At 65.3% G+C, this 51,597-nt stretch carries 69 protein-coding genes and 4 pseudogenes (1 of these 73 only partly in view); 31 read left to right on the top strand and 42 right to left on the bottom strand.

The window, feature by feature from the left end:
- On the bottom strand, positions 1–131 hold the beginning of the coding sequence (gene uvrC, locus KBY65_RS06515) for an excinuclease ABC subunit UvrC (RefSeq protein ID WP_255000932.1). 1,831 nt of this gene lie to the left of the window's left edge; 131 of the gene's 1,962 nt are visible here — the first part of the coding sequence; the start codon lies at positions 129–131; its stop codon lies off the left edge, out of view.
- Entirely contained in the window at positions 128–622 is a 495-nt protein-coding gene (locus tag KBY65_RS06510) for a flavin reductase family protein (RefSeq protein WP_094561208.1), read from the bottom strand. Before KBY65_RS06510 ends, uvrC begins: the two co-directional genes overlap by 4 nt.
- A 75-nt stretch (positions 623–697) precedes the next feature.
- Between KBY65_RS06510 and coaD the strand changes: the two genes are divergently transcribed.
- Together coaD and KBY65_RS06500 are read left to right on the top strand one after the other, a co-directional pair.
- Entirely contained in the window at positions 698–1,183 is a 486-nt protein-coding gene (coaD, locus tag KBY65_RS06505; RefSeq protein ID WP_094561207.1) for a pantetheine-phosphate adenylyltransferase, read from the top strand.
- 8 nt (positions 1,184–1,191) lie between these two features.
- On the top strand, positions 1,192–2,064 hold the full coding sequence (locus tag KBY65_RS06500) for a hypothetical protein (RefSeq protein ID WP_094561206.1): 873 nt from the start codon (positions 1,192–1,194) through the stop codon (positions 2,062–2,064).
- On the opposite strand, the gene dacB is transcribed toward KBY65_RS06500, so the two are convergent.
- The 5 genes from dacB to dapF form a co-directional block, all read right to left on the bottom strand.
- Positions 2,061–3,359 carry a D-alanyl-D-alanine carboxypeptidase/D-alanyl-D-alanine-endopeptidase gene (dacB, locus tag KBY65_RS06495; protein WP_255000931.1) on the bottom strand — a complete coding sequence of 433 codons (1,299 nt, stop codon included), beginning with the start codon at positions 3,357–3,359 and terminating at the stop codon, positions 2,061–2,063. The two genes, KBY65_RS06500 and dacB, sit on opposite strands and share 4 nt — an antisense overlap.
- 1 nt (position 3,360) lies before the next feature.
- Positions 3,361–3,900 (bottom strand): DUF4330 domain-containing protein, encoded by a 540-nt coding sequence (locus KBY65_RS06490; RefSeq protein WP_094561204.1) that lies wholly within the window; start codon positions 3,898–3,900, stop codon positions 3,361–3,363.
- An 83-nt stretch (positions 3,901–3,983) separates the two neighbouring features.
- Positions 3,984–4,676 (bottom strand): DUF1995 family protein, encoded by a 693-nt coding sequence (locus KBY65_RS06485; protein WP_255000929.1) that lies wholly within the window; start codon positions 4,674–4,676, stop codon positions 3,984–3,986.
- Positions 4,677–4,723: 47 nt separating this feature from the next.
- Complete coding sequence (locus KBY65_RS06480) at positions 4,724–5,950, bottom strand: cysteine desulfurase family protein (protein ID WP_255000928.1); 1,227 nt, start codon at positions 5,948–5,950, stop codon at positions 4,724–4,726.
- A 4-nt stretch (positions 5,951–5,954) separates the two neighbouring features.
- Positions 5,955–7,112: a diaminopimelate epimerase gene (gene dapF, locus KBY65_RS06475; protein ID WP_255000995.1), complete on the bottom strand. Its 1,158-nt coding sequence runs from the start codon at positions 7,110–7,112 to the stop codon at positions 5,955–5,957.
- A 32-nt stretch (positions 7,113–7,144) separates the two neighbouring features.
- Here dapF and KBY65_RS06470 point away from each other — a divergent pair, with 32 nt between their 5' ends.
- Both KBY65_RS06470 and leuS read left to right on the top strand, forming a co-directional pair.
- Positions 7,145–7,384 carry an Hfq-related RNA-binding protein gene (locus KBY65_RS06470; protein WP_094561201.1) on the top strand — a complete coding sequence of 80 codons (240 nt, stop codon included), beginning with the start codon at positions 7,145–7,147 and terminating at the stop codon, positions 7,382–7,384.
- A 20-nt stretch (positions 7,385–7,404) separates the two neighbouring features.
- Positions 7,405–10,050, top strand: coding sequence for a leucine--tRNA ligase (gene leuS / locus KBY65_RS06465; protein WP_409996630.1), 2,646 nt, complete (start codon positions 7,405–7,407; stop codon positions 10,048–10,050).
- A gap of 4 nt (positions 10,051–10,054) precedes the next feature.
- On the opposite strand, the gene KBY65_RS06460 is transcribed toward leuS, so the two are convergent.
- The 4 genes from KBY65_RS06460 to KBY65_RS06445 form a co-directional block, all read right to left on the bottom strand.
- Complete coding sequence (locus tag KBY65_RS06460; protein ID WP_254987364.1) at positions 10,055–11,167, bottom strand: DUF4912 domain-containing protein; 1,113 nt, start codon at positions 11,165–11,167, stop codon at positions 10,055–10,057.
- A gap of 164 nt (positions 11,168–11,331) precedes the next feature.
- Complete coding sequence (locus KBY65_RS06455; protein ID WP_255000926.1) at positions 11,332–11,544, bottom strand: acetyltransferase; 213 nt, start codon at positions 11,542–11,544, stop codon at positions 11,332–11,334.
- Positions 11,545–11,640: 96 nt separating this feature from the next.
- Positions 11,641–11,817 (bottom strand): hypothetical protein, encoded by a 177-nt coding sequence (locus tag KBY65_RS06450; RefSeq protein WP_158217068.1) that lies wholly within the window; start codon positions 11,815–11,817, stop codon positions 11,641–11,643.
- A gap of 179 nt (positions 11,818–11,996) precedes the next feature.
- Positions 11,997–12,317: a 4a-hydroxytetrahydrobiopterin dehydratase gene (locus KBY65_RS06445; protein ID WP_094561197.1), complete on the bottom strand. Its 321-nt coding sequence runs from the start codon at positions 12,315–12,317 to the stop codon at positions 11,997–11,999.
- A gap of 72 nt (positions 12,318–12,389) precedes the next feature.
- Between KBY65_RS06445 and KBY65_RS06440 the strand changes: the two genes are divergently transcribed.
- Genes KBY65_RS06440 through KBY65_RS06430 form a run of 3 tightly spaced genes read left to right on the top strand, consistent with a single transcriptional unit; the run spans position 12,390 to position 14,178 of the window.
- Complete coding sequence (locus KBY65_RS06440; protein WP_198953879.1) at positions 12,390–12,647, top strand: hypothetical protein; 258 nt, start codon at positions 12,390–12,392, stop codon at positions 12,645–12,647.
- Positions 12,648–12,672: 25 nt separating this feature from the next.
- A complete protein-coding gene (locus tag KBY65_RS06435; protein WP_094561196.1) occupies positions 12,673–13,482 on the top strand; it encodes a prohibitin family protein in 810 nt (269 codons plus the stop codon).
- A 30-nt stretch (positions 13,483–13,512) separates the two neighbouring features.
- Entirely contained in the window at positions 13,513–14,178 is a 666-nt protein-coding gene (locus tag KBY65_RS06430; protein ID WP_255000925.1) for an SDR family oxidoreductase, read from the top strand.
- 248 nt (positions 14,179–14,426) lie between these two features.
- Here the strand turns inward: KBY65_RS06430 and KBY65_RS06425 are convergent, their stop codons facing one another.
- The 8 genes from KBY65_RS06425 to KBY65_RS06390 all read right to left on the bottom strand — a co-directional run bounded on the left by KBY65_RS06425 (position 14,427) and on the right by KBY65_RS06390 (position 18,643).
- Positions 14,427–14,912 carry a nucleoside 2-deoxyribosyltransferase gene (locus KBY65_RS06425; RefSeq protein WP_094561227.1) on the bottom strand — a complete coding sequence of 162 codons (486 nt, stop codon included), beginning with the start codon at positions 14,910–14,912 and terminating at the stop codon, positions 14,427–14,429.
- A 17-nt stretch (positions 14,913–14,929) separates the two neighbouring features.
- Complete coding sequence (locus tag KBY65_RS06420) at positions 14,930–15,337, bottom strand: phosphoribosyltransferase (RefSeq protein ID WP_315859682.1); 408 nt, start codon at positions 15,335–15,337, stop codon at positions 14,930–14,932.
- The gene (locus KBY65_RS06415; protein WP_094561194.1) at positions 15,337–15,780 is read right to left on the bottom strand and encodes a nuclear transport factor 2 family protein; all 444 of its coding nucleotides are present in this window, start codon (positions 15,778–15,780) and stop codon (positions 15,337–15,339) included. Before KBY65_RS06415 ends, KBY65_RS06420 begins: the two co-directional genes overlap by 1 nt.
- Positions 15,781–15,803: 23 nt before the next feature.
- Positions 15,804–15,983 (bottom strand): DUF2256 domain-containing protein, encoded by a 180-nt coding sequence (locus KBY65_RS06410; protein WP_094561193.1) that lies wholly within the window; start codon positions 15,981–15,983, stop codon positions 15,804–15,806.
- Positions 15,984–15,999: 16 nt separating this feature from the next.
- The gene (locus KBY65_RS06405) at positions 16,000–16,572 is read right to left on the bottom strand and encodes a pyridoxamine 5'-phosphate oxidase family protein (RefSeq protein ID WP_255000924.1); all 573 of its coding nucleotides are present in this window, start codon (positions 16,570–16,572) and stop codon (positions 16,000–16,002) included.
- Positions 16,559–18,022 carry a glycosyl hydrolase family 57 gene (locus tag KBY65_RS06400; protein WP_255000923.1) on the bottom strand — a complete coding sequence of 488 codons (1,464 nt, stop codon included), beginning with the start codon at positions 18,020–18,022 and terminating at the stop codon, positions 16,559–16,561. Before KBY65_RS06400 ends, KBY65_RS06405 begins: the two co-directional genes overlap by 14 nt.
- Positions 18,023–18,119: 97 nt before the next feature.
- Positions 18,120–18,395 (bottom strand): hypothetical protein, encoded by a 276-nt coding sequence (locus KBY65_RS06395; RefSeq protein ID WP_094561190.1) that lies wholly within the window; start codon positions 18,393–18,395, stop codon positions 18,120–18,122.
- On the bottom strand, positions 18,392–18,643 hold the full coding sequence (locus tag KBY65_RS06390) for a toxin (protein ID WP_255000922.1): 252 nt from the start codon (positions 18,641–18,643) through the stop codon (positions 18,392–18,394). The genes KBY65_RS06395 and KBY65_RS06390 overlap by 4 nt, the downstream gene beginning before the upstream one ends.
- 64 nt (positions 18,644–18,707) lie before the next feature.
- On the opposite strand from KBY65_RS06390, the gene KBY65_RS06385 reads away from it, so the two are divergent.
- The 9 genes from KBY65_RS06385 to KBY65_RS06345 all read left to right on the top strand — a co-directional run bounded on the left by KBY65_RS06385 (position 18,708) and on the right by KBY65_RS06345 (position 24,265).
- A complete protein-coding gene (locus KBY65_RS06385) occupies positions 18,708–18,989 on the top strand; it encodes a Nif11-like leader peptide family natural product precursor (RefSeq protein ID WP_315860044.1) in 282 nt (93 codons plus the stop codon).
- Between the two features lie 29 nt (positions 18,990–19,018).
- Complete coding sequence (locus KBY65_RS06380; RefSeq protein WP_094561188.1) at positions 19,019–19,219, top strand: hypothetical protein; 201 nt, start codon at positions 19,019–19,021, stop codon at positions 19,217–19,219.
- Entirely contained in the window at positions 19,212–20,549 is a 1,338-nt protein-coding gene (locus KBY65_RS06375) for a cytochrome P450 (RefSeq protein ID WP_255000921.1), read from the top strand. The genes KBY65_RS06380 and KBY65_RS06375 overlap by 8 nt, the downstream gene beginning before the upstream one ends.
- A gap of 155 nt (positions 20,550–20,704) precedes the next feature.
- Entirely contained in the window at positions 20,705–20,887 is a 183-nt protein-coding gene (locus KBY65_RS06370) for a DUF4278 domain-containing protein (protein ID WP_254987373.1), read from the top strand.
- A 607-nt stretch (positions 20,888–21,494) separates the two neighbouring features.
- The gene (locus KBY65_RS06365; protein WP_255000919.1) at positions 21,495–22,172 is read left to right on the top strand and encodes a sigma-70 family RNA polymerase sigma factor; all 678 of its coding nucleotides are present in this window, start codon (positions 21,495–21,497) and stop codon (positions 22,170–22,172) included.
- 168 nt (positions 22,173–22,340) lie between these two features.
- The gene (locus KBY65_RS06360; RefSeq protein ID WP_255000917.1) at positions 22,341–22,514 is read left to right on the top strand and encodes a hypothetical protein; all 174 of its coding nucleotides are present in this window, start codon (positions 22,341–22,343) and stop codon (positions 22,512–22,514) included.
- Positions 22,515–22,568: 54 nt separating this feature from the next.
- Positions 22,569–22,967, top strand: coding sequence for a LexA family protein (locus tag KBY65_RS06355; RefSeq protein WP_254987376.1), 399 nt, complete (start codon positions 22,569–22,571; stop codon positions 22,965–22,967).
- A gap of 305 nt (positions 22,968–23,272) precedes the next feature.
- A complete protein-coding gene (locus KBY65_RS06350) occupies positions 23,273–23,575 on the top strand; it encodes a hypothetical protein (protein ID WP_255000916.1) in 303 nt (100 codons plus the stop codon).
- Positions 23,576–24,052: 477 nt separating this feature from the next.
- Entirely contained in the window at positions 24,053–24,265 is a 213-nt protein-coding gene (locus tag KBY65_RS06345; RefSeq protein ID WP_254987378.1) for a hypothetical protein, read from the top strand.
- Positions 24,266–24,339: 74 nt separating this feature from the next.
- Here the strand turns inward: KBY65_RS06345 and KBY65_RS06340 are convergent, their stop codons facing one another.
- Both KBY65_RS06340 and KBY65_RS06335 read right to left on the bottom strand, forming a co-directional pair.
- Positions 24,340–25,527 carry an FAD/NAD(P)-binding protein gene (locus KBY65_RS06340; protein ID WP_255000914.1) on the bottom strand — a complete coding sequence of 396 codons (1,188 nt, stop codon included), beginning with the start codon at positions 25,525–25,527 and terminating at the stop codon, positions 24,340–24,342.
- Positions 25,520–25,930 (bottom strand): Fur family transcriptional regulator, encoded by a 411-nt coding sequence (locus KBY65_RS06335; RefSeq protein ID WP_254996128.1) that lies wholly within the window; start codon positions 25,928–25,930, stop codon positions 25,520–25,522. Before KBY65_RS06335 ends, KBY65_RS06340 begins: the two co-directional genes overlap by 8 nt.
- Before the next feature lie 73 nt (positions 25,931–26,003).
- Between KBY65_RS06335 and KBY65_RS06330 the strand changes: the two genes are divergently transcribed.
- Together KBY65_RS06330 and KBY65_RS06325 are read left to right on the top strand one after the other, a co-directional pair.
- Entirely contained in the window at positions 26,004–26,987 is a 984-nt protein-coding gene (locus KBY65_RS06330; RefSeq protein WP_255000913.1) for a CobW family GTP-binding protein, read from the top strand.
- Between the two features lie 7 nt (positions 26,988–26,994).
- Positions 26,995–28,095: a WD40 repeat domain-containing protein gene (locus KBY65_RS06325; RefSeq protein ID WP_255000911.1), complete on the top strand. Its 1,101-nt coding sequence runs from the start codon at positions 26,995–26,997 to the stop codon at positions 28,093–28,095.
- On the opposite strand, the gene yidD is transcribed toward KBY65_RS06325, so the two are convergent.
- On the bottom strand, positions 28,062–28,340 hold the full coding sequence (gene yidD / locus KBY65_RS06320) for a membrane protein insertion efficiency factor YidD (RefSeq protein ID WP_255000908.1): 279 nt from the start codon (positions 28,338–28,340) through the stop codon (positions 28,062–28,064). The genes KBY65_RS06325 and yidD overlap by 34 nt on opposite strands.
- A gap of 12 nt (positions 28,341–28,352) precedes the next feature.
- Complete coding sequence (locus KBY65_RS06315) at positions 28,353–29,018, bottom strand: SgcJ/EcaC family oxidoreductase (RefSeq protein WP_255000906.1); 666 nt, start codon at positions 29,016–29,018, stop codon at positions 28,353–28,355.
- Positions 29,019–29,190: 172 nt separating this feature from the next.
- Here KBY65_RS06315 and KBY65_RS06310 point away from each other — a divergent pair, with 172 nt between their 5' ends.
- The 6 genes from KBY65_RS06310 (at position 29,191) to KBY65_RS06285 (ending at position 34,059) form a co-directional block, all read left to right on the top strand.
- Positions 29,191–29,637: a hypothetical protein gene (locus tag KBY65_RS06310; protein WP_094560413.1), complete on the top strand. Its 447-nt coding sequence runs from the start codon at positions 29,191–29,193 to the stop codon at positions 29,635–29,637.
- The gene (locus tag KBY65_RS06305) at positions 29,630–30,727 is read left to right on the top strand and encodes a WD40 repeat domain-containing protein (protein ID WP_255000904.1); all 1,098 of its coding nucleotides are present in this window, start codon (positions 29,630–29,632) and stop codon (positions 30,725–30,727) included. The genes KBY65_RS06310 and KBY65_RS06305 overlap by 8 nt, the downstream gene beginning before the upstream one ends.
- Positions 30,724–31,353, top strand: a complete 630-nt coding sequence (hisI, locus tag KBY65_RS06300; protein WP_255000901.1) for a phosphoribosyl-AMP cyclohydrolase — start codon at positions 30,724–30,726, stop codon at positions 31,351–31,353. Before KBY65_RS06305 ends, hisI begins: the two co-directional genes overlap by 4 nt.
- Positions 31,354–31,419: 66 nt before the next feature.
- The gene (locus KBY65_RS06295) at positions 31,420–32,385 is read left to right on the top strand and encodes a metal ABC transporter solute-binding protein, Zn/Mn family (protein ID WP_094560407.1); all 966 of its coding nucleotides are present in this window, start codon (positions 31,420–31,422) and stop codon (positions 32,383–32,385) included.
- Positions 32,382–33,173 (top strand): metal ABC transporter ATP-binding protein, encoded by a 792-nt coding sequence (locus KBY65_RS06290; protein ID WP_094560405.1) that lies wholly within the window; start codon positions 32,382–32,384, stop codon positions 33,171–33,173. The genes KBY65_RS06295 and KBY65_RS06290 overlap by 4 nt, the downstream gene beginning before the upstream one ends.
- Positions 33,166–34,059 (top strand): metal ABC transporter permease, encoded by an 894-nt coding sequence (locus KBY65_RS06285; RefSeq protein ID WP_233128589.1) that lies wholly within the window; start codon positions 33,166–33,168, stop codon positions 34,057–34,059. The genes KBY65_RS06290 and KBY65_RS06285 overlap by 8 nt, the downstream gene beginning before the upstream one ends.
- Here KBY65_RS06285 and KBY65_RS06280 read toward each other — a convergent pair.
- Positions 33,977–34,768 (bottom strand): metal ABC transporter permease, encoded by a 792-nt coding sequence (locus tag KBY65_RS06280; RefSeq protein WP_255000898.1) that lies wholly within the window; start codon positions 34,766–34,768, stop codon positions 33,977–33,979. The two genes, KBY65_RS06285 and KBY65_RS06280, sit on opposite strands and share 83 nt — an antisense overlap.
- An 8-nt stretch (positions 34,769–34,776) precedes the next feature.
- Positions 34,777–35,424, bottom strand: coding sequence for a metal ABC transporter ATP-binding protein (locus KBY65_RS06275; RefSeq protein ID WP_158217053.1), 648 nt, complete (start codon positions 35,422–35,424; stop codon positions 34,777–34,779).
- Positions 35,425–35,514: 90 nt separating this feature from the next.
- Between KBY65_RS06275 and KBY65_RS06270 the strand changes: the two genes are divergently transcribed.
- Together KBY65_RS06270 and KBY65_RS06265 are read left to right on the top strand one after the other, a co-directional pair.
- Positions 35,515–36,459, top strand: coding sequence for a metal ABC transporter solute-binding protein, Zn/Mn family (locus KBY65_RS06270; RefSeq protein WP_094560472.1), 945 nt, complete (start codon positions 35,515–35,517; stop codon positions 36,457–36,459).
- A gap of 218 nt (positions 36,460–36,677) precedes the next feature.
- Positions 36,678–37,553: a hypothetical protein gene (locus KBY65_RS06265; protein ID WP_255000993.1), complete on the top strand. Its 876-nt coding sequence runs from the start codon at positions 36,678–36,680 to the stop codon at positions 37,551–37,553.
- A 51-nt stretch (positions 37,554–37,604) separates the two neighbouring features.
- Here the strand turns inward: KBY65_RS06265 and KBY65_RS06260 are convergent, their stop codons facing one another.
- The 4 genes from KBY65_RS06260 to KBY65_RS06245 are packed head-to-tail and all read right to left on the bottom strand — an operon-like array spanning position 37,605 to position 40,904.
- The gene (locus tag KBY65_RS06260; protein WP_094560397.1) at positions 37,605–38,315 is read right to left on the bottom strand and encodes a phosphoesterase; all 711 of its coding nucleotides are present in this window, start codon (positions 38,313–38,315) and stop codon (positions 37,605–37,607) included.
- Positions 38,315–39,136 (bottom strand): metallophosphoesterase family protein, encoded by an 822-nt coding sequence (locus KBY65_RS06255; RefSeq protein WP_094560395.1) that lies wholly within the window; start codon positions 39,134–39,136, stop codon positions 38,315–38,317. Before KBY65_RS06255 ends, KBY65_RS06260 begins: the two co-directional genes overlap by 1 nt.
- A gap of 5 nt (positions 39,137–39,141) precedes the next feature.
- On the bottom strand, positions 39,142–39,891 hold the full coding sequence (locus KBY65_RS06250; RefSeq protein WP_255000896.1) for a GTP-binding protein: 750 nt from the start codon (positions 39,889–39,891) through the stop codon (positions 39,142–39,144).
- Complete coding sequence (locus tag KBY65_RS06245) at positions 39,888–40,904, bottom strand: CobW family GTP-binding protein (RefSeq protein ID WP_094560391.1); 1,017 nt, start codon at positions 40,902–40,904, stop codon at positions 39,888–39,890. The genes KBY65_RS06250 and KBY65_RS06245 overlap by 4 nt, the downstream gene beginning before the upstream one ends.
- A gap of 110 nt (positions 40,905–41,014) precedes the next feature.
- Here KBY65_RS06245 and KBY65_RS06240 point away from each other — a divergent pair, with 110 nt between their 5' ends.
- Complete coding sequence (locus tag KBY65_RS06240; RefSeq protein WP_094560389.1) at positions 41,015–41,209, top strand: hypothetical protein; 195 nt, start codon at positions 41,015–41,017, stop codon at positions 41,207–41,209.
- A gap of 606 nt (positions 41,210–41,815) precedes the next feature.
- Here the strand turns inward: KBY65_RS06240 and KBY65_RS06235 are convergent.
- On the bottom strand, positions 41,816–42,052 hold the full coding sequence (locus KBY65_RS06235; RefSeq protein WP_255000894.1) for a chlorophyll a/b-binding protein: 237 nt from the start codon (positions 42,050–42,052) through the stop codon (positions 41,816–41,818).
- A gap of 250 nt (positions 42,053–42,302) precedes the next feature.
- Entirely contained in the window at positions 42,303–42,446 is a 144-nt protein-coding gene (locus KBY65_RS06230) for a chlorophyll a/b-binding protein (protein WP_094560385.1), read from the bottom strand.
- A 194-nt stretch (positions 42,447–42,640) separates the two neighbouring features.
- On the opposite strand from KBY65_RS06230, the gene KBY65_RS06225 reads away from it, so the two are divergent.
- Entirely contained in the window at positions 42,641–42,883 is a 243-nt protein-coding gene (locus KBY65_RS06225) for a hypothetical protein (protein WP_255000892.1), read from the top strand.
- Between the two features lie 59 nt (positions 42,884–42,942).
- Here KBY65_RS06225 and KBY65_RS06220 read toward each other — a convergent pair whose 3' ends face one another.
- From KBY65_RS06220 to KBY65_RS06210, 3 genes and pseudogenes are all read right to left on the bottom strand, one after another.
- Entirely contained in the window at positions 42,943–43,095 is a 153-nt protein-coding gene (locus KBY65_RS06220) for a hypothetical protein (protein WP_255000891.1), read from the bottom strand.
- Between the two features lie 16 nt (positions 43,096–43,111).
- Positions 43,112–43,372, bottom strand: coding sequence for a hypothetical protein (locus tag KBY65_RS06215; RefSeq protein ID WP_094560470.1), 261 nt, complete (start codon positions 43,370–43,372; stop codon positions 43,112–43,114).
- 810 nt (positions 43,373–44,182) lie between these two features.
- Positions 44,183–44,296, bottom strand: a pseudogene (locus tag KBY65_RS06210) (YccF domain-containing protein); the annotation flags it as partial.
- Positions 44,297–44,434: 138 nt separating this feature from the next.
- Here KBY65_RS06210 and KBY65_RS13930 point away from each other — a divergent pair.
- A pseudogene (locus tag KBY65_RS13930) lies at positions 44,435–45,337 on the top strand (sterol desaturase family protein).
- A 97-nt stretch (positions 45,338–45,434) separates the two neighbouring features.
- Here KBY65_RS13930 and KBY65_RS06200 read toward each other — a convergent pair.
- The 8 genes and pseudogenes from KBY65_RS06200 to KBY65_RS06165 form a co-directional block, all read right to left on the bottom strand.
- On the bottom strand, positions 45,435–45,857 hold the full coding sequence (locus tag KBY65_RS06200) for a type II toxin-antitoxin system VapC family toxin (RefSeq protein ID WP_254988930.1): 423 nt from the start codon (positions 45,855–45,857) through the stop codon (positions 45,435–45,437).
- A 4-nt stretch (positions 45,858–45,861) separates the two neighbouring features.
- The gene (locus tag KBY65_RS06195) at positions 45,862–46,116 is read right to left on the bottom strand and encodes a type II toxin-antitoxin system Phd/YefM family antitoxin (RefSeq protein WP_094560377.1); all 255 of its coding nucleotides are present in this window, start codon (positions 46,114–46,116) and stop codon (positions 45,862–45,864) included.
- A 155-nt stretch (positions 46,117–46,271) separates the two neighbouring features.
- Positions 46,272–46,592, bottom strand: a pseudogene (locus KBY65_RS06190) (type II toxin-antitoxin system VapC family toxin); the annotation flags it as partial.
- An 88-nt stretch (positions 46,593–46,680) separates the two neighbouring features.
- Positions 46,681–47,040, bottom strand: coding sequence for a type II toxin-antitoxin system VapC family toxin (locus KBY65_RS06185; protein WP_255000992.1), 360 nt, complete (start codon positions 47,038–47,040; stop codon positions 46,681–46,683).
- A 70-nt stretch (positions 47,041–47,110) separates the two neighbouring features.
- Positions 47,111–47,404 carry a type II toxin-antitoxin system Phd/YefM family antitoxin gene (locus tag KBY65_RS06180; RefSeq protein ID WP_233128587.1) on the bottom strand — a complete coding sequence of 98 codons (294 nt, stop codon included), beginning with the start codon at positions 47,402–47,404 and terminating at the stop codon, positions 47,111–47,113.
- Positions 47,405–47,448: 44 nt separating this feature from the next.
- Positions 47,449–49,104: pseudogene (gene pglZ, locus KBY65_RS06175) on the bottom strand (BREX-1 system phosphatase PglZ type B); the annotation flags it as partial.
- 12 nt (positions 49,105–49,116) lie between these two features.
- Positions 49,117–49,785, bottom strand: coding sequence for a hypothetical protein (locus KBY65_RS06170; RefSeq protein WP_255000887.1), 669 nt, complete (start codon positions 49,783–49,785; stop codon positions 49,117–49,119).
- The gene (locus KBY65_RS06165; protein WP_255000886.1) at positions 49,785–50,738 is read right to left on the bottom strand and encodes a sigma factor; all 954 of its coding nucleotides are present in this window, start codon (positions 50,736–50,738) and stop codon (positions 49,785–49,787) included. Before KBY65_RS06165 ends, KBY65_RS06170 begins: the two co-directional genes overlap by 1 nt.
- 222 nt (positions 50,739–50,960) lie before the next feature.
- Between KBY65_RS06165 and KBY65_RS06160 the strand changes: the two genes are divergently transcribed.
- On the top strand, positions 50,961–51,206 hold the full coding sequence (locus KBY65_RS06160; RefSeq protein ID WP_255000884.1) for a type II toxin-antitoxin system HicB family antitoxin: 246 nt from the start codon (positions 50,961–50,963) through the stop codon (positions 51,204–51,206).
- A 92-nt stretch (positions 51,207–51,298) separates the two neighbouring features.
- Entirely contained in the window at positions 51,299–51,511 is a 213-nt protein-coding gene (locus KBY65_RS06155) for a hypothetical protein (RefSeq protein ID WP_255000883.1), read from the top strand.
- Positions 51,512–51,597: the final 86 nt, after the last annotated feature.

Raw genomic sequence — 51,597 nt, 5'->3', positions numbered from 1 at the left:
AGCAGCTTGGCCTTGCCGATGTAGAGAATCCGATCGCTGGCGTCGCGCAGCAGATAGCAGCCCGGCTCGGAGGGAACCTCCCGCAGCCGGGCCTTGAGCCGATCGGGCTGCTGCAGCAGGGGCAGGCTCAACCGCCGTACTGCCAGCCGGTGCCTCCCAGCTCCAGGGCAGCGCCATCGCGGTGCAGGGTGGCGCTTTTCACCTCGCCGACAAACACGGTGTGGTCGCCATGGGCCACCTGCCCCACCAGTTCGCACTCCACCGCGCCCAGCGCGTTGTCCAGGATCGGCAAGCCCAGCTCCCCGAGCTGGAACGGGGCGGCGTCAAAGCGCCCACCCACCCCTTTCTGGGGCTTGAAAAACACGGCAGCCAGGTCTTTCTGGTCGGCAGCCAGCACGTTCAGGGAAAACTTGCCGGTGCGCTGGATCATGCCGTTGCTGGTGCTGTCGGCCCGCACCGCCATCACCACCAGGGGCGGCTCAAAGCTGCCCTGGGTCACCCAGCTGGCGGTGAAGCCGTTCACCTCCTCAGCTTCGGCCACCCCGCAGATGAACACCCCATGGGGAATCTTGCGCAGCAGCGTCTTCTTGGCTTCGGCGTTGAGGGTGGCAATCGGGGCCATGGCGGCAGAGGCGCCCGGGGGCGCGGGGAACTGGCCCAACTCTAGAAACGCTGGGGGCGCCCATAGGCTGGCTGGATGCGTGCCCTTTACCCCGGCAGTTTCGATCCCCTCACCCTGGGCCATCTCGATCTGATCGAGCGGGCGGCCCGGCTGTTTGACGGTGTGGTGGTGGCGGTTCTGCAGAACCCCGGCAAACAGCCCGCCTTCAGCCTGGAGCAGCGCCTGGAGCAGATCCGCAGCGCCACCGCCCACCTCAATGGCGTGGAGGTGGGCAGTTTTGATGGGCTCACCGTGGATTTCGCCGGTCGCAGCGAGGCCCAGGTGATCCTGCGCGGGCTGCGGGCCCTGAGCGATTTCGAATTCGAGCTGCAGATCGCCCACACCAACCACAGCCTGGCCCCCCAGGTGGAAACGCTGTTTCTCGCTACCGCCGTGCGCCACAGCTTTCTGAGCAGTTCGGTGGTGAAGGAGGTGGCGCGGTTCGGTGGCGATGTGCGCCACATGGTGCCTCCTGGAGTGGCGGATGACCTGGCCAGGCTTTTTAATCGGACATCTGTTTAGAGCCGTCCATGGCCGAGGCCACCATCACCGTGCTCGATCAGCTCGATCAACTCGAGGAGATCGTGCTCGAAGGCAGCCGCATTCCCTTCAGCGGTTGCCGCCTGGTGAACGAACAGGACGCCATTGAAGTGATGGATGCCCTGCGGGAGGCGCTGCCAACCCAGCTGAGCCAGGCGGTCGAGCTGATCCGGCAGCGGGAGGACTTCATCGGCCAGGCCCGCCAGCAGGCCGACGAGATCATTGCCACCGGCAAGCGCGAGCGTGAACAGCTGATCAACGGCGCCGCCATCCGCCAGGAGGCGGAGCGACAGGTGGCCGAGTTGCGCGACCAGGCCCGCCAGCAATGCGAGCAGCTGATGCTGCAGGCCCGCCAACAGGTGGCCCAGGCCGAGCAGGAACACCAAGCCCGCACGGCCCAGATGGAGCAGCAATTTGCGGCCCGCCGCCAGCAGCTGGAGCAGGAGGCCGCCGAACGCAACCGTCAGCTGCTGGAGCAACACGAGCGCAACCGGCAACAGGCGATGGCGGAGCTGGAGCAGGTGCGCCAGGAGGGGATGCGGGTGCAGCGCGACAGCCAGGCCGAAGCGGAGCGGCTGCACAACGACGCCCTGCAGTTCCGCCAACAGACCCAGCAGCAATGCGATGCCCTGGTGTCCCGCAGTCGCCAGGAGGCCGCCGCCATCCAGGAAGGGGCAAACCGCTACGCCGAACAGGTGCTCGGCGAACTGGAAGGGCGCCTCAAGGAGATGAGCCAGGTGGTGCTGGGAGGCCGGCGCGAACTGGTGCGGCTCCAGACACCGGAAGTGGCGTCCGCCGGTAGTGAGGAGCCGGTCAGCCGCCGCCGCCGGGTGGCCAACACGCTCAAGCAGCTGGCGGGTTAGAGCGGGCAGAGCTGGGTGTTCTGCGCCTGGCGCAGCACCCGGCCGATGGTGTCGTTGGGGGAGCTGGCGCCATTGCTGATCGCACTCACATAGCGAGGGCCAGCACTGGTGAGCAGCACGCCACTGATCGATCGCACCCCGCTGATGGTGCCGGTTTTGCCGAAGAATTGGCCCTGCAGAGGGCTGCCCACGTAGAGATTGCGCAGGGTGCCTCGCTGACCAGCAACAGCCATGGAAGCCAGGTAGGCACGGCCGTAGGGGTGTTGATCCATCCGCAGCAACAGGGCCGTCAGGAAGCGACTGGTGAGGCGATTGGCCCGGTCGAGGCCACTGCCATCGGCGATCCGCACGCCATCCATCGGCAGGCCCTGCTCACCCAGCCAGAGGGTTTGGCGCTGGGCGGCCTGACCCAGATCCCAGGTGCCGGCAGCTTGCCGCAGCAGCACCTCGGCGGTGAAGTTGTGGCTCTCGGTGTTGGCCAGGCTCAGCAGGTTGTGCATCGGCGCTGAGGGTTCCTGATGCAGCAGCACCGCATCACCCGGCAGGGGCGCGCGCGACGACACCTGAGACACCTGCACCTTGCCGCCCTGCTGGCGCACGGATTTCTGCAGCAGGGCTTGCAGACGGGAGGGCGGATTCATCACCGAGTCGTGGATGGCATTGCTGGTGACGGCCAGCCGGGTGATCGGGGCCCCGTAGGCGTAGTAACGATCATCGGGATGCCAGCCCTGGGGCCACCACGCCTGGCGAGGCTCTTCGGCGATCTGGAGGCGCACCAGCGAAGGGGTCTCGCCGCTGCTGCCACCCGATCCCAGGGCCAACTTGGCAAAGCGTTGCAGCTGGGGCAGGGCCAGATCAGGGTCGCCCTCACCGGTGAGACGGAAGCTGCCGTCGCTGAGAAGCCAGAGCTGGGTGTTGAGGCGGTAATCAGGCCCGAGCCGATCGAGGGCATAGGCCGTGCTCAGCAGTTTCTGGTTGGACGCCGGAATGCGCGGGCGGGTGCCGTTGAGATCGGCCAGCAGTCGCCCCTGGCTATCGGCAATGCTGATGCTCCAGACCGGTGCCTGGCTGCCCACCGTGGTCAGGAGCCGCTGCTGCAGCGCCGGGCAGCTCACCTGCAACTGCAACTGGGGCAGGCCCACCGGAGGGGGCAGCGGCGGCAGGGTGGCCAGCGGTGCCGGCTCCAGCGCGTAGGCGGTGATCGCCGGGGCTTGCTGGGCCAGGGCTGCCGCTGGCAGCACCGCCAGCGTGATCAGCGCCCCAGCAGCTTGAACGGAACCACAGATGGTGCCCATCTCACTGGCCTCCGAGTTGCAGGCCACTCACCGTGCCCCCAACGCGGTACTGCAACCCCTCAATTTCCACGGGGGCGCCGACCTTGAGGTTTTGGTTGCCGAAGACGACGCCGCCGCCGCTCTTGCGGCCCTGGCCCTGCAGCACAAAGCGGGCATCCAGGCTGCCCAGGGTGGCCTGGTTCGGATCCACTGCCGTCACCACCGTGCCGTTCGGCTGCACGGCCGTCAGCAAGCGCTGCAAGGGCAGAACCTGCTTCACGTCCACCGAACCATGGGGCTGGTTGCGGATCACGATGGCCACCTTGCCCTCGCGCTTGGCCGCCTGAATCAGGGCGGCGGGATCCGCCACCGGCACACCGCGCACATCCACCAGCACCGTCACCGGCGTGAGGGCACCGGTGGCCTGGGCCACAGCGCCACTGAGCTTGGGACTCCAGATCACACCAACAGCGGCGAGCACCACCGCGGCTGCGGCGCCGAGGTCCACCAGGCTCCAGGAGCGGCCGTTGCGTGCAGATGACAGGTCGCGCTCGGGGGCCATCGGGCTGTGCAAGGGTACGGCGCAGTGTACGGAGGTTCGCCGGGTCCCACCAGAGCCGATACCGGCCAGCGGCAGGCCAGAACCTAGTTGCGCAGCCCCTCGATGAAGGCATCCATCACCTTGAGGTTGCCGCCGAGCCCCAGCCCGCCCCCACCGGCCAGAGCCAGGGCCTGCTGCTCCGCATCCGGTTTCTGATCGAAGTGGGCCACAAAGCGGTAGCCGTCGGGATCGCAGCGGTAGAGCTCCCAGGGATCAGGGCAAGCCCGGCGCAGCGCCCCATCGCCGGAGGGGATCAGGGCATAGGCGCTTTGCCAGCCCGACAAAAATCCTTTGCGGCGCTGCCGGGCGACGCTGCCAATGCCCACCGCTGCATCCTCCAGGCTGCCGTTGAGCAGCACCACTGCCCCACGGTGAAGGGCGCACACCTGCTCCACCTCCTCATAGTCGGCGGGGGAGGGGGCCACCAGCAGCAGCACGCCCTCGCTGCCGCCATCGGCCTGTTGCAGGCGCATCTGATCCCGCAAGCTGGCGATGCGGGCGGCGAAATCCGGGGCATCGCGCTGGGCCAGGGCCGTGGCGCCGGCGTCCGGGCACAACAGCCGCAGGCTCGGCTGAGCCGGGCTGAGGGCCGCCTGCAGACGCAGGGCCAAGGGCAGTATCCGCAGGCCCTCAAAGCGCAGCTCCACGGTCCACAGACCCTTGGCACCGCCGCTGAGGGCTGCCTGGACCGCCGTGATGGCTTCAGCCTCGGCGCTGCGCAGGTCGGGGGGGAGCATCAAGCCAGCACAGGTCGGCTGACCCTAAGGGCTCCCTGACCAAGGCGTCAGTCTGCTGGATGTTCAGCTTGCAGCCACAACCGGGCCTGCTCGAGCGCCGCGGGAACACCCGCCAGATCGGCAGCGGTGAGCCAGGGCCCCAGGCTCAGGCGCACACCACTGGCGGCCGCCGCATCGGCATAGCCCATGGCCTGCAGAATCGGACTGGGAGCCAGCCCCCCCGGCTGGGCAGCGCGCCCACTGCTGCAGGCCGCACCACTGCTGACCGCATACCCCTGCTGCCAGAGGGCCTGCACCAGGCGACGGCCCGACAGGGGCGTGCCGCATGGGCTGGCCACCAACAGGCTGAGGTGGTGGGGTAGGCGGGGAGGATCGCCGGGGTGGCGGGGATCGGGGCCGCTGAGGCACACCCCCTCCAGCGCCAGCACGTGGGCCAGCAGGCCATCACGCAGATCCGTGATCGGATCACGGCCCCCGTGGGCCTGCAGGCGCGTTTGGGAGAGCTCCAGGGCACGGGTAAGACCCGCCACCAGGGCCACCGGCTCGGTGCCACCTCGCCGCCCATCTTCCTGGCCGCCCCCGCCGATCAAGGGGGACAGCGTCAAGCCTGGGCGCACCAACAGGGCGCCGACGCCCCGGGGCCCCTGCAGCTTGTGGGCCGCCAGGCTGAGCAGGTCGATCGGCAGGGCGTCGAAGGCCAACGGCCGATGGCCCAGCACCTGCACCGCATCCACATGCAACAGCACGCCGGCATCGCGGCAGCGGGCCCCGATCGTTTCGATCGGCTGGATCGTGCCCACTTCGCTCTGGCCCCAGATCAGCGACACCAGCCGTGTGGGCGGCACCAGCAGGCGATCGAGGGCCTCGAGATCAATCACCCCCAGGTGGTCCACCGGCAAGATCTCCACCTGCCAGCCGAGCCGTTGCACCTGTGCCGCAGCAGCCAGGGTGGCCGGGTGTTCGACCGCTGAAATCAACAGCCGGCCTGGCGTCCCCTGCCCGGCAACTCCAAGCAGGGCCGTGTGGATCGATTCGGTGCCCCCCGAGGTGAACACCAGCTGACTGGCGGCACAGCCGAGCAGCTCGCTGAGTCGCCAACGGCTGCGCTCCAGCTGCTCGGCGGCGGCCAACCCAAAACCATGCAGGCTTGAGGGGTTGGCCCAGGCATCAGCCTGAACCGCAGCCATGGCCTCGAGCACCTCCGCTGCCGGTGGGGTGGTGGCGCAGGCGTCGAGGTAGATCGGTGCGAAGGCAGCCGGTGCGGAGGGTGCCAAGGCGCTAGCTGAACAAACCGCTGTCCCGCTCCACCCGAGCCCGCGTGCGCGACTCCAGGGAGCTGGTGGCCAGGGCCACCAGGTCGTCGAGGGAGCTGCTGCTGAGCAGGGCCGCCACCCGGGCCCGGGCCTCCGCGGACGGACAGGCATCCGGCCGCAGACAACCGTTGATGCAGACCGTGGCGCAATCGATCTCGGCCTCTGCCGACCCGGCAATCGCGATGTCCTTCGCTGGTTGTTGAACGTTCACCGGGAGTCCTGTTGCAGGCTCATCAGAGCCTTCGAGGTCTGCGGCACTTTCACCCCACAGCTCGGGGGTGACGACACCGTCAAACACCGCCACCGCCGGACCGGTCATAAACAGATGGCCGCTGGTTTCATCCCAGGCAATCTCCAGCGGGCCGCCAGGCAGATCCAGGCGGGCGCAGCGCTCCGCCAAGCCGAGGCGATGGGCCACCACCAAGGTGGCGCAGGCCCCGGTGCCGCAGGCCAGGGTCGGCCCAGCACCCCGCTCCCACACCCGCATCACCAGATGGGTGGGGCTGAGGGCCTGCACGAAGTGCACGTTGGTGCGGGCGGGGAAGGCCGGATGCACCTCCAGGGCGGCGCCGTAGCGCTCCAGATCGACAGCCGCCACATCGTCCACGGGAATCACCACATGGGGATTGCCCATGCCAGCGGCTCCCACCGCGAAGGTCTCACCCGCAACCTCCAGGCTGCCCTGGGCGATCCCGGCATCGCCAAGCGCCAGGGTGGTGGGGATGGCCGCCGGCTCGAGGAAGGGGGCGCCCATGTCCACCCGGATGGTGCCGTCGGTGCAGAGCTCGGGAACGATGCGCCCGGCCAGGGTTTCGATCTGCCACTGCCGGCCCGGGGCATCCCCATCGCTGTCGGCCAGGAAGCGCGCCAGGCAGCGGATGCCGTTGCCGCACATCTCCGGTTCGCTGCCATCGGCATTGAAAATCCGCATGCGCAGTTCTCCACCCTCCCGGGGCGGAAGGGCCAGGATCACCCCGTCACCGCCCACGCCGAAGCGGCGGTCGCATAGGCGTTGAATCCGTTCCGGAGTGAGGCCCAGATCGCTGTCGCTGCTGCCCGCCCCCCGGGCATCGAGCATGAGGAAATCGTTTCCCAGACCTTGATATTTGCTGAACTGGAGCACGATGGGGGCAAACGCAGCCACCGCCAAATCCTATGCAGAGCTTTTTCGAGAAGCGCTTGGCGGCTCTCGATACCTCCCAGCCGAGCATTCGCCATCTGCAGGATCTGATCCGCCACAAAACTCCCGTGGCCATCCAGGTGATGGGTGTCGGTGAACTGGAAGGAACCCTGCATTGGCAGGACGTCGCCTATCTCGCCCTCAGCCAGGCGGAAGGCCGTCCTCTCACCTTGATCAACCGTGCTGCGGCCTGCACGATCCGCGCCCTGGGCTGATCCCGCCCTCACCGACTGGGCTGTGGCACGATCACAACTCTGATCCAGGCCTGGCTGCTGTGAGCGACGCACCCCGCTACCAACCCCAGGCCCTTGAATCCCGCTGGCAGCAGCAGTGGGATGCCGCCGGGCAACACCGCACGGCCGCTGCTGATGGCGAGCCCTATTACGCCCTGTCGATGTTTCCCTATCCCTCGGGGAACCTGCACATGGGCCATGTGCGCAACTACGTGATCACCGATGTGATCGCCCGGGTGCAGCGCATGCGCGGCAAACAGGTGCTGCATCCGATGGGCTGGGATGCGTTCGGCCTGCCGGCGGAGAACGCCGCGATCGAGCGGGGCATCGATCCGGGCGTGTGGACCGATCAGAACATCGCCTCCATGCGCGCCCAGCTGCAGCGCCTGGGTCTCTCGATCGACTGGGACCGGGAGGTGGCCACCTGCCACGCCGATTACTACCGCTGGACCCAGTGGCTGTTCCAGCAGTTTCTCGAAGCCGGCCTGGCCTACCAGAAAGACGCCACGGTCAACTGGGATCCGATCGACCAGACGGTGCTCGCCAACGAGCAGGTGGACAGCGAAGGCCGCTCCTGGCGCTCCGGTGCCCTGGTGGAGAAGCGCAAGCTGCGCCAATGGTTTCTGAAGATCACCGCCTACGCCGACCAGCTGCTCGACGACCTTCCCAAGCTGCAGGGCTGGCCGGAGCGGGTGCGCACCATGCAGGCCAACTGGATTGGCCGCAGCACCGGCGCCGAGCTCAGCTTCCCGGTGGTGGATGGCGAGGGCGCAGACACCGGCGAACACATCACCGTGTTCACCACCCGGCCGGACACAATCTTTGGCGCCTCCTATGTGGTGCTGTCCCCCGAGCACCCTCGGGTGGCCTCACTCACCACTGCGGAGCAGGCGATCCACGTGGAGGCTTTCTGTGATCTGGTGAGTCGCCAGAGCGAGCAGGAGCGCACGGCCGACGACAAACCCAAGCGCGGCGTGCCGATCGGTGCGCAGGTGCGCAACCCCGCCAACGGCGAACTGATCCCCCTCTGGATCGCCGACTACGTGCTGGCGGACTACGGCACAGGCGCCGTGATGGGGGTGCCCGCCCACGACCAGCGCGACTTTGTGTTTGCCCGCCAGTACGAGCTGCCGGTGCAGCAGGTGGTCATCCCGGAGGGCAGTGATGAGCACGCTTACGAGGGTGGCGCCTGGACCGAGCCCGGCGTGCTGATCCACTCCGGCCGCTTCAATGGCCTAGCCAGCGCAGAGGCCAAAACGGCCATCACCGCCGCTGCGGAAGCCGAGGGCTGGGGTCGGGCCCGCATCACCTACCGCCTGCGCGATTGGCTGATCTCCCGCCAGCGCTACTGGGGCTGCCCGATCCCGGTGATCCATTGCGACAGCTGCGGCGTTGTGCCCGTGCCGGCGGAGCAACTGCCGGTGGAGCTGCCCAAGGGCGCCAACCTTGAGGGCAAGGGCGGCTCGCCCCTGGCCCAGCTCGAGAGCTGGTGGCGTGTCGAGTGCCCCTGCTGCGGTAAGCCCGCGCGGCGCGAAACCGACACCATGGACACCTTCATGTGCTCCAGCTGGTACTTCCTGCGCTACAGCGATCCCCACAACTCAGCCCTGCCCTTCAACCGCGAGGCGGTGGATTCCTGGCTGCCGGTGGACCAGTACGTGGGTGGCATCGAGCACGCCATCCTGCACCTGCTCTACTCGCGCTTCTTCACCAAGGTGCTGCGCGACCGAGGCCTGCTGGGCTTCGATGAGCCCTTCGCGCGCCTTCTCACCCAGGGCATGGTGCAGGGCATCACCTACAAGAACCCCCATAGCGGCAAGTACATCGCCCCGGCCGATGTGGCCGATCCCAGCGATCCCCGTGATCCGATCACGGGCGAGGTGCTGGAAACCTTCTACGAAAAGATGTCAAAGTCGAAATACAACGGCGTCGATCCCGCCGTGGTGATCGACAGATACGGCGCTGACACCGCCCGCATGTTCATCCTGTTCAAGGCGCCGCCCGAGAAGGATCTCGAGTGGGATGACGCCGATGTGGAGGGTCAGTTCCGCTTCCTGCAGCGCCTCTGGCGCCTGGTGGATGGGGCCGTGGGCCAGGGCCAGGGGCTGGGGGATGGCGGCTCCAGCACCGCGTCCAGCAGCCTCAGCCCGGAGGACAAAGCCCTGCGCCGCGCCGTTCACACCGCCATCAGCGAGATCAGCGATGACCTCGACGGCGACTACCAATTCAATACGGCCGTTTCGGAGCTGATGAAGCTGAGCAACGCCATGGGCGAGCACCTGCAGGGGGCTTCCGCGGCCGTCGCCAGCGAAGCCCTGCGCACCCTGCTGGTGCTGCTGGCGCCGTTCGCGCCGCACCTGGCCGAGGAGCTCTGGCAGAGGTTGGGGGGCAATCCCGATGGCCAAACGAGCGTGCACCACCAGGCCTGGCCAAGCGCTGATGCCAGCGCCCTGGTGCGCGACACGATCCCGCTGGTGATCCAGGTGAAGGGAAAGGTGCGCGGCAACCTCGAAGTGCCCGCCGATGCCGACAAGGCCACCTTGGAGCAGCTCGCCCTAGCCAGTGAGATCGCCACCAAATGGCTGGAGGGCAAAGCCCCCAGCCGAGTCATCGTGGTGCCAGGCAAGCTCGTTAACCTGGTGCCCTAAGGCGTCAGAACCACTCGGCGACTGCGTCCTCCACGGTGTTGACGTTGGCTTCGGGGGTGGAACGGCTGAACTCGAGGGTGATGTGGCGGCGCTGCTCGCCATCGGCCGCCACTGCCGTGATCGGATACTGCTGCTGACCGTCGCGGAACGGCACCTGGATGCGGAAGGTGCCGTCTTCGGCGAGGGGTACCAGCTCCTCGCCGATGCGCAGGGTGGCCGAGGGATCGGTGGCGCCGTAGACGATCAACTCGGCATCGGCAACCAGCCAGAAGGAGCGCTGGCGTGAGGCAACCCCACCGGCACCCGATGCCGTGCGGCCGCTAGCCCAAAGGCCAGCACCGGAGGCGTTGAGCCCCTGGCTGGAATCGGCGAAGGTATCCACCTCATGGAAGGCTTCCGAACCGCGACCCGTCGCCCTCCAGGTGGAGGTGGCCACCTGGTAGACGCGCTCGTGAATTCCCGGTGCCGCCTCGGAGATCAGCGGCGCAGCCGGGGCCTCGGTCACCGGAGCCTCGAGGGTGAAGGGCACGAATTGATCCAGGATCAGCTCGCTGGGATGGAGCGAGGGCACGTGGGCCACGGCGGAAAAGGCCAAGGAACGCCAGGCACCGCCCGCAACCCGATAACCCAGTTCAACCCGGTAGGCGCGGTCACTCAGGGGCACTGGCAGGTACCACTCGGTGGCGTGGCTGTTGACCACCACTTCCTGCATGGTGTGGGGATGGGCGCCGCCTTCACCAAGTCCAGTGACATCGGCGATGCGCAACACCAACTGGTTGGCTCCGTCGGCCATCGCCTGGCGTCGGTCGGCATCAGAGAGCTCCCAGAACACATAGGCCCACTGGGGATCACGGGGCAGAAAGACCACAGACGTTTGGGCCTCCGGCCGAGGGGCCGGAGCCATGCCCGCCTCCAGGGCGCGGAGGTCGGCTGGGCCCTGCCCAGGCTCGCCCGGAGAGGGCGCCTGACGCTCGATGGCCCGCAGCAGCTGATCTTTCAACATGCGGCTGTAGCGCCCGATGCCGAGGCTGCTGGCCAGGTGACGCAACTGCCGCAGGGTGAGGTCGCTCGCCTCAAGACTGTCACCGGAGATCGGGAAACCTGAGGAACTCGCCACTGCGCATATCGAAAAAAGATGCGGCAATTTTGTCGGTCTTCCGCGTTTTTGGTCGAGCGTGTCAGCAGATCACTATCCGGGAGCAGCAAGTCAGGAGCTCAGCCGGGCTTTGCTGTCAGCGGGAGCAAACCAAGGCATCACGGCCATGACGAAGCGATTTGGCCTCAGTCGTTGGCGCTGAGTTGCACCCAGCAGCGCGGCAGCACCTCCCCGGAGGGAAACACCAGATGGTCCTTACGCACGAGACCTAGATCCTGTAGCTCCTCTCCGGCATGGAGACGAACCAGCACATCGGCAACAAAAGGATCCAAAAGCTGCTTCAGATCGAGCACCTCCACCAGGCTCTCGTCGTCGGCATCACGCAATTTGAGAAACATCAACTCCTCCCCTCTATCGCTATCAACAGTCTGATGCGATCTTGCGGAGTTGGATACACGCAATCTTGCAGCTCGCGTGCTGCAACGTGCTTTAGATCAAACTTTCTGGCTGAGCCGCCACAACTCATTGACGTGCTCACCAGATTCCACTGCCCGCAGACGCTTGACCAGCTCAAACACCTCACTGGCGGCCAGCTCACCGTTGTCTTGCCATTCCAGGCTGCGGGGCTCGAACAGATCACCGCTGGAGTTGAGCTCCTCCCGGGAAGCCATGACGAAACCGCACGTTTTGTGGACCCTATGGAGATTTGGAGCTGATCGAGGCTGGAGCCGCAGGTTTTCTACGGAAGATTGTGTGAAGAACAGCGCCTAACGGGTCGAAGCCCCCTAGGGCATCGCCAAGGTGCGGCGGCCAAGAGCGGCCTGCTGCAAACCCGCCTAGGCCTGACGACCTAGGCCTGATCCAACTTGGCCGCGAGCACCGCATCGGCGCGGGTGAGCCCATCCACCTTGTGGGTGTACACCAGCGCTTCAGCGTGGCCCCAGCCCAGAGTGAACTCGGCGTGATGGCCCTGTGCCTCGCAGATCGCGCCAGCACGGTTGACCCAATCGAGAGCCTGCTGAAAATCGGCAAAGGTCCAGGACTTGTGCAGGTGGTGCGCCTCGATCACCTGCCAACCCGGCAGCTCCGGCAGAAGGGCGGCGAGCTCGGTGTCGCTGAGGGTGGGCGCACCATCGGTGCAGGGAATGCAGGTTTCCTGAGAGAGAGCCATGGGATCGCAGCCAGTCGGGATCCCTCAATCATGGCGAGATCAGTCTGGGTGAGATGGGCGCAGCCGCAGCTGTTGCCTCCAGCCGGGGAGCCCGCTTCCGAACAAAGGGCCTTGCTCGCCCTGGGGGAACAGGACGTCGATCCGGCTGGTCTGGGCCCACCGGTTGGGGTGACGATCCGGGGAGCCTCGAGTGATCACCTGGTGGTCGGATGCACGGGCACCGCTCCCCAGGTGGGCGATGAACAGCGCTACCAGCTCAGCTACAGCGCCCTGTTGCGCGCCATGACGTCACCCGTTGTCAGCCGTTGTTTCATCAACGACCGTTCCTAGGGTTGTTAATTGGCACGATTCCCCGATGCAGTCGCCCCTTCGCTCCGCCGCCAGTCCAGAGGGGCCGGGAGCAGCCTTCAGCCTGATCATTGCCGTGGTGGTCGGGCTGGCGATCCTGCTGAGCCAGACCGTCTTCATTGTTCCGGCCGGCAACGTGGCCGTGGTCACCACCCTCGGCAAGGTGACCGGTGTTCCGCGCAATCCCGGCGCCAACATCAAGGCGCCGCTGGTGCAGAACACCTCGCTGTTTGACGTGCGCACCCAGGTGCGACCCGAGCAGTTTTCCACCCTGACCAAGGATCTGCAGGTGATCCAGGCCACGGCGACGGTGAAATATGCGATGAAACCGGCCGAAGCCGGGCGCATCTACGAAACGATTGCCACCGACGACCAGCAGATCTACCCCCGGGTGATTCAGCCATCCCTGCTCAAGGCGCTGAAATCCGTGTTCTCGCAATATGAGCTGGTGACGATTGCCACGGAGTGGAACTCCATTTCCGAGCTCGTGCAGGAGAAGGTGGCGGAGGAACTGCGCAAATTTGACTACGTCACCGTGCAGGGCCTCGACCTGACGGGCCTGCAGATCGCCGAGGAATACCGCGCCGCAATCGAGCAGAAGCAGATCGCCGAGCAGCAGCTGCTGCGGGCCCAGACCGAAGTGCTGATCGCCGAACAGGAAGCCAAGCGCTACGAGACGCTCAACACCAGCCTCGATGACCAGGTGCTTTACAAGCTCTTCCTCGACAAGTGGGATGGCCAGACCTCCGTGGTGCCGGCGCTGCCCGGTGCCGCTGGCGGCTCTGGCAACGCGGTGATCGTCAACGGACGCCGCTAGACGTGGGTGGGCTCACGCGACTCATCTGCCTTGAAGACCTTCCTCGTCACCGGTGCCAACCGGGGCATCGGCCTGGAGTATTGCCGCCAGCTGCAGCAGCGGGGAGAGCAGGTGATCGCCGTCTGCCGCACCCCCTCACCTGAGCTGGAGGCACTGGGGGTGCGCATCGAGGCGGGGGTGGACCTCACCCGTGAGGCCGCTGTTGCCGATCTGGTGGATCGGCTGGCGGGCCTGCCGCTGGATGGGGTGATTCTCAACGCCGGCGTGCTGGAGGCCACCAGCCTCGAGCACCTGGATCCAGACAGCCTGCGGCGCCAGTTTGAGGTGAATGCCCTGGCACCACTGCGGCTCACTCACGCCCTGCTGCCCCAGCTGCAGCGCAGCTCGAAGCTGGTGCTGATGACCAGCCGCATGGGATCCATCGACGACAACACCTCCGGCGGCTCCTACGGCTACCGGATGTCGAAGGTGGCGTTGAACATGGCCGGCACATCGCTGGCGATCGACCTGAAGCCCCGGGGCATCGCCGTGGCGATCCTGCACCCCGGCCTGGTGCGCACCCGCATGATCAACTTCAACCCCCAGGGGATCAGCCCGGAGGAGTCGGTGCGCGGACTGCTGGCCCGCATCGATGCCCTCACCCTGGACAACTCCGGCAGCTTCTGGCATGCCAATGGAGAGCGGTTGCCCTGGTAAGGGGCTCCAGACCCTTCAGCAGCCGCAGCCCGTTGGCGATCACGCAGGATTGCTGCAGCACTGATCGGCAGGTTGGGGGCAGCTCCTCATGGGCTCTGGCGTCTTGCCTAAGACCATGTTGTTCAGGTCTGTCGTTATGGCTCAAACCACCACTCCCACCCCAACCCCGTTGCATGCCACGTCCCAGGAGGTGGCGATCCACATGATTGCCGCCGGTTGAGCGTGAACGAAGACGGCGAACCTGCGGATTAGCTGCCCCCGCCAGGTGCCGTCTGCTGCAACCAGCGCACCAGGGCCTTGCGGGGATCGCTGAGCTCGTCAATCGAGCCGTAGAGGGAATCCTGCCAACCGTGCTGCGGCAGGCCGCTGAACACCATCAGGTTGAGCGGATAGTCCTCCGAATCGCTGCAGCGGCGGAAATCGTCGCGATACAGAAACACCGGTTTGCCCAGGGCGATCGCCGCCCCCAGCTCCAGCATCACCCCCTCATCAGGAGGGGTTCCGTTGACGATCGCGAGCAAAGCATCAGCGTCGCGCACGTCCTGCAGGTCGGCCTGGGCCACCCGCCAGGCCCAGCCCTCCTGCGCCAGATCCACCTGGCCATTGCGGCTGAAGGGCTCCCACACCTCCAGCCCCAGGGCCTCGAGGGCGGTGATGAAATCCGGCAGCAACCGTTCGCGCCAGTGGGGCGAGAAGCCGTAGGGGGAGGCGAGGTAGAGGGTGGGGCTGGGCATCGCTGGCATCGCTGAGATCAGCTGCGCGAGCTGCGGTAGCGCTGCTCATCGGCGGCGGCGGCAGCCTGGGTTTCCCACGGAAACACAATCCAGTCGCTGGAGCTGGTCACCTCCACGGCATGCCACCACTGCGGTTCCGCCTTGCTGATCCACACCACCGCCTGGGCTTCGGGCAGCTGCCGGTGGGCCTCCAGGGTGAGGCCGGTCTCGTAGACATCGTCAACCAGCAAGCAACCAGGGCGGGCGTCAGCCAGCAAGGGCAGTGCCAGCCGGTGGCTCAGGGCCACCGCCAAGCACAGGCCACCGCGGGGAATGCCGTGAATACCGCTGAAGCGGCGCTCGGCGCAGCGGGCGGCGATGTGATCCACGGCGCGATCGAAATCGCTCCAGCTGAGCAGGCGCATGGTGCTGGTGCTGGCGCCCATCAGGCCACGAAGCGCTTGTAGAGCCAGCGCACGAAGCCGCCCACCAACGGCACCGGCGCAAAGGTGGGGCCAACGAAGTCGAAGTAGTCGCGATGGTCAACGATGCGGCCATCAGCCCCGAAGCGCAGCCGACTGGTGCCGGGATAGAGGAATTCGATCCCCTTGATCTTCAGGCCCATGCGCCATTCCACGAAGGCGGTGTCGCCATCAATGGCCACCGCATCGGCCTCCAGAAACACGTCATCGCAACGTTGCACCAGGCCCTGCTGGGCGGCGATGTAGGCATCCACGCCGTCTTTGCTCTGGGTGGGGTCTTCAAAGTGCACGGTTTCGGCGTACACCTGCCTCCACTGTTCAGCCGAGGGCGCGGCCACGCCATAGGGCTTGGTGAACAGCTGGCGCAGGCTGTCGTGGTTGAAGGGCGGGGTCAGGGGTGCGGACATATCAGGAGGGACAGGACTGGTGGTCATGATTGTGCTGCCGCATCAGGAGCCTGCCCTTCGGCACTAGGGGAGCTGCGGCGGCGACGGCAGCGGTCGGAGCAGTAACGCACCTCGTCCCACACGTCCTTCCACTTCTTGCGCCACTGGAAGGGGCGCTGGCACACGGGGCAGATCTTGGTGGGGCGGTCAGCGTGGTGGGGCATCGCAGAGGGGTAAGGGTCAGGGATTGAGGCGCTGCTCCGCCCAGCCATCCTCGCGGCACCAGCGGCGGCGGCGGTGGGGGTGGTTGGTGAGCTCCAGCAGCTCCACCTGCTCCAGACCGATGCGCAGCAGCTGGAAGCTGGTGGGGATCGGCAGCTCATCGCTGAGTTCGGCAGGGAAGCACGCCTCGGCTTCGAGCGGCTGGCCCGGGGCCGGCCAGCCCCAGAGCGCCCGGCCGCCCGGGGTGAGGCCCTGCCAGTGGCGTTGCCGCTCGCGGGCCTCCAGCTCCGCCGGAAGGTGCAGCACCGCGCCGCGCAGGCGGAACTGGCAGCGAGCCTTGGGCAGCAGCCAGCCCAGCTCAACCGCTGGCTGATGGTGCAGCTCAGCAGCCTTGGCGCTGCGGCCATCGGTGAGCAGATCCAGCTCCGTTGCGCCGGCCCAGCCGCGGAACACCAGGGTGCGCAACCGCGGCGTGCCGTCGGTCGCCACGCTGGCCAGCTGCAACCAGCGGGCCTGGGGGGAGCGCCCCTCCCGCTCGCGCGCCCCCCGCAACAGGGGCCGCCAGGGCGGCAGTGGATCAGCGCTGGCCATGGAGGGCGGCCTCACCCCGGCGGTGGATCTCCGTGGCGTAGTCGGTCCAGGTGCCCTGGCCCCAGTAGCGGAAGCAGCTGGTTTGGAGCAGCAGCAGCTGCAGCAGGGCCTCTTGATAGGGCGCCCTGCGGGTGACGGCGGGATCGGCCGCCACCAGGGCATCGAAACGCTGGTGAAAGCCAGCGCTGAGGCGGTTCATTGGCTCCAGCACGTTGGCGTAGCCCTCCACCCAGCTGAGGTTGTTGGTCCAGGAGGCACCGGCCATCGAGAAGCTGGAATCGCCGGCCTGGAGCTCGGCGATGGCGGCCTGCACGGACTCCGGGCTGGCTGGCCCATCCAGGTGTTGCCACAGCTTGTGCTGCTGCACCGCCTGGATCTGGGGGTAAGCCTCAGCTGTCACACCGCCAGCGTCCAGCAGTTCAAGGTATTCCGTGCCGTTGAGGGCCACCGTGCGCTCGCCTTCGCCGCCGCTGTCACCGGCCAGCTTGCGGTGCGCCTGGAGAAAGGCCTGAGGGAATTCGTTCATCATCACGCCGCCGTTTTCGCCATCAGCGATCTGGGACACGAGGGCGGGAATGGTGGTGTCGCCCAGCGGCATGCGCCCGAGGCTCAGGGCCTCGTAGCAGGGCTGCATCTGGCCCACCAGCTTGGTGTCGGAGCCCTGGGTTTTGATCAGGGTGGTGATGCTCACCGTGTCGCCGCTGGAGCTGCGTGCCACCAGCTGATTGGGGATGTACTTCTGCGCGTGGCTGAGGCCGGAGCCATCGAGGTTTTCGACGCTGTGTTCCTGCACCAGCAGCCAGCGGTAGCCGCACTCCCGCAGGGCCTTGACGAATTCATAGAGGGTGTCGGGGTGGTTGGGCAGGTGCATCTCCGGTGGTGAGAAGCCCTTCACCCGCTGCAGGGCCGCTTCACCAAACAGGGCGGCGAAATGCTGTTGCCAGGCCAGGATCTGCAGCTTCAGATCGGGGATCGGCGTGGAAGGAGCCACGGCGTGACTCCAAAAGGTGCCGAGCCACTCAACGTGGGGTTGCATGGTGGGATCGCAGGCCAGAAAGCGCAGCGCCTCGAGGATGTCGGCGCGGCCCATCTGCTCGAACCCCCAGAGCAAATTGCCGGAGTAATCGAGCATGATCCGCGGGTTGCAGCCCTCGCTGATCAGCTGGGGAATCAGCTCGGCGAGGCGCCGGTAGCACTGGGCGAAGGGTTCGGCGTTGTGGTTATCGCCCTCGCCGGGATGCTCGAGCATGTACTGCAGATGGGAGATCAGCTCCCCATTGGCCCCAGCTGGAATCGTGGGCTGGTGCATGTGCAGCGCACAGGCGAAGGCCGAGTGGATCTGCGCGAGATCGCGTCTGCCGGCGGGCAACAACACGGGCCGGTTCTGCTGCACCAGGGCCAGGATCTCGGCTTCTCGCCCGGCGATCGGCGGCAGAGCATTGGGATTCATCCAGATCAGACAGGCCAGCTGCCGCAGTCTGCAGGGAGCGGCGCGTCTGAACCTGGAGCAACCAGGGTTTTCGAGAAAATCGGCAGTTTTGGCAGGTTTACAGCGTTCCGCTGACGTATTTGTGCAGCACGCTGCTGATCAGGGTTTGGTACGGGATGCCCTCCTGCAGTGCACGCGTACGAAGAGCTTGCAGATCACCGCTTGAGATGCGGATGTTGATGCGCTGGTCTTTCAGGCCTGTTGCCTTGGCGGACTGACTGAGCTCTTGCAGCAGCTCTGGGCTGGATGTGCTGCGCAGGGCACCGGCTTCAAAATCGTTGAGCAGCTGGTGTTCCTCTGCATCCAGGCGAGGAGTGGCGGGAATCGTCTTCATGGTTCGGTTTGGTCGGTTTTTTCAGAGGTGTACTGCCGATGGGCCTTACGGCTGGGAATGATCGTTTTTAGAAAAAAATGCTCGTCGGTTTCCACAATGGGTACCAAGTGCACGTATCCCTCAAGGCGCACGATGAGGATCCGTTGGCCTGGGTAGCGCTGCGGGTTGGGATGCTCCAGCACATCCAGCAGATCTCCCCCCTCGATGGCGATGACGACAGCTTCGAAGCAGACTTGCCGCTCCACCATCAGCTGAGCATTTTTCTCAGGACTCCACGCGAAGGGCTTCATTTCACCAGCGTAGCGACTCTGTGTGCCTAATGTCCTCACCAAGGCTGCACTATGGTGGCTGCCTCAGGGGTTAGTGGTGACGCTCGAGCAGCTCAAACACTTCCTGGCCCGCGTGCAGCGTGATCCGGCCCTGAAGCGGCAGGTGGGAGACGCGATCACGGCCGATGAAGTGGCGCTGCTGGCCCAGGAGCTCGGCTTTTCGGTGTCTGGAAGCGACATCCTGCGCTTCTCCGGCCAGTCCGCCTCGGGCGTGCGGGTGCGTCGGATCGAGCATCCGGGCGAGTATCCCGGCCGGTATTACTGAATCCCGGGCTGTCGCCTGTGCACCACACCATGAGCCGCTACCAGATCCTCCGCGACGACGGCATCCGCGACGGCATCGCTGGTGAGCTGTTCACGAGCTACGGCGCAGCCCACGCAGTGCTGGAGCGGTACTACGCCGATCTGTGCTGCTCCGACGATCGGGAGTACTACCGGATTGAGGCTGTGGCCGACGAGCCTGGTGGAGCCTCCAAGGTGGAACACGATGGTTGACCTGCCTGCATCACCCCGGCCCCTGCCCAGCACCGGCGCCAGCACGGGCGCGCTGGAGGCCCTGGCGTTTTTCCGCGACGCAGACTTCGCCCAGCAGCGCTTTGAGCAGTTTGGCAACGTGTATGAAACGCGGCTGCTGGGCCAGCCGCTGGTGTTCATCCGCGGCGGCCGGGCAATCACCGATCTGCTGGCCCAGCCCGACGCCACCGAGGGCTGGTGGCCCGAGAGTGTGCGCCAGCTGCTGGGCAGCCGTTCGCTGGCGAACCGCAATGGCGCCGACCACCGCGCCCGACGGCGGGTGGTGGGGCAGTTGTTTTCGGCGGCGGCGCTGCGGCGGTACACCCCCACGATCGTGACGCTGGTGGAGGAGCTGGCCGCGGAGCTCAAGGCCGCCAACACACCGGTGCCGCTGGTGGCGCGCATGCGCCGCTTTGCCTTCACGGTGATCGCCACGGTGGTGCTGGGGCTGGAGGGCGACGACCGCGACGCCTTGTTTGCCGACTTTGAAATCTGGACCCGCGCCCTGTTTTCGATTCCGATTGCGCTGCCCGGCAGCCCCTTTTCCCGAGCGCTGCAGGCCCGCAGCCGCTTGTTGGCACGCCTGGCCGGGGTGCTGGAGCGGGCCCGCCAGCAAGTGGCGGAGGGAGAACCCCTGGCCGGTGGCCTGGATCTGCTCAGTGGCGGCCTCGATGAAGCAGGCCTGCCGCTCACCGACGACGACCTGGTGGAGCAGTTGCTGCTGCTGCTCTTCGCCGGCTACGAAACCACCGCCTCCTCCTTGAGCTGCCTGATGGCGGCGCTGCTGCAGCACCCGGAGGTACTCCCCTGGCTACACGCCGAGCTCGATGGCCTGAGCTTGCCGTTGGCCGAGCAGGAGGCCACACCACGGCTTTCGGCCGTGGTGCAGGAGGTGATGCGGCTTAACCCGCCGGTGGGCGGCTTCTTCCGCCGCACCACCCGCGACTTGGTTCTCGATGGCGTGCTGGTACCGGCGGGCCGGGTGGTGCAGGTGGCCCTGGCCGCCTCCAACCGCTTCAGCAGCGCTGCCGACGGCGGATTTGATGGTGGTGCCGGCGGCGACGATCTGGAGCAGTTCCGCCCGGAACGCCATCTCAATGGTGATAGCGGGCTCACCCTGCTGCCCTTCGGCGGCGGCGAGCGGGTGTGCCTGGGCAAGGCCCTGGCCGAACTGGAAATCCGCCTGATGGCAGTGGGCCTGCTGCGGCAACTGACCCTGCAGCTGGAGCCGGATCAGGACCTCAGCCTGCAACTGATCCCCAGCCCCAGCCCGCGAGATGGCTTGCTGGTGCGGGCTGAGCCCAGGAGCTGAACCGCACCCCTTTGCAACGAAACGGAAGCAATCCGGTGGATCATGTGGTATCAACCGCTACCAAGCGCTTAAATAGAGATACGTTGATCCACCCAGCGGTGGATGCAGATCGTTCCGCGCCAGGCAACGGGGACGCGGACACTGTGGAGAGCGTGATGAACGTGCTCGAACTGATCCGCACCCGGATCCTCAAGGCCCAGCGTCTCGATGACGCCCAATACCTGATGGCCAAGTCCTACCGGGGGGTTCCCTACGTGGATGCCCACCACGACGAGCCCAAGCCCGGCGAGGTGACCAAGCAACTCACCTACCGCGGCCACCACTACGCCCACCACTGATCGGCTGAGCTTTCAGCCGATCAGGAATCACAGGGGGGCCGCAAGGCCCCCTTTTTTGCGCCGAATGCTCAGCGCAGATCGGTGTCGGCAGTGATCGCCCGCCGCCCTTTGACGATTGCGTTGATACGGCTCTCCGGTACGCCGATCGCCAGCGCAAGGGTTCCGTAGCCCAGCCGGATCTATCGGTCCATCGGGTGCTCCACTCCAGCAGCGCAGTGGCCCGCCGAGCCAAGGAGCCTGGCTCCTTGGTGTACGAGGCCATGAGCGAGGGTGTTTTACGCGATGGCCAGGCCTGAAGCGCTGAGGCTGCAAGATCCCGTTTCGGTGCGGCCTCATCCTTCTGGATAGAAGTCACAGCACTGCGCTCAAGCAGACGTCCGCTGCTCCAGCCGACGGCGACGCGCACCGCCGAGGTCAAGTGCCTCGAGCACGGACTCGCCGGCATCGAAACGTTGATCGAAATCAGAACTGTTCATAGAGCTCCACCTCTTCTGGTCTGGACCGCCGAACGGAAATCAATCGGATGCACTGGTCGCGGTAGGTGATCACGGCCAGTCCTCACGCCGCGTCAAGGATCGGGCCATGCGCCCTCCTGTATCGGGCGTCCTTGTCGCCGCGCTGCGGCCGGCCGGTGGGGGTGGGGTTCTCCGCCGTCCCCCAGATGGCTTCCCCGCTTTCCCCCTCCCGCCGCCAGAAGCCGGCTCAAGCCCTCAGCCGCTCTGCTCTCAAGGCCCGCAATGCCTTGGTGCTGGAGCACCTGCCCCTGACCGATTCCATCGCTGCCAAGGTGGCCTGGCGCTTCTTCCCGCTTGTTGATCGGGAAGATCTGATCCAGGTGGCCCGGGAGGCCCTGCTTCTCTCAGCTCCCAGCTGCCGCGCCGGCGAGCCTGCAGCTCCCTATCTCCGCCGCTGCATCAGCGGGGCCCTGCAGCATCACCTGCGCGATCGGGTCCGCCTGGTGCGGGTGCCCAGGCAGGTTCACGAAGCAGGTGATTGCCCCCTGGGCCACAGCAGCCTGGATGCCAGCTTCGATGGCGAGCCGTGCCTGCTTGATCAGCTGGCCGCTCCAGAGCCCGAGGCAGCTGATGGGAATTGCGCCGATGGGCTGGCGCTGGAGCAGCTTGTGGAGCAGCTCCCCGCTGCCCAGGCGATGGCCCTGCGGCTCACGATCCTCGAGGGCCTCTCGCTGCGGGCTGCAGCCGAGCGGCTGGAGATCAGTGCCATGTCGGTGCAGCGGGCTCAGCGAAAGGCCCTTGCCGCCCTGCGCCAGCAGTTAGCGGCCTAGCGGCCGGCGCCAGGCGCCCTGCTGCAGGCCCGGTTGATCCGGGCCTGGCTCCATCCACTCGCTCCCGCACGGGATTGCGCTGCGGCCCCATCAACGCTTAGCCAGGGTTTCTACGGTGCGGCAAAGGCCCCAGACCTTAAGCATCCCGCCACCGGCGATCTGATCGTGTTGGCGGAGGGTGAGCAGCTCTGGCGGATCGACTGGCCTGGCAACCCCGTGCTGGTCGTCACCAAGAGCGGGCCCGATGGCAAGGCCCTCTACCGGCTGGCCGACCCGAGATGCAAAACCTGGAACAAGGTCGGCGACATGCGGCTGGTCCCCTGGCCGGATGCCACCAGCTGAGCCGGGCCGCGCCACCAGGAGTAGAACGGCTGTACTGCTACTGATGGCTTGATGTTGGCCGACCTGCCCATTGGCGAGCCTGTGCCGTGCCGACAGGGCTCACTGGAGGAGGACCTTGATCTCCACGCCGTCCTGGTGCCCAACCCGGTCTGCACCTTCTACATGCGGGTCAGCGGTAATGCCATGCGCCAGCACGGGATTCAGGACGGCGACCTGCTGGTGATCGACCGCAGTGTCGAGCCAAGATCTGGCCATGTCGTCGTCGTGGCCCACCAGGGCTGCTTCCTGTTGCGGCCCCTGCGGCGTCAGGGCGAGCAGTGGTGGCTGGAGCCGCTGCGACCAGGCGAGGCGGCGATTCCGCTGGATCTGGACAGCTTTGATCGCTCAGGTCTCTTTGGGGTAGCGGTGCATGCCGTGCATCACCTTGGCAAGAAGCGGCTGAGAAAAATCTGAGCTTGGGTGATCAGGGAAGCAAGCCGACTCAAACAACCGAAGTTCGAATGTTGGATCGCTCCGCGCTTCCACCCGCTTGCTCCCGCTCGGGGATTCCAGCTCTGCGCTCAACAGGCTGCAAACCCGGCCTGGCTCCACCCGTTCGCGCCTGCTCAGGGGTGCCGCTGCAACCAAAACAGCCCCAGACCTTGATCCCCTGGGTTGTCCACCAGTGGCTTGCTCCGGGCTTCCTCAGTCTGAGGCATTCCTGCGTCATGCCTCGGCTTCTGGAAGTCCCTTCGCTGCGCCCGATGGCGCAGAAGATCATGGCTTCTCTTTCAGCTACCGCTTCACCGTTCTGCCGTCCAGAAGAAGATCCGTTCCTGCTGCTCGAATCCACGCTCCGCTCGATTGAGGTGGTGCTGATGCTGCGGCGCGATCTGCCGCTGCGCCACACCTGGATCGAGCAGCCCTATGGAGAGGAGGAAATCACCCTCTTAGAAGAAGAGGTGCTGCCAGCCATCCGCCAGTGCCTGGCCCGCGTTGATGAGCTCGATGAGCGGCTGCTAGCACAGCAGGAGCTGCTGCATCGCTGCACGCTCGAGGTCCAGAGGCACGCCCTGGTCTAGGGCCCAGGGCCCAAAAGCTCAGGCCCTGCCGGGGGCCTAGTCCCGGCTTTCTTTCCCCTGTTGACCCACTGGAGTTCAGGGTCAGTAGTGGTGCACCGCAGGGGAGAGCACTTCCCAGATGGTTCGCCCAGGGGCCAGCACCCAGATCAGGTCCTGGGCTGGTAGTGCCGCAGCGTCAAGGCCAAGGCGAGCGCCCGTTTGGCTGCGCAGCGGGCGGCCTTGACCCGGCGGCTGGATGAGCGCGGGAGGGGGGCGTTTTTTCTCCTTCCTGCGATGCAAGCCACTTCCAAGCTGCTCCGCTCCAGCAGCACCAGGCAGCGCAAGCCGGCTCCGGCCGTTCAGCAGCTGCCCCATCCCACCCCTGGCGGCAAGGATCAGGCCGGGCCGCGGTTTCAGCCAGCGCACCTCGGTGCGACGCGGTCCTTGCCTCCTGGAGCAAGCCAGGGCCTGACGCGAGTGTCCCTCGCCTTCCTCGTGATGGCCACCTCTTTTCCCCGCTACAAAATCCGCCAGCTAGCGGTATGCGTCTATCCCGGCGGGATCAAGGCGCCCGATGCCGAGCGCATCACGGTCTTCTGTGACCGTCACGGTCACCCCGTAAAGAAGCCCCGCTTCATTCCGGCGCAGCTGGTCCATCAGCTGGCCCGCGACCTCCAGGCCCGGCGCCTCGGCACCGTGGCGGTGCTCTGAGGCCCTGGGGCTCCGGCCCCTTGCCCCGGTGGGTCTGCGGGCCCTCGGGGCTTTTCGCTACTGGTTGGAGCTGATCACTGTTTGATCACGGCCCGGCAGATGCGCTGGGCTGCCTCCCGTCCGCCGAACAGATTCCGGGCAGCAGGGCCGATTTGCAGGGCGCTGAGACCACCCATCACATGCACGGCGCTGCCTGGCCAGCTCAGGTCGGCGGCGAGCACGGGCCAGTCATTCACCAAGTCGATCGGACGCTGCTGTTGAAGCTGCCGCAACAGCGGCTGCTGGCTGACGCCCTGGCGGTGCCCTGTGGCGAGCCAGATCCGATCGACCTCAAGCCCATGGCCATCGGTGCAGCGCACAGACCAGTGACTGGCGCACCATCGCGCTGAATGCACCTCGCAGTGTTCGTGAAGCTGAAGCGCGCCTCCTCGTTGGGCCTGCCTTAGCTGGGCGGCCGTTTCCGGGGTGATGGAGCCACCGTCGCGGGCCTCCAGCACCTGCCGATGACGCCGCTGCATGCAGGGTTCGGCATGAAAGGCCTTGAGGTATTTGGGCCCGAGCCAGCCTGGATCGGCATCGAAGGACTTGTGCTTCAGGGTCCGGCGACAGAGCAGATGCACCAGCGCACCCCGCCGCAGCGCGCCCAGGGCCAGATGGGCACTGGTGAGCCCGCCGCCCACGATCAGGATCCGTTGGCTCTGCAGTGAGTGCAGCGACGGGAGATGGATCCTGTCGCTGTGCTGCAGGGCTTCTGGCGGATGGTTGCCAGAAATGGCCCCGGCCCAGAAGGGCAACTGAGGCGTTCCGCTACCTGTGGCGATCACAAACCTGCCGGCGGTCATGGTTGAGCCATCGCTCAGTGCCAGCTGCATCTGGCCGCTTCCCACCTGGGGAAGCCGGATGCGCTCCACACTCGCGGCCAGCACACCCTCATTCAGCTGGTACTCGCTGATGACCTGGCGGCAGAAGTCCCCAAAGAGACCGGTGTGGGGGAGGCCATAGGGACCCTCCAGCTGGCGGTTGCGCTGCTGCAAGTGCGCAAAGTTCCTCAGGGCATGGGGGTTCGGATGGGGGTGATGGGGCGAGGGTGAGCGCAGCCATGGAATCTCGTAGCACTCCATCTGCTGTTGCCAGCGGGTCAGCCAGGTGCCGCTGGGATCAACAATTCGCAGTCGGCGCCGCCATCTGGGGCGCTTCTGCAGCAACAGACAGCAGAGGGTGAGAGCCTGGGGACCGGCGCCGACAATCACTAGGTCAGCCATCCAGCCCAACCTCGACTTGCTGGCAGCGGCTGCAGAGTCCGTGGATTTCGAAGGTGTGAAACAACGGCCTAAACCCCTGCAGCAGCACCGCATTCAGGCCCAGGCTGCTAGTGCCAAGGGGGCAGAGCGGCAAGGGCTGGCTGGAGCCGCACTGCACACAGATCAGGTGATGCTCGTCACGTTCCAGCGGGGCGTAGACGGTTTCGCCGCTGGAGAGCTTGCGGCAGCGCACCAGGCCGGCCTGCTGCAGCAGTTTGAGCCCCCGATACACGGTGGCCAGCCCCGTGCCTTGTTGGGCATCCCTCAACCGCTGATGCAGCTCCTGGGCGCTTAGTTCGCCTTCCGCCAGCCGGAGCAGCTGGAGCAGACGCTGCTGTCTGGGGAGGGGAATCGTGGAAGCCATCGGCACTGACCCGGGCTGCCGCCGCTGCTAGAACGACAACCATTCTCACTCTTGGGCCCGACCCAGCCTGGCCATGGCCTTCTCCAGCCCCGTTCCCGCCGCCGAGCGCCTGCCAGTGACCGTGCTCACCGGTTACCTCGGTGCCGGCAAGACCACCCTGCTGAACCGGATCCTCACCCACGAGCACGGCCTCAAGGTGGCGGTGATCGTCAACGAGTTTGGCGAGGTGGGCATCGACAACCAGCTGGTGGTGGATGCCGATGAGGAGATCTTCGAGATGAACAACGGTTGCATTTGCTGCACCGTGCGCGGTGATCTGATCCGGATCATCGGCAACCTGATGAAACGGCGCGACCGCTTTGACCATCTGGTGATCGAAACCACCGGCCTGGCTGATCCAGCCCCGGTGATCCAGACCTTCTTTGTGGATGAAGACCTGCGCGATGAGCTGCGGCTCGATGCGGTGGTGACGCTGGTGGATCTCAAACACGTGGAGCAGCACTGGGATACGGAAGAGGTGCAGGAGCAACTGGCCTTTGCCGACGTGCTGGTGCTCAACAAGGCCGATCTGGTGAGCGACGCCGAGCGCGCTGCAATCGAGCGGCGCGTGCGCGCCATCAACCCCGTGGCTCGCTTGCTCACCAGCCACAACGCGGAGGTGCCGATGCAGGAGCTGCTGGGGGTGGAAGCCTTCGAGCTGGAGCGGGCCCTGAGTCTCGATCCGGGCTTTTTGGTGGATGAGCACGCCCATGAGCACGACGATGCCGTGGGTTCTGTGGCCCTAGTGGAGGAGCGGCCCATGGATATGGAGAAGTTGGGTAGCTGGATCTCGGAGCTGGTGAGCAGCCGCGGGCCGGATCTGTTCCGCATGAAGGGCATCATCCAGCTGGCTGGCAAGGATGAGCGCTATGTGCTGCAGTCGGTCCACATGCTGGTTGATGGCGATTTCGATCGCCCCTGGAAAGCCGGTGAGCGGCGCCGCAGCGAATTTGTAATCATCGGCCGCAATCTCGATGCTGAGGCCCTGCGAGCCAGCTTCCTGGCGTGTGTGGCCTGAGCAGGCGATGGCTCAGGCAACCCTGGAGAGCGAACGGCTCTGCGGTGATCTGCAGCAGCCGATCTCGGCGATGGCCTGGTCGGTTGATGGTGAGTTTCTAGCCATCACCAGCACCGGTGGTGAATTGCTGCTGCTCGATTTCCGCGCCGGCTGTGAGGAGCTGCTGCGGGGCGACCATGACAGCAGCCTTGACGTGGTGGGTTTCAGCGGCAATGGCCAGTTCCTAATGGCCGCTGGCCAGGCCGGCGAGCTGCTTCTCTGGGAGCTAGGTGGCACTGGAGTGCGGCCGCTGGCCATGGATCCCATCCCGCTGGGCAGCGGCTGGATCGATGCGGCGGCCTGGCAGCCGGGTGGTTTGCTGCTGGCAGTGGCGGCCGAGCGCGAGCTGCGGCTCTGGGATGGGGCCGCTCGTCAGTGGCTTGATCCACCGCTGGAATTGCCTGGAACCATCCAGGCCCTGGCCTGGAGCGCCGATGGGGTGCAACTGGCTGCCAGCTGCCACGGTGAGCTGGTGCTCTGGCAGCCATGTCTGAGCTCGCCGTCGGATCCGCCGCTGCGCCATGCCATCGCATCTGCGGGTCTTGCCCTGGCTTTTTCAGGGCCGGGTCACCAGCTGGCCTGCGGGATGCTGGATCGCTCCTTACTGGTGTGGCCGCAGGGCTGCCAAGGCCAGCCCTGGCAGTTCAGCGGTTTCCCCGCCAAGGTGCGCCAGCTGGCCTGGAGCGAGCAGCCCGGCCGCCTGGCCCCGCTGCTCGCTAGTTCTGCCGCAGAGGCCGTGATCCTGTGGACGCAGGTGAAACAGGGGGCCAAGGCCTGGCAACCCGAACAGTTGCTGTGGCACGAAAAACGCGTCAATGCGCTGGCCTTTGCGCCCGGCAGCACCCTGCTGGCCAGTGCCTCCAGCGACGGCACTGTGGCGCTCTGGGATGGGCGGGGTCAGCTGATGCAGCCCATCGAGGGGCAGGGCAGCGGCTTCAACGCTCTGGCCTGGCGAGCGGATGGACGGCATCTGGCCGCCGGCGATGCCAACGGGCGCTGGTGGTTGTGGCCGGTGGCGGTGCCGGCGCGTGAGCGTCAGCGCAGTTCCTCCGGCAGCGGCTTTGGCTGATCCGCACCAGGTGGCACCGGGTCGTAGCCACCAGGGTGAAACGGGTGGCAGCGACCCAGCCGGCTGAGCGCCAGCCAACAGCCCCGCCAGGGTCCATGGATCTCAATTGCTTCGATCGCGTATTGAGAGCAGCTGGGGGTGAAGCGGCAATTCGGCCCCAGCAGCGGGCTGATCAGGATCTGATAGCCACGGATGAGCAGCAACAGCAGCTGCCCCAGCCACGTACGCAAGGGTGACGTCACCATCAGTCGCGCGTGTCAGTCAGCCGATTCGGGCTGTAACGAGGAGTGATGATGCGAGATCTTCCACTCCCCGTCCTCGAAGACGTAGATAAAGCTGTAGCGCGCTTCCGCGCTGCTGCCATCGGCAAACCGAAAGGTGTAGAGCCCCGCATCCTGAAGCATGTTGCAGCCAATCAGGATTTCCCGCTGGCTGATTTCGCCATGGGGGCTCTTCTGTAAAAAGTGACTGAAGTAATCCACGATGCTGTCGTGGTCGGTGCGCGGTTCATCCGAGAGCGTGGGAAGCAGCAGCGCATCACGGCTGTACAGGCGCGCCACCTGCTTCGGATCCTGGCTCAGCAACGCCTTGTTCCAGCGTTCGAACAACAACTGAACGTCGCTCTGACTGATCAGGGCGCAGCCGCTGGGTCCCTTGTCCGGCAGCGACGGCTGGCGTGCCTCCAGTACTTCAACCTCCAGCCAGATCAGGCCGTTGCGAGACAGCCAGGGATGGCCCTCCAGAATGGGTGGCCGCTCGCGAGGCCCCAGGCGCCAACGCCTCAGCGTGCCGGGCTTCATGGAGGCCAATTCCTTTTCCAGCCAGGGGGGCAGGACGCCCTGGCCCACTGCCAAGGAGAGCAGCTGCCGTTCCGTTCGCCGCCCGCCTCGCAGTTCGCCGGCCTGCAACGCCACGGTCAGCACCGGCGCTGATCCTGTAATAGCGCTAGGGCCTTGCCCCTGGCATGAGGGAACCACTTGCTGCATCGCCGGGACCGACCCGAATCAGCGCGGTACTCTATGAGAACGATTCTCGTTCCTTCGTGAGAACCGTGCCACTGCCCCTGCGACGAGGGTCTGACCCATTGCTGATCTGATGACCTTGGATGGGCGGGACTTTGCTGAGCAGGACCCCTGGGAGCAGGAACCCTCAGCTGAAGAGCAGGCACGGTTCGATCGGCTCCACGATGGGTTGCTGCGCCGCCGGGGCAGCCTGAGGGGGCAGCAGGAGCAGCTCTGGGCCTGCATCCAGGCGATGCAAAGCCTGACGACGGCCGTTGTGCAGCAACTGGCCAGCGAGCCACCCTCTCTGGAGCGGCGGATCATCGGCCGGCAGCAGGTTCTGAGCGATCTGCGGGTGCTGCAGGCGTGGCTGCTCTCGGTGGAGGTTCTGCTCGAGCGCACCGGCCAGGTGGAGTGGCCGCCGATGGTCGAGCACCTGGCCCGAGAGCTGGTCGGCGAACTGGCCCCCGATCCCCACGACGCGCGTCGCTGGCAGCTGAATCAATTGCTGGAGCACAGCACGATGAGCCGTGATGACTGAATGCTCAGGTCTGGCGGAGCCGACGACCAAGGGGCCGGTGAGCCAGCAGCTTCGCGGCACTATTCAGGGCTGCGTCACTGGCTTGGCCTGGAGACCCCGGGCAGCCCAATTGGCTGTCGCCAGCTCATCTGGAGACTTCATCCTCGTTGATTTCACCGCTGGCGTGGATTGGCCCCTGCACGAAGCCGGTGAAACTGCTGCTCAGGGCTTTGACGCCCTGGGGTTCTCCAGCTGTGGCCGCTGGCTTGCCGCGGGCGGCGAATCTGGCGCGCTTTCGCTTTGGTGCCTGGACGGTGAGGTGCCGCTGCAGGTCACCGTGCCGGCAGTCGGGGGCTGGATCGATCAGCTGGCCTGGCAGCCGGCTGGCCCCCTGTTGGCCGTGGCTAGGGGATCAGAACTCTGGATCTGGCACAGCGAGGACAAGGTCTGGTTGCCGCCGCTGTGCAGCCCGGGAGGCGCGGTGATGGCCCTGAGCTGGAGCCCTGCGGGCGACCAATTAGCGGTGGGCACCGGCCAGGGCGTGTGGATCTGGAGCCTGCCACTGGGATCAGCGCGTACACCACGGCCCCAGCAGCTGGCAACGGGCTCGGCCGTGCTGCAGCTGGTGTGGGGCGTGGATCCGCCTTGGCTGGCGGCGGGCCTCGTGGATCGGCGCCTGGTGCTGTGGCGAGATCTGCAGCAACCCATGCTTGGCGTCGGTGACCTTCCCGGCAAGATCCACGCCCTGGCGCTGGGGCGATGGCCCAACGGGCAGAACGTGCTGCTTGTGGCGGCCGCAGAAGCCGCCGTCCTGTGGTCTGGTCATGGAGATGACCTGGAGGACTGGAACGCCGTGCTGCTGCCCTTTCATCTGGATCGGATCGCGGCGCTGGCCTGTGGTCCTGTCGAGGCCCCGATCGTCACGGCTTCACGGGATGGCACCGCGGCTCTCTGGAGCGAAGCCGGCTCCCTGCTGCAGGTGCTCGAACTCGATGGCCAGCCGCTCACCAGCGTGGCCTGGCGATTCGATGGCCAGGCCCTGGCCGCTGGCGGAGACGAGGGTGGTTGGGTGCTGTGGCCCCTCGATCCAGGCGAGGAGGCCAGGCCATGAACGCGAGTGATCAGTGGCCCGTCGCCTGCATCCACCACCTGCGTTTCAACAGCGATGGCTTGATCCCTGCCATCGCCCAGGACTGGCTCGATGGTGCGGTGCTGATGCTCGCGTGGATGAACCGGGCCTCGCTGCTAGCAACGTTTGAGACCGGCCAGGTGCACTACTGGAGTCGCTCGCGCCAGGAGTTGTGGCACAAGGGAGCCACCAGTGGTCACCTCCAGCTGCTGCGGGGGTTTCGCTACGACTGCGATGCCGACGCCCTCCTGCTGAGCGTCGAGCAGGTTGGCGATGTGGCCTGCCATACCGGGGCGAGGGGTTGCTTCTACGAGACCGGTGCCACCCCAACAGGAGGTGGTCCGGCGGCACTCGCTCCACCGGCGGATGCCCTCAGTGATCGTGCGCACCAGCGCCTGCTGGATCTGGTCGCCAGCCCCGTTCAGGAGCCGCTAGCGAAGCTGCATCAGGCAACTGAAGCGCTTGCTCAGCAATGGCAGCGGCCACCAGGGACGGATGACCTGGCCTGCGCCCTGGCGCTGTTGGATGCCCTGCAGGACAGCCTGGGCGCACGCGGTATCCCATGGCGCGAACTGCTGTGGCAGGCCCGCCGATCACCGCTAGAGTGAGAATGGTTCTCATCCTTGGCGGCCCGCTGTCGCCCTGGTTGCCTCCTGTCTCCGTCTTATCTACCGATGGCGCCCATCCACGTTCTGTTGACCCGCGCAGGGGCGATCACTCTCTCGCTGCTTCTGGCGGCCTGCGGAGCGCCCCAGCAGAAGGCTGAGAGTTCCTCCAGCGGCGCCAAGCTGCCGGTGGTCACCACCTTCCTGCCGATCACCCTGTTCACCCGTGCAGTGGCTGGGGATTGCGCCACGGTCACCGCCCTGATCCCGCCCAGCACTGGCCCCCACGATTTCCAGGCCAAGCCCGGAGACCTGAGCGCCCTGCGCCAGGCCAGGGTGCTGGTGAAAAACGGCTTGGAGATGGAGAGCTTCCTCGACAAGCTCGTGGCCTCCGCCGGCAATTCACAGCTGCAGGTGATCGATTCCAGCAGCGGCGTCGCCACGCTGGAAACGGATCACCATGACGCCGCCCAAGGCGAGGAGCACAACCATGGGCATGGCCATGCTCACGGCGCTGTGAATCCCCACATCTGGCTGGATCCCTTGCGGGCGGTGCAGCAGGTGGAGACGATCCGCGACGGTCTGGTGAAGGCCGACCCCAGTTGCGCTGAGGGTTACAAGCGCAACGCAGCGGCATACACCGCCGAGCTGAAGCAGCTCAACAGCGACATCGCCAGCCAACTTGAGCCCTATCGGGGCAAAACGTTTGTGGCTTTCCACGACTTCGCCCCCTACTTCGCCCAGCGCTATGGGCTCAAAGCTGATTACCTGGTGGATGTGCCCGAGCTCAATCCAGCACCGGCTGATCTCCAGCGGGTGGCGGCCGCGGTGAAGACCAGCCAGCTCAAGGCCCTGCTGAGCGAACCCCAGGAAGGCAACCGCTCCTTTAATGCCTTGGCTAAGGATCTAGGGGTGAAGGTGGTGGTGTTTGATCCGATGGAGACAGCCACGGAGGATGCCTCGCGCGATCCCTCGACCTATCTGAAGCTGATGCGCCACAACGTGACTGATCTGCGCCAAGCCTTCGGCCAATGACAGACAACGCCCCAGTGCTGTCGGTTGATGGCCTGAGTGTTCGCCGTGGCGAGCAGCTGGCTGTGGAGCAGGTGAGCTTTCAGCTCGCCCGCGAAACTGACACGGCCCTGGTGGGTCCCAACGGTGCCGGCAAGAGCAGCCTGGTAGCTGCTTTGTTGGGTCTGCTTCCCAGGGCCTCAGGCAACGTGGAGATCCTTGGCCATGCGCTGGGTCCGGCGGGTGAATTGCCCCGTTCGGTGCGTGCCCAGATCGCTTACTTGCCCCAGAGCCTGGCATTGCAGGGCCGCTTCCCCCTCACGGTGGGCGAATTCGTGGGCTTTGGCTTTGATCAACCAGGCCTGAGCTTGGCCTGGCTGGGCAACAAGCGCCGAACCAAGGCCATGCTCCGTGCCCTGGAGCGCACCGGCTGCCAGGACCTGGAGGATCGCCGGCTCAGCGAGCTCTCCGGTGGCCAGCTCAAGCGAGTGTTGCTGGCCTTCTGTGTGGTGCGGCCCCGTCAGCTGCTGGTGCTCGATGAGGCGCAGGCCGGTCTCGATGCCCCCAGCAGCGAGCAGTTCCAGGAGCTGCTGCTGGACCTGCGTCGCCAGGAAGGCTGGACCGTGCTGCAGGTGTCGCACGATCTGGAGATGGTGCGCCGCAGCTGTGATCAGGTGTTGTGCCTAAATCGGCGCCTGCGTTGCAGCGGTGCCCCCGACCATGCCCTCAGCCCAGCGCGGTTGGCCGAGCTCTATGGCCCCAATGTGGTGCCTTACCGCCATAACCATGCCGGGATTGCTGGCCATGGTTGATGCCGCAGGATTGCTGGAGATTGTTGGCCAGCCGTTCATGCAGCGGGCTCTGCTCGGCGGCTTGCTTACCGGCGCCCTAGGTGGGCTATTGGGCAGTTTCGCGGTGCTGCGTCAGCTCTCGTTCTTTAGCGATGCCCTCGGTCATTCCGCCCTGCTGGGCATCAGCCTGGGAATCCTGCTGGGGGTCAATCCCACCTTGGTGCTGATCCCTTTCGCGGTGGTGTTCGCCCTGCTGGTGAACCAGCTGGTGGCCCGCAGCGGCCTACCGGCAGACGCCCTGCTGAACATCGTGTATTCCACCTCTCTGGCCTTTGCGGTGGTGGCGCTGAGCCTGGTGGAGGCCTATCGCGGCGGCATCCAGCAGTTGCTGTTCGGCGACATCCTCGGCATCAGCTGGAGCGATCTGACGGTGATCGCGGTGCTGTTGCTCGGTGCCTTGCTCTATCTCGCCTTGAGCCTGCGGGCCCAGGTGCTGCTCACCCTCAACAGCGATCTCGCCGGAGCCTTCGGGGTGGGAGCCAACCGTCACCGCCTGATCTTCATCGTGCTGCTGGCGGTAGTGGTGGCGGTGTCAATCAAGGCGGTGGGGGTGCTGTTAATCAGCGCCTTTGTGGTGATTCCGGCCTGCGGGGGGCGGCTCGTGAGCCGCCACTTCCCGCTCTATGCCCTCGCCTCAGCCACCTTGGGCGGTGGCTGTGCCTTGCTTGGCCTACTGGGCTCCGGCCTCACCAACCTGCCCTCCGGTCCGTGTGTGGTGATCGTGCAATTCCTGGGCTTTCTGGCGGCGCTGCTGGTGAGCCAGCTCAGTCCCAGGAGCGGGGTGCTGGCTTCAGCCACAGCAGTGGCAAGCAGAAGCAAGCCATCAGGGGCCCGGGAGGCAGGTTGAATCCCAGCGCTAGGCCGCAGCCGGTGACGCCTACCCCCACGCCCAGCCCGGCTACCAGGCGTAGGGCCTGAGCCAAGCTCTCGGCGCGTGAAAGAACTGCCAGAGAAGGGGCGCAGATCAGCGCCATCACCAGGGCTAGGCCCACGGCGGCGGTGGCACTGACTACGACCAGGGCCGTGAGAGCGGCCATCAGCAGCCGCAGGCCGCGCAGCGGCAGTTCGATGTCAGCGGCGCCCTCCGGGTCTAGCCCCAGCCACTGCAGCTGGTGGAAGCGCAGCCGCAGCACCAGTAGGAGTAGGGCCAGGGCCGCTAGCAGGCGCAGCAGGTCTGCGGGGCCTGCCACCAGCAGATCGCCGAACAGCAGGCCATCGAGATCCACCGGCAATTCCAGGCCCTGGACCAGGAGCACCCCCAGTCCGAGGCTGGCGGCCAACACGGTGTTGAGCACGGCCTCCGCCTGGCCGCTGCCGGAGGGGCGGCCCGCCATCAGCAGCTCGGCCAGGAGCACCGCACCGATGGCCCCGCTCATGCCACCCAGCAGCTCCGGCAAGCCAAGGGCCTTGGCTATCACGACGCCGGGCAATACGGCGTAGGCCATTAGATTCGTGGTGAGCACTCGTTGCTGCACCACCAACAGCGTGCCCAGCAGGGGGCACACCAGGCCACACAGCCCGGCCAGGAGGAAGGGAATCAGCCACCAGGGCTCCATCAACACGTTCATTGCCGATCCCCAGGCCCCAGCTGGCCGTGCTCTAGGTGCATTTGCGGCACCTGCTCCAGGCTGCTTGGTAGATCCCCGTGGGCGGTAAGAACCACCGCCGTTCCATCAGCCGCCAGCGCCTGGATCAGGGCGCCGAGCTGCTCGCGGCTGCGGTTGTCAAGGCAGGCAAAGGGTTCATCGAGCAGCAGCACGGCCGCCTGACGGGCCAGGGCGCGGGCGATCAGGGCCCGTTGTCGCTGGCCGCCCGAGAGGCTTGCGATCGGGGCTTTGGCCAAGGCGGCCAGACCCACCTGCTCCAGGGCGGTGTGGCTGCGTTGGGGGTGGCCGCCGCAGCCCAGGCCCACCAAGCCGGCCAGGGTGATTGGGTAGTGCCAGCGCAGGCTTGGGGCCTGGGGCACCAGGGCCAGTCGCCTCCGCTGGCCTTTAAGGGGGCGGCCGCATAGGCGCACCCAGCCTGCGGTGGGCTGCAATTTGCCTTGCAGCAGCTGCAGCAGGGTTGATTTGCCGGCCCCGTTGTCACCCCGTATCAGGGTGCATGAACCGTTCGTGACATCCAGGTTGATGGACCGCAGAACGGCGGTTTTGGCGTAGCCAAAGGCGAGCTGGCGAGCCTGAAGTAAGGGCGCATCCACGGGCGGAGCCAAGAAACAGCGGGGCCAGTGCCCCATGTGGCACCCATTGTGCCTGGCAATGAATGAGAATCGTTATCATTCTCATTGTGCTGCAGGGTGCTGATGTCCGTGGTTTTTGTCAGTCGGGTGTGTCGCCCGGGGCTGCTGGGTGCGCCGGCGTCGGCTCTCGTCACCCTGCTTGCTTGCCTGCCCCCTGCCGCTGCTGCCCCGGCTCCGATGGTGGTAGCCGCTGATGGTGTGCTGTGTGACCTCACCAGCACCCTCGCTGCCGAGCAGGTCAAGGTGCTCTGCCTGATCCCGGCCGGCGCCGATCCCCATCAGGCGGTCCTGCGCCCCCGGGATCGTCAGGCCCTGGCCGAGGCCAAGTTGGTGCTGGTCAATGGCTATGGACTTACCCCTGCCCTGCAACGGGTGAAGATCTCGGCTTCGCGGGTGGCGGTGGCGGAGCTGGCTGTGCCGGAAAGCCCCGGCCGTGATCCGCACGTATGGCACAACAGCAGCCAGGTCGCCGCCATGGTGTCAGTGGTGGAAGAGCGTTTGATCGCACTATTGCCAAGTAGCGCAGCTTCGGGCGTGCGGCAGCGCAGCCAAGCTGCTCGCGCTGTGTTGGATGGGCTTGGCAACTGGACAGGTGCTCAGATCCGCACCGTGCCTGAGTCCACACGAGTTCTGGTTACTGAACACCGTGCATTCAGCAGCTTTGCGCGGCGTTACGGCATCCGGGAATTGCCCCTGCTGGATGCCTACACAACTGCTGGCGCGCTGCGGCCCGCCACTCTCGCCGCGATGACCAAGGCAATCCAGGAATCGGGCACCCGTCAGCTGTTCGCCGAATCATCGCCGGTGTCGAAAACCCTGCGGCGGGTTAGTCGCAGTAGCGGGGTGCCGGTGAATCCCACCCCCCTGGTGGCCGATGGCCTGGCGCCAGGGCGCTCCACCGTGCAGACCGCCACGGGCAATGTCTGCACCTTTGTAAATGGCCAGGGCGGGCGTTGCGATCGCGCCGCTGCCGACCAGCTCGCCCAGCGCTGGGCTGCCATCCGCTGACCCGGGTCGCCGCATCAGTCCCCACCGCGCCAGGCACCCCAGCCTCCAACACCCCAGTTTTGCCTGCATCAGCCATGCCTTTGTTTCGCCCATCCCCGTTGGCTCTGCCGCTTTTTCTGCTGGCCCCAGCTGGGATTGCCCTGGCCTGCGCCTTGCCCGCTCCGGTGCGGGCCCATGGCGCCGCCGGCGGCGCTGAGCTTGCCCCCGGCGAGTTTCTAATGGCCCCGGTGCTCACCATCGAGGGCCATGCCGGCCTGGATAACAACCTGGAGGATCGTCCCCGCCACTACGCCATCGATGGCCTGATTGGTGTGGTGATGGAGTGGGGGCTGCCCAATCGGGGCAGTTTTGCCATCGAAGCCATGATCGGCCCGGCCTTTGTGTGGGGGGAAGCTGAACATTTCTATGGCCGGGTGCATCAACACGATGACCACGACGACCATGCTGGCGACGACGACCATGACCACGACGAGCACGACGACCATGCTGGCGACGACGACCATGACCACGACGACCACGATGTAGCTGAGGGCCATGGCGGTGCCCCTTTCCAGCGCGTCGACATCAAGGGGCAGCTGCAGGCCCGCTATGCCCCGAACGATCGTCTCTCATTCATGGCCGAATGGAAGCCTTATTACGTCACCCGCAACCAGGGGGAAGATGTCAAGGGGCTCAAGAATGAGGTGGGGGTTGGCGTGGTGTGGGCCCTGGGGGATGGCGATGTGAATTTTGCCCTGGGCGATGGCCTCGAAACCATTGCCGATGGCTTTTTTCTATCCCTGGAAAATCGTACGGGCTGGGAATCTGATGGCACCTACATTGGCAACTACACAGACCCATGGCTGGGATTTGGATTCAATGTTGACAAGCTCAATGTGACCCTTACTGGGGGGCCGCGTTTCTATAGCCCCGGCAGCTACTCAGGCCTTTCCAGCCGCACCGACTGGGGTGGTGAGTTGGCACTGGAAGTGCCTGTGAGTCCCGGCACAGTCTTGTTCGCCCACTGGAAGCCGATCTACAGCAGCCAAGGGGGCGATGGTTGGGGCCGTGGCTGGCAGCACCACATCGGCACGGGGGTGACTTTCCGGTTCTGAGTCAGGCGTGGGCCAGCAACTGCCTGCCCAGAATCACGCTGAGCCGTGCCGTCACGCGAACCCCCGTGCCCGCTCCTGGGACCTGCTGCCGGCGGTAAGAAAGTCAAAGCGATCAGTGCCGGGGTCGTAGATGGTGTAGTTGACGCCAGCCCCGATGCCGATCACCTGGCGCTTGGGAACGCTCTGCTGCTGGTGCCGTTGGCCCTCCAGATCCCGCACCTGCGACTCAATGCCGCCGCCAGTGAGTTCGATGCTGAACTGCTGGCCGCTGCGCGCCGTGAACAGCCGGTTCACCTCCATGCGGGTGAGCCGATCAAGCAACAACAGCGGTGAGCTGTCCGGGCCCAGGCTGTCTTCCACGGTGGCCGAGCTGGCATGCAGCAGGGCGCAGTCGAGCTCGATGAAGCCGAACTGCAGCTCCGCCAGCCAGCCCATGTGGCCGGGATCCACGGCCTGGAGCAGGGCATCCACGGCCGTCTCCCCCTGGCTGAGGCGCAGGGCATCGGCTCGCCGCCCGCCCCGGTATCCCCGTTCGGCCAGCAGCTGGTCCTCCCACCAGCCAAATAGGCACTGCGGCTGCAGCTCGCCACGACGCGGCTGCTGCAACCGGCTCAGCAGGGCATCGCAATTACGCGCCGGACCGATCACATCCCCCAGCACAAACAGGGTGTCCACCCGCCGGGTCTGCCGCAGTTCTTCCTGGATGGCCTCATAGACCTCCAGATCACCGCGCAAACCACTGATCAGGGCCCAGCGTGCCATCAGCGCTCACACACGTGGCTGGCGTCATCGGCCCGCTCGGCGTACTCGAAGCCATGGCGCAGGCGCCACGCGAAGATCGCCGGAAGGCCGGATTCGACGATGGCCCGGCAGGTGCGCTCCACGTCGTAGGTCACCTCCCGGATCTCCACGCTGTCCGTTGCTTCGTCGTGAACCACATAGGTGGCGTTGGTGTTGCCATGGCGCGGCTCACCCACCGAGCCGGCGTTGATGATGCGGCGCACCGGCAAATTGATTTCTCTTTCTACGGATGGGCCGCCGCTGGCTACACCTTCCTGCACGCGCACCCTGATCGATCCATCCCGCAGCTCCCTCACATAGGGATGATGGGTATGACCACAGAACAAGGTGTCGGCTCCGGCGGTTTCGACCCGCTCCAGCGCCGCGAAGGCATCCATGTTGGGCAGCAGATATTCGTGCTGACTGTTGGGACTGCCATGGACGAACAGCAGCCGATCGCGTCGCAAGGACATCGGCAGGCTGGCGAGGAAGGCCTTGTTCTCCTCGCTCAGCTGCTCGGCCGTCCACTGATGGGCCAGATGGCCTCGCCGTTCCGCCAGCTGGGAGGGGTAGCTGCAGTCGCAGGCGTTGAGGCCTTCGATGATGTCCTCATCCCAGCAGCCCTGGCAGGTGGGAATGGCGCGCTGACGAATTAGCTCCACCACCTCATTGGGCTGGGGGCCGTAGCCCACCAGATCGCCCAGGCAGGTGATGGTGTCGATGCCCTGTTGGTCGATGTCGGCGAGCACGGCCTCCAGGGCGGCGTGGTTGGCGTGCAGGCAGGAGATCACGGCATGGGCCATGGCGATCAGGCGGCAGGGGATGGATGGGGCAGGGCCTCGCTGAGCAGGCAGTCGGCGAGGGTTCGCTCGATGGCGCCGGGATCGAGATCCTTGCCCTGCACAACGAGGCGCGACAGTCGCTCCGGGCGGCAGTCAGGCGGGGCGATCGTCTGCAAGGGCAGAAACTGGGAGCCCTCCTGGCTCACCATCCAGTTGCAGAAAAAGGCCCGGCCATCGGGCAGGTTCATCAGGGCCTTGGCGCGGTACACATCGCCATAGGCGCCGTTCACCAGTTCAAACCAAAAACTGCTCAGGCTGGCCGGATCCCACACACTCCCAGCGAGGTTCCTTTGCCAGGCCTGCAAACTGCTGAAATCCAGGGTGTCCTGGCGGGGTAAGGCGGTGTCTCTCCCGAAGTGCAAATGCTCGTCGGGCCTGAGATGCAAGGCCTCCAGTTGGGGAATCACGCGCCGGTCCACCCCACCAAGACCCGATTCCGCCGGCGGCTGGAACTGGGGCAGTTCAATCAGCGCCAGAAGGTGCTCCGGCCTTGGTGCCAGGGCCTGATCGAGATCGGTCAGATCCAGCAGCCTCGGGCACTGGTCCTGCAGGTAGGCCAGATCGATACCGCCGTCAGGCGCCTGGGCGAGCCCTTCGTCGGGGTAGCCGGCCAGCCGCAGATACCCGCATGGGCCTCGATGGTTCTGGAGCCGGTTCAGGATCCAGCTGGTTTTACCGCAGCCAGGCGGTCCGGAGATCAGCAGGGTCTGGCTCATGGCAGCGCTACGCAGGCCTCGAGCTGGGCCTTAAGCGTTGCCTGGTCAATGCCCTTGCCGATCACCACCACTTTGGTGTGGCGCTCTGAGCCATCGGGCCAGACGGAGTCATCGATCGTGAAGCGCTTGCCGCAGAGATGAAACAGGTGGCGCCGCTCGCTTTCGCGGAACCAGAGCACCCCTTTGGCGCGGAACACCGTGTCGGGCAGTTGGTTGTCGAGGAAGTGCTGGAAGCGGCGCAGATCAAACGGCGCATCTACCGCCAGGGATACGGAGCTGAAACCCTCCAACTCCGGCGTATGGGCGTGGTGATGGTGATGGGCGTGATCGTGAGGCTCGTGGTGATGCTCGTGGTCGTCCTCGCGCGCGTCCTCGGTGGCCTTCAGCGCCGCCAGGCGATCGGTTTCGAACAGCCCCACGCTCAGCAGCAGGCCCAGGGGAACATCACCACGACTGGCCCGCAGGATGCGAGCGTCGGTTTTGATTGCCCGCAGCTCGGCCTCAACTTCTTTCAGCCGTTCCTCATCCACTAGGTCGGCTTTGTTGAGCAAAAGGATGTCGCCATACACCACCTGGGCGCGAGCGATCGGGCTCTCGAGGGCCGTGGCGCTGAAGTGTTCTGCATCGATCAGGGTGATGATCGAATCGAGCCTCAGCCGATCGCGCAGGTCCCCGGCCATGAAAGTCATGGCCACGGGAAGCGGATCGGCCAGACCGGTGGTTTCCACCACGATCAGATCCAGTGGCTCGGGTCGCTCGAGCACCCGATGCACCGCCTCCTGCAGCTCCCCATTGATCGAGCAGCAGATGCAGCCGTTGCTGAGCTCCACCATCTGATCACTGGTTGCCACCACGAGCTCGTTGTCGATCCCCACCTCGCCGAATTCATTGACCAGCACGGCACTGCGCAGCCCCTGCTGGTTGCTGAGGATGTGGTTGAGCAGGGTGGTCTTGCCTGCGCCGAGGAAGCCGGTGAGCACGGTGACGGGGACCTGGATGACCTGCTGGACCATGGACCACCATCAGCGAGAACGGTTCTCATTCTGCTCGATCGGCGCGGGCCATGTCGACGGCGCAGCTCCCTTGCTGAGGCACGATGTGTACATGTGCACATCTGGTACCCATGTCCGCGCCTCAACGCCACTGCACCTCCACACGGGAAGGCAAGGTCATGCTGTCCTGCTGGATTTCCGAGGAGCTGCGCCAAGAGCTTGATCGGGCCTGGGCCGAGCAAGGTCTGATGCCCCATGGCCGTACGCAGAAGGGCATGGAACAGATGATCAAATACTTTCTTGCTAATCAGTCCTTAGATCAGTAGGCCGTGCCACCGGATTCCATCGATACGTCTTGGAGGCACTGATCGCCTGGTGGTTGATCGATTCGCCTTTGCTGCTGAACCGCGACACTTTGTTTCACCAGTGGCTTGCGCGCCTTCTGGCCTCGGCATCCGGCACATGAAGCCATGGATGGCGAGCACTGTTGATTGGTTGTGAAACTCGAACGTGGCAGCTCAGTCTCTTCTCGCAGCAACAGCCAATCGCCTGCTGTTGGGATCTGATCTGCTCATAGGAAGTCTGGCAAGAGCAGCCCCTGCGCTATGCGCGCCTGGTCGGGTTCCATTGCCCCTTCTGCTCGCTTGCGAGCTGGAAGTAGCAGCCTGCCTGCTCCAGCCCCTCGCTCCGGCTCGAGCATTTCGCAAAGGCCCGTGCCCACTGCCACACCTCTAGATGCGCTGATCAAAACCGCCTATCCAGCAGCCTGGTGGCTAATCCAGTTGGAAGAAGAGCAGCAAAAGCTCGAGCAGCCCTGCGCTGGTCCGTCTAGCCGGCCAGCAGGTGGTGCAAGAGGACGCCGGTTAATCCATTGGCGCCAAAAAAACCCCCAGGCATTACCTAGGGGTCAGAAAACAAAAGCCTGAAGGTGCTCAGAAGCAGAAAGGCAGGAATTGGGTGCGGCAGGCGGCATAGCCATCAACCAAGGCGCCAAGGCCGATCTGATGGGCAATACCAAAACCGGTGAGGCCTTCCACCACGACTCCGATGACGATCCCAAGCATGGCTGCACGGCCGTTAAACAGTTCAACTTGCTTGAGCTGCTCCATGAGGGTCAGCTGTTCGGCGCTGGTATCGAGCGTCTGGTCGTTAGAAGGAGTGTTGGTCATGGCTTTGGGTGGCGGAACAATTGCTGGAAAGCTGAACAAACAAGAGCTAAAAGCTCAATCGGCTAGGTCCGGCTGGTTGAGAGCACCAACAATCCAGGCACCGATAAGGAGAACTGTGATTGCAGAAATCATCCAACCCTCTTAGCCAGGTCCGTAGGACGGCTCAGCACGTAGATCGTCATTGCCGAGAGCACGGCGGTGATCAGGGCAACGACCGAAATTGCAGCGGTGTAGTCGGTTTGCATGGCGTTCAACCCAGGCCAATTTGGGAAAGGATGCCCTGACCTGTCAGGAGCTCGGTGCCAAGACCGATCACAAAACCAAGCATTGCCAAACGGCCATTCCAGGTTTCAGCGAAAGCGACAAACCCGAAGCGAGAAGCGGACTCAGTCATGGTTGCGACGAAGTGTTAACGCCAATGTAACAGGTTGTGAACATGCGGCGCAAGGGGGTGCTCCGCTGTCGTTCGTCCGGCTACCAGTGACGCCTTCTGTCTGCTCCCACTGACAGGAGCAGCAACGGCAAGCCGGCTCCGGCACTCTTGTTGCAGAGCGCCTTGCCACAGCCCTTGGCGCCCGTTTGATCTCCATGACATCTAATCAACCAGGCCGCAGGCATCTCGCGCTAACAGCAGAGCTGGTTTCCGGAGAGCAGCAGTCCATGCAGTCGGACCTTGACTACCGGCTTCTGGAAGCCTCCTACCGTCAATCAGCTGAATATGCCGCGATGGTTCAGCGCTACCCGCTGCTGCGTAGCTGGATCACCGCTTGTGAGTCTTCTGAACTGGTGGGACATCCAGTATCCGTGGGCGATGAGCAACAGGTGGCATAGGTTGGCCGCTGCACCAAAGCAACGCGGTGAAACCCCAATATTCAGAGAGGGACTAGCAGCTAGCCCTCAGCTGAATCCTGAGCTGCGAGGGGATCTGGCAGCCCCTGGGTGATCGCCACGGCGCGTTTGTAAATGGCACTTGAGGTTGCGCCGGCAGCTTCCATGGCGATGCGCATGTTCTGCCAGTACTGCAGTGTGTTGTCTTGCGTCATACGAGCCGCTGCGGTATCAGGCGCAGACGGCTGCTATGCCGCGGCGCCGGCCCAGCGGTTCGATCCATTCGTTGAGCACAAGCTTGTGCTGGACAAGACGACTAGGCAGGCGGCAGCCAAGGTTGATCTGCCCCTCGTCGACCAAGCGACCCAACCGAAGCGCCAGGGCTTCCTCGTGGCGGGCAAAGGCACCCTGCTGGGAAGCAACCCAGGAGATCTCTCGTTCCGTGATCACGCCGCTGGAGAGGGACTCCAGAAAGACTTCCCCGACAGTCATGAGAGCCATGTAACAACTTCGTTACATACTGCCGTGCCCGGCCTGGCTCTGTGGCTCGAGCGGGCTCGGGGACTGGCTGGGGCAGTCGGCTGGCTAGAGCACGCCCCGCAGCCTTGAGGGAAGCCACTTCGCTCTTGAGGGCGGCCGGTTCGTCAAAGACGTCGCTCATCGCCACCTTGGTGGCGTAGGTGCTGTCGGCGTAGTCCTTGCGGATCACCTCCCCTGCCGCTGGTGCATCAGCAGGCAGTTCGATCATTCCCGTGGCGGCAATCTTTGTGGAGCTGCTGCCGCGTTTCAGGAAGGAACCACCCGAACCCATCTGCACGCCACCCGTGGGCTGGGCAACGATCGTCTGATTGAAGGTGGTATTCGCTGAGGTCGTCGTCCACAGGTTGGTGGTGTTGCTGCGCAGGGCAACGCCACCACTGCCACCGAACTAGTTGTAGCCCGTGCTGCCGTACGAGAAGCTGGCAATCGTGGTGGGCAGGGTGATGCCACCCGTCATCGTTCCGCCGGCCAACGGCAGGTAGGTGCCAGCAGCCGTCTTGCTGTCGACGTAGGCCTTATTGGCGAGGTGGTTGTCGGCTGTTGGAGCGGTCCCGCAGAGGGGGATCTTGCTGAACGTCTGCTGCCCATCACCAGCGATCAGGATGCCGTTGTGACCTGAGGGCAGCTGCAGCCGCACGTAATTGGCTGTGTCCTGATACCAGTAGGCATCAATGCCATTGAAGCCACTGCCCATGTCGGTGGGTGGCAGCCGCAGCGGTGAACCCGTGGCGCTGGCCGACCAGTTCTTAAGGCCCTGTTCATTCAGCGGCGCCCCGGAACCACCTGCATCCCGATCGGTGCCAGGGCGATCAGCGCCAACTTGATGTGCTGGATCCCAAAGGGGATGCCGATGATCGTCACAAAGCAGCCCCTGGCCCAGGCCCATCACAAGGCCCCCCGGCACAAACAGAGGACGTTGAGCAGAAAACGGAGCATGGGTCCGGTCGCGGCGCTCTCCAGTTGCCTGCCACACCTTGGCGTGTAGCTGTGGTTGGTTTGGTGGCAGATCCACACATGCCGCATCACTGCGGCAGCTTTGGGGTCCTGTTTCTCTCTAGCCTGAAATTTCAGAACGTAGCGAACGATATCGGCATCGGAATCATCCAGCCACCGCTTCAGGATCACCCCGCTTTTGATGGGTTCGGGTGGACATGGGCAGAGCATTCCTTCGGGGGTGACAGCCTTGTGTTTTTTCTGATCATCCTGGCTCGCTATTTCCTTGCTGCCGGAGGGTGTTGGTACCTGGTTCGTGTCTGCCGTTCCCGTGTCAAATCTGCATCGTCGGATCTTCAGAACCGGAGGATCCGAGACGGAATCCACCATGACATCCGCTTGTCAGTGCTCTCGGCAGCGGTGTTCGCCCTTGCCGCTGCTGCGGTGCTGGGGCTGCAAGCCCATGGCATGACGCGGCTCTACGCGGATGTCGAGCCCAACACCTGGTGGTATCTGGGCGTGAGTTATCTCACAGTGCTCATCTTGCAGGACGCAGCATTTTACTTCACTCACCGCCTATTCCATCACCCAGTTCTGTATGCCCTGTTTCACCGGGGGCACCACCGCTCCCGCCGGCCCACACCCTGGACATCCTTTGCGTTCGATCCTCCAGAAGCCTTAGTGCAGTAGTTGTTTCTGGTGTTGGTTGTGATGCTGATTTCCCTGCACTTGATCACCCTGCTGGCTGTGCTCAGCACCATGACCGTGTGGGCAATTGTGAACCACCTCGATCTTGAGTACCTGCCACGCCGATTCCCCCACCACTGGCTGGGCCGCTGGGTGATCGGGCCGGCGCACCACGCCCTGCACCACCACCGCCCGTCGGTGCACTTTGGGCTCTACTTCACGTTCTGGGACCAGGTTTGCAACACGCATGATGCGGGCTACTCCACGGGTCTGAACGCTTCTGCGACGACGACCTGATCGGGCCAAGGCTCAGGTCAACGATGTTGGTGCGCATCAACCCCACGGAGGTAGGAACCCTGGCCCGAGATGCTTCTGCCGCAGGCTCAGAACCTGCTCAGGCCTCACGCCCCCGAGTGGTGAATGGATTGATCAGCACCACGCCAAATCGGCTGAAATCAGCCTCGTTGCGTGTGACGACCGTGAGCTGATGAACCCTGGCAATCGCAGCGATCATGGCGTCCTCGTAGAGGGTGTCGGATTGCCGATGCATGAGCTGGGCCCAGCAGCGAAAAGCCGCTCCATCCATCGGCAGGATGTTGTAAGTGCAGCTCACCTGAACGAGCCACTGCTCGATCTCGGCGGCCTTGGCAGGGTCCTGTTCGCGGGTGAGTTCGATGCCTGCCTGGATCTCGCCAAGGGTCACGCTGGCTAGATGGAGGTCAGCGTCGTGGACGCTGTGGAGCCAGGCGAGCACAGCGCCATGGGGGTGCGGCTTGCGCAGCTCCGAAACCACGTTGGTGTCCAGCAGAAACGCCACAGGACTACAGGGCTGGCACAGAGCGCCGACGGGCCTGGCCCCGGGGCGGCACCAACATCTCGCTGCGGGCGCCTGGGCTCAGCAACAGATCTTTCAGGCTGGGCCGTGCAGCTGCCTGGAGACGACGCCACTCATCAATGGGCACAAGCACGGCGGCTTCACAGCCCCGCCGCGACACCACCTGGGGCCCCTCACGCTGACAGGTGTCGAGCAGCTCGCTGAAACGCGCTTTGGCGTGCTGAACAGGCCAGACCGTCATTGAGGCCTCAACCATTGACTAGTTGGATGACCAGTCTAAGCGGGCACATGGCCCGATCCTTGACGAGGTGTGTGGACCGGCGCAGCTCGTCCAGGGTTGGAGGCGATAAAGCACGTCGCCGATCTCCTGCGCAAAGGCAACGTCCAGAACAACGTTCATGGCGTCAACACCTCCACGCTGCAGCGCAGGCCCGGTGCTCGGGCGGCCCGGCTATCGGCCGTGAGCGGCGTGGCGCCCAGCTGCTCGGCCAGGGCCACATAGAGCGCGTCGTAGGCGCTGAGGTTGGTGCGCAGGTCCCAGGCCCGTGGCCAGAGATGGCGGCTGGGATGGCGCCGCAAGCCGATTTGCTGGGCCGTGGCCAGGGCCTGCAGCACGTGCTTTTCGGGTAACTGATCTGCCAGCACGAGCCGCCGCAACACCGAGAGCAGCTCGGCATCGATCAACTCAGGGGCCTCGAGGCTGGCATCGGCCAATCTGGCCCGGGCTGCGCCATAAAGCCATCAAAGGCCTTGGCACCGAGCTGGTCGAGATGGTCCATCTCACTGGTGTTGGCTGGTGAAGCGGTCATGGCAACACCTCCAGCTGGAGGAGCTGGGCGGCCTGATTCAGTCGACGGTCGTAGCAGGCGAAGGTGACAGGTTGTTCGGAGTTGACGTGCAGTTCATGGGCAGCGGCGAGCTGCACGCTGTCGTATCCGCGAAGGGCAAAGACGTCGGCAAAGCGCCCAGCCGTTTCCACCAATGGCTGGCTGACTTCCACAATGGTGAAGGTCTTCCAGGATTGGATCAGGTGCTGCCGGGCCTGTTCGAGATCTTCGTTGCAGACCGGGTCTTCCCGCTGGAGGCGAGCAAGGGCAGCCATTGTTTCGGCCCAGCTGATCCGGCAGACCCCGATGGCATCAACAGTGCTGCTGACCTGCTTCATCTGATCTGATTGGGCTTCGTCAACCAGCAACTTCATCAGCGCGCTGGTGTCACAGAAAAGGATCACCAGCTCAACCCCGATCCTCAATCACGATGTCGCTGAGCAACTTCCCTTGCCCCCGCAACTTCACGGGAGGGGGCAAGTTGGGCTTCTGACCATTCCAGCTGATCAGGCCCGCATCAATCGCTTTTTGCAGCGGGCTGGTTATCCCTGAGTCCGCTGGCTTCACAGCGGTGATGCGGGCGATGGGTTTGCGATGGGAGGTGACTTCCACCACCTCACCGGACTGGGCACGGGCCAGCCATTCGGAGAGGTGGGTTTTGAGATCCCTCACCGACACCTGACTTGCGACCACATCTGCCATGCCTGACTCCGCCGATGCGACCACACTAGGCCGGATTTTGCTATTCACGCTTCTCCTCCAACCACGGTGCGGCGTTGGGCGATCACCCGGCCATCAGGGCTCAACAGCACCGCCACCACCGCTGCACCTTCCAGCTCGTCATCCTCGACCAGCAACCGGGCAGCGCCATCGTCGATGGGTTTGGCGGTGGTGGCCACCGAGGGGCCGCCGGCGGCATCGCGGCGGAGGTCGGCCTTCACGCCAGTGGTGGCTCCGCTGACCTCCAGATTGCAGCGCATGCCCTTCCAACTGATCTCGGTGATGGCCGCAGCCGGCGCGTTGCTCGCTCCACCGGAAACGACCAGTACAGGAGTGAGGCACTCCTGCAGGCTGATGCCGCCGTGGGCATAGGAGTTCGTGCTGCCGGTGTTGAAGCAGGCGGCGCCGTTGGGGGTGGCGAACTGTTCGCTGGGGTTCCAGCTCCAGGCGGCGGTGGGCACCGGCACTTGGGATTCGCCCTTAATGGCGGCGCAGCGGGCCCACTTGCTGGCGGTGAGCTGCTTGGGCAGCTCGGCGGTGGGAAGGCCATCGGGGCAGAACAGCCAGCCGTGGTCGGTGACGACCTTCACGGAACGCCAACCGGCATCCAGCAGCTTCTGGATGCGAAGCGCCAGCCGTTCGATCTTCGAATGGATCTGGCGCGGCAGGTCGTTCTGGAGCTGATGGCCGCGGTGGTCGAGGTCGCCGGTCTCCAGCCAGCCGCGAGCCTCAGCACTGGAGGGGAGGTTCAACTCGTCGTCGCCCAGGACCGTGTAGCCAAGAGCTGTGAGGGCCTTGCGGATCTCGGCGGCACTGGTGGCCTTGCTGGAGCGGAACGCTGGGGCGAAGTCTTCCGGCAGTGCCTGGCCCAGGATCTCGCCGATCAGGGGCGTGATGGCGGGCTTGGCTGTGGCGGTGACCGTGGGCAAAGCGGCCCAGCGCGTGCTGAGGCTGCCCGTGATGCCCATCACCTCCAGTTCCTTTTGCAGCTGCCGCGCCACGTCGTAGCGGAGGCCGTCGGCAAACAGCAGCACCTCCCCGGGCTCGGCGGTGATGGCGCCTTGCTCTGCAGGGGTCGGCAGACCACTGCTTGCCACGGCTTTCTGGAAGCGACTGGCGCTGTCATCCAGCCAGGGGCGCAGCAGGGCCGCCACCGCCTTGCGCACCACCTCCTCCTGCGCGGTCTGGGCCATGGCCATCGCCTGCCAGGCGGAGAGATCAGCCTCCCAGCCATCGGTGGTGTAAGGCTCGATGAACTCCTGGGGGGTGTTCCCCACCAGGGGATGGTCAGCCCGCTGGGCCAGGCGACCGAGAGGTGCGAGCACTTGTGCCATCGGGGAAAGGCCCAGCTGGGCCCAGATCCAGCTGCGCCGTTCACCGTGCTGGCCCTCCAGCTCCCGCACACAGCGGCACGCCTCGGCATGGGACTTGCCAGCCAGGCCCTGCAAGGCAGTGAGCACCTGGTCTTCACAGGCGGCGTTGTGGGAAGGCCAGCGGGAAAGGTCGTGAGCCCCAACAGCCAGGCCCATCTGAGCGGGCTCCACCCGGCGCAGCAGCTCGGGGAGCCCTGGGAAGGCGGCTGGAGTCTCCGAGAAGCGCTGCCAGACCTTGCCCCAGTTGCCTTCGCCCTTGGCCAACCGTTCCGCGGCAGTGAGCTCGCCGTCCTTGCCAGGATCGAGCTTGAGGTCTTTCTTTCAGATGGAGGTGAGTGCGCTCCAGCGTTCCTCACCACAGCGCAGCTGGAAGGCCGGGGGATCCGCCATCCACTGCAGCAGGTCGCGGATGGGGTCGTCAGCCAGGAGGGCATCGAAGTCGTCCGCCTCCAGCTTTTTGCCCCGCAACTGCTCCAGCGGCACGACGGCCAGCTCACTGAGCGCACGACTGAGTGCGGCTTTGGTGGTCTGATCGTTGGCCAGGTCGAGACCCAGGGCATCGCCGGAAGCGAGGAAGGCGGCGAGAGTCCAGTCGCGCCCGTTGCGCTGCAACCAGAGGCTGCCGCGGAACATCAACTCGATCAGCGGCTCCAGGGCCCAGGGGCAGCCCTCACCGGCCCGTAGTTCCTGGCGGCTGACGCCTGGCAGATAGACCACAGGGACTCTGTCGGCTGCGGCATCGGGAGCGGGCAGGCTCCGGTCCACCAGGCAACGCAGCCACAAAGCAGGACCCAGCCGATGCTCTGGGTCGTAGTCCCCCAGGCAGAGCAGCTCAGGCAGCTGCTGCCGCAACAGGGGGATCAGCGGTTTCCACTCGCCTTTTGGGTCTGTCCAGAGGATCGCAGCCGGCGCCTCCTCGGCATCGCCATGGACGTTGCAGCCACGGAGCTTGTCGATCAGCGCGGCCAGCAGGGTGCGGGGGGAGGTCATCAGCCTTCGCCCTCCTGGTTCAGGGGCGTTGACGGAGCCTCAAGCTGAAAACCCTTTGCGCGTAGGCGGAGATCGTTCTCTTCTGCTGCCTTAGCTGCGCGATTTCGGAGGCCGTCAGCCGTTCGGAAACCACTGAGGTAACTGGCTTCGTTGGCTGTGAGGGCACCGGGGTCGATGCCGAAGGTGTGTTGGATGGCATCGGGGAACCTCTCGCGCAAACGGCGGGTGACCAGCGGTTCAGGCTTGAGGGGCTTGAGCCTGCCTGCGTTCACCAGCGTAATGACCGCAGCCACTTTGCCACCAGCGGCCTGGATGTAGTCGGCCAGTTCCGCCAGGGTGCCCCCAAGGCAGGTGACGTCATCGACCAGGGCGTAGGCGGTGCCAGGGGTGACGGGGCCATCGAACTGGGGCCGAAGCAGCAGGCGCTCCATCGCCTTGGCACCGGTGTGGAACACGCGGGAGGCCTGCACGATCTCGGTTTCCACCTCACCGTGCAGCACTTCGGCGCAGGCGGTGGCGAGCATCAGAGGGATGGCGTTGTCACCGGGGGCGGCCAGCTGATCGAGCAGGAAGGGCTCGCCATCGGCCTGGGCATCGAGGCTGCTGTGGCCCAGGGGGCAATCACCTGCTTCGTGAACCTGCCTGGGCACACGCACCAGGCGGACCCGATCGCGCAGGTGATGCTGCAGGGCACCGCTGATGCAGCGGCGCAAATAGGGCGCCGCTGGCTCGCCCGCGCGGCAACGGGGAGCGGAGCGGACCAGGGCCTCACGGGCCACCTGGATCAGATCATCCCGCTCCACCAGTGGGAACAGGCGCCGGGCAGCAGCGGAAGCGATGGCATCAGCGAGGGGCAGGTGCTCCAGCACCAAGGCATTGCGGGCCTTGAGGGCCGAGCGGCTGAGGGCCTTGGCTTGCTGCTTGCGGCGGGAGGGGGAAAAAGGAGAAGCCATCTGGGGGACGGCGGAGAACCCCACCCCCAACGGCCGGCCGCAGTGCCGTGGCAAGGACGCCCAGTAGGGGCGCATGGCCCGATCCTTGACACGGCGTGAGGACTGGACGAGGGAATGAGGTGGGTGTGTGCCGGGCCGGTGGCGATCCAATCCCCTCGTGGTCAGTGCTGCTGGCTGGCGCTCAGCAAAAGCCCCAGACTGGAAGCACGTCGCTCAACGCCGATGAGCACTGCAACAGCCCAACGACTCACGGCGATCCTTCACCGCGAGGAGGAGGTAGTCGTGGCCGAGTGCCCGGAGGTGGGAACCGTGAGCCAGGGCGACACCGTGAAAGAGGCCCTGGCCAACCTGCGGGAGGCCACCGAGCTGTTCATGGAGGAGCTTCCCCAGCCGGTGCTGGTGGGGCCTGTGCTCACCGACGAGGCGGCGACCCTGGGCTGGATGCCGATTCAGTTCTGGCTGCCCTAGAGCAGTCGCTCTGAGCAGGGGCCGCCACTCTCCGGTGACCGCTAGCTAGGCCTGACAGAATGGAGCAAGCCCTCTGACCTGGAGCGGGAGCGATGACGCAAGCCTTGTCGGCCGCGGTTGCAACTGCTGCCCAGCTTCCTGAGGAGGAACAGGATGCTCTGGCGGCGATCCTCCTAGAGGAAATGGAATCGGAAGAGCGCTGGAGCACACTCTTTGCCGACTCGCAGAATCTGCTGGAGCGGATGGCCAATGAAGCCATTCAGAATCTCCAGGCGGGCCGGGTTCAGCCCATCGACCAGTTGTAGTGAACTCGGTTACAACCGACCAGTTCCGACAGCTCTACATCCAGGCGCCCCTTGAGAGGAGGCGGAAAATCAGGCGCGCCTACCAA

The organism is Cyanobium sp. Alchichica 3B3-8F6 (genome assembly GCF_024346435.1).
Taxonomy (GTDB): domain Bacteria; phylum Cyanobacteriota; class Cyanobacteriia; order PCC-6307; family Cyanobiaceae; genus Cyanobium_A.
This window is presented reverse-complemented; position numbering and strand designations above follow the sequence as displayed.

Bases quoted from the DNA above. Each gene is read 5' to 3' on its own strand.
- KBY65_RS06345 (WP_254987378.1), top strand. From the start codon at position 24,053: ATGGCCACCTCTTTTCCCCGCTACAAAATCCGCCAGCTAGCGGTATGC.
- KBY65_RS06340 (WP_255000914.1), bottom strand. From the start codon at position 25,527: ATGGCTGACCTAGTGATTGTCGGCGCCGGTCCCCAGGCTCTCACCCTC.
- KBY65_RS06215 (WP_094560470.1), bottom strand. From the start codon at position 43,372: ATGACTGTCGGGGAAGTCTTTCTGGAGTCCCTCTCCAGCGGCGTGATC.
- KBY65_RS06265 (WP_255000993.1), top strand. From the start codon at position 36,678: ATGGCCCCGGTGCTCACCATCGAGGGCCATGCCGGCCTGGATAACAAC.
- KBY65_RS06310 (WP_094560413.1), top strand. From the start codon at position 29,191: ATGACCTTGGATGGGCGGGACTTTGCTGAGCAGGACCCCTGGGAGCAG.
- KBY65_RS06290 (WP_094560405.1), top strand. From the start codon at position 32,382: ATGACAGACAACGCCCCAGTGCTGTCGGTTGATGGCCTGAGTGTTCGC.
- KBY65_RS06195 (WP_094560377.1), bottom strand. From the start codon at position 46,116: ATGACGGTCTGGCCTGTTCAGCACGCCAAAGCGCGTTTCAGCGAGCTG.
- KBY65_RS06165 (WP_255000886.1), bottom strand. From the start codon at position 50,738: ATGGCTTCTCCTTTTTCCCCCTCCCGCCGCAAGCAGCAAGCCAAGGCC.
- yidD (WP_255000908.1), bottom strand. From the start codon at position 28,340: ATGGTGACGTCACCCTTGCGTACGTGGCTGGGGCAGCTGCTGTTGCTG.
- KBY65_RS06285 (WP_233128589.1), top strand. From the start codon at position 33,166: ATGGTTGATGCCGCAGGATTGCTGGAGATTGTTGGCCAGCCGTTCATG.
- KBY65_RS06325 (WP_255000911.1), top strand. From the start codon at position 26,995: ATGGCTCAGGCAACCCTGGAGAGCGAACGGCTCTGCGGTGATCTGCAG.
- KBY65_RS06420 (WP_315859682.1), bottom strand. From the start codon at position 15,337: ATGGGCGCCAGCACCAGCACCATGCGCCTGCTCAGCTGGAGCGATTTC.
- dacB (WP_255000931.1), bottom strand. From the start codon at position 3,359: ATGGGCACCATCTGTGGTTCCGTTCAAGCTGCTGGGGCGCTGATCACG.
- KBY65_RS06450 (WP_158217068.1), bottom strand. From the start codon at position 11,817: ATGGCTTCCCGGGAGGAGCTCAACTCCAGCGGTGATCTGTTCGAGCCC.
- KBY65_RS06390 (WP_255000922.1), bottom strand. From the start codon at position 18,643: ATGGTGGAGCGGCAAGTCTGCTTCGAAGCTGTCGTCATCGCCATCGAG.
- KBY65_RS06510 (WP_094561208.1), bottom strand. From the start codon at position 622: ATGGCCCCGATTGCCACCCTCAACGCCGAAGCCAAGAAGACGCTGCTG.
- KBY65_RS06375 (WP_255000921.1), top strand. From the start codon at position 19,212: ATGGTTGACCTGCCTGCATCACCCCGGCCCCTGCCCAGCACCGGCGCC.
- KBY65_RS06330 (WP_255000913.1), top strand. From the start codon at position 26,004: ATGGCCTTCTCCAGCCCCGTTCCCGCCGCCGAGCGCCTGCCAGTGACC.
- KBY65_RS06270 (WP_094560472.1), top strand. From the start codon at position 35,515: ATGTCCGTGGTTTTTGTCAGTCGGGTGTGTCGCCCGGGGCTGCTGGGT.
- KBY65_RS06485 (WP_255000929.1), bottom strand. From the start codon at position 4,676: ATGCTCCCCCCCGACCTGCGCAGCGCCGAGGCTGAAGCCATCACGGCG.
- KBY65_RS06455 (WP_255000926.1), bottom strand. From the start codon at position 11,544: ATGTTTCTCAAATTGCGTGATGCCGACGACGAGAGCCTGGTGGAGGTG.
- KBY65_RS06240 (WP_094560389.1), top strand. From the start codon at position 41,015: ATGTCCGCGCCTCAACGCCACTGCACCTCCACACGGGAAGGCAAGGTC.
- KBY65_RS06305 (WP_255000904.1), top strand. From the start codon at position 29,630: ATGACTGAATGCTCAGGTCTGGCGGAGCCGACGACCAAGGGGCCGGTG.
- KBY65_RS06415 (WP_094561194.1), bottom strand. From the start codon at position 15,780: ATGTCCGCACCCCTGACCCCGCCCTTCAACCACGACAGCCTGCGCCAG.
- KBY65_RS06280 (WP_255000898.1), bottom strand. From the start codon at position 34,768: ATGGAGCCCTGGTGGCTGATTCCCTTCCTCCTGGCCGGGCTGTGTGGC.
- KBY65_RS06335 (WP_254996128.1), bottom strand. From the start codon at position 25,930: ATGGCTTCCACGATTCCCCTCCCCAGACAGCAGCGTCTGCTCCAGCTG.
- KBY65_RS06295 (WP_094560407.1), top strand. From the start codon at position 31,420: ATGGCGCCCATCCACGTTCTGTTGACCCGCGCAGGGGCGATCACTCTC.
- KBY65_RS06470 (WP_094561201.1), top strand. From the start codon at position 7,145: ATGCAGAGCTTTTTCGAGAAGCGCTTGGCGGCTCTCGATACCTCCCAG.
- KBY65_RS06490 (WP_094561204.1), bottom strand. From the start codon at position 3,900: ATGGCCCCCGAGCGCGACCTGTCATCTGCACGCAACGGCCGCTCCTGG.
- KBY65_RS06410 (WP_094561193.1), bottom strand. From the start codon at position 15,983: ATGCCCCACCACGCTGACCGCCCCACCAAGATCTGCCCCGTGTGCCAG.
- KBY65_RS06255 (WP_094560395.1), bottom strand. From the start codon at position 39,136: ATGGCCCATGCCGTGATCTCCTGCCTGCACGCCAACCACGCCGCCCTG.
- KBY65_RS06160 (WP_255000884.1), top strand. From the start codon at position 50,961: ATGAGCACTGCAACAGCCCAACGACTCACGGCGATCCTTCACCGCGAG.
- KBY65_RS06245 (WP_094560391.1), bottom strand. From the start codon at position 40,904: ATGGTCCAGCAGGTCATCCAGGTCCCCGTCACCGTGCTCACCGGCTTC.
- coaD (WP_094561207.1), top strand. From the start codon at position 698: ATGCGTGCCCTTTACCCCGGCAGTTTCGATCCCCTCACCCTGGGCCAT.
- KBY65_RS06400 (WP_255000923.1), bottom strand. From the start codon at position 18,022: ATGAATCCCAATGCTCTGCCGCCGATCGCCGGGCGAGAAGCCGAGATC.
- KBY65_RS06445 (WP_094561197.1), bottom strand. From the start codon at position 12,317: ATGGCTCTCTCTCAGGAAACCTGCATTCCCTGCACCGATGGTGCGCCC.
- KBY65_RS06435 (WP_094561196.1), top strand. From the start codon at position 12,673: ATGCAGTCGCCCCTTCGCTCCGCCGCCAGTCCAGAGGGGCCGGGAGCA.
- KBY65_RS06370 (WP_254987373.1), top strand. From the start codon at position 20,705: ATGAACGTGCTCGAACTGATCCGCACCCGGATCCTCAAGGCCCAGCGT.
- KBY65_RS06155 (WP_255000883.1), top strand. From the start codon at position 51,299: ATGACGCAAGCCTTGTCGGCCGCGGTTGCAACTGCTGCCCAGCTTCCT.
- KBY65_RS06260 (WP_094560397.1), bottom strand. From the start codon at position 38,315: ATGGCACGCTGGGCCCTGATCAGTGGTTTGCGCGGTGATCTGGAGGTC.
- KBY65_RS06180 (WP_233128587.1), bottom strand. From the start codon at position 47,404: ATGGCAGATGTGGTCGCAAGTCAGGTGTCGGTGAGGGATCTCAAAACC.
- KBY65_RS06235 (WP_255000894.1), bottom strand. From the start codon at position 42,052: ATGACCAACACTCCTTCTAACGACCAGACGCTCGATACCAGCGCCGAA.
- KBY65_RS06405 (WP_255000924.1), bottom strand. From the start codon at position 16,572: ATGGCCAGCGCTGATCCACTGCCGCCCTGGCGGCCCCTGTTGCGGGGG.
- KBY65_RS06230 (WP_094560385.1), bottom strand. From the start codon at position 42,446: ATGACTGAGTCCGCTTCTCGCTTCGGGTTTGTCGCTTTCGCTGAAACC.
- KBY65_RS06350 (WP_255000916.1), top strand. From the start codon at position 23,273: ATGGCTTCTCTTTCAGCTACCGCTTCACCGTTCTGCCGTCCAGAAGAA.
- KBY65_RS06170 (WP_255000887.1), bottom strand. From the start codon at position 49,785: ATGACCTCCCCCCGCACCCTGCTGGCCGCGCTGATCGACAAGCTCCGT.
- hisI (WP_255000901.1), top strand. From the start codon at position 30,724: ATGAACGCGAGTGATCAGTGGCCCGTCGCCTGCATCCACCACCTGCGT.
- KBY65_RS06395 (WP_094561190.1), bottom strand. From the start codon at position 18,395: ATGAAGACGATTCCCGCCACTCCTCGCCTGGATGCAGAGGAACACCAG.
- KBY65_RS06225 (WP_255000892.1), top strand. From the start codon at position 42,641: ATGACATCTAATCAACCAGGCCGCAGGCATCTCGCGCTAACAGCAGAG.
- KBY65_RS06500 (WP_094561206.1), top strand. From the start codon at position 1,192: ATGGCCGAGGCCACCATCACCGTGCTCGATCAGCTCGATCAACTCGAG.
- KBY65_RS06380 (WP_094561188.1), top strand. From the start codon at position 19,019: ATGAGCCGCTACCAGATCCTCCGCGACGACGGCATCCGCGACGGCATC.
- KBY65_RS06220 (WP_255000891.1), bottom strand. From the start codon at position 43,095: ATGACGCAAGACAACACACTGCAGTACTGGCAGAACATGCGCATCGCC.
- KBY65_RS06425 (WP_094561227.1), bottom strand. From the start codon at position 14,912: ATGCCCAGCCCCACCCTCTACCTCGCCTCCCCCTACGGCTTCTCGCCC.
- KBY65_RS06185 (WP_255000992.1), bottom strand. From the start codon at position 47,040: ATGAAGCAGGTCAGCAGCACTGTTGATGCCATCGGGGTCTGCCGGATC.
- KBY65_RS06250 (WP_255000896.1), bottom strand. From the start codon at position 39,891: ATGAGCCAGACCCTGCTGATCTCCGGACCGCCTGGCTGCGGTAAAACC.